This window comes from Pseudomonas sp. EggHat1, assembly GCF_014892995.1.
Classification (GTDB): domain Bacteria; phylum Pseudomonadota; class Gammaproteobacteria; order Pseudomonadales; family Pseudomonadaceae; genus Aquipseudomonas; species Aquipseudomonas chaetocerotis.
In genome coordinates this window covers 1-57,167 of record NZ_JACKQK010000007.1, presented here as the reverse complement: position 1 = coordinate 57,167, position 57,167 = coordinate 1, and the positions used below count along the sequence as shown (strand labels likewise).

At 63.4% G+C, this 57,167-nt stretch carries 50 protein-coding genes and 3 pseudogenes (1 of these 53 running past the window's edge); 26 read left to right on the top strand and 27 right to left on the bottom strand.

Translation table 11 applies throughout. The features are described from left to right. From INS93_RS12915 to INS93_RS12895, 5 genes are all read right to left on the bottom strand, one after another. Positions 1-1,490, bottom strand: partial view of a Na/Pi cotransporter family protein gene (locus tag INS93_RS12915; protein WP_192982528.1) — the 5' portion only. It extends 346 nt beyond the left edge of the window; only the first 1,490 of its 1,836 coding nucleotides appear in the window; its start codon is at positions 1,488-1,490; its stop codon lies beyond the left edge, outside the window. A gap of 89 nt (positions 1,491-1,579) precedes the next feature. Further along, on the bottom strand, positions 1,580-1,912 hold the full coding sequence (locus INS93_RS12910; RefSeq protein WP_160020076.1) for a multidrug transporter: 333 nt from the start codon (positions 1,910-1,912) through the stop codon (positions 1,580-1,582). A 76-nt stretch (positions 1,913-1,988) separates the two neighbouring features. Next, the gene (locus tag INS93_RS12905) at positions 1,989-2,567 is read right to left on the bottom strand and encodes a lysophospholipid acyltransferase family protein (protein ID WP_192982525.1); all 579 of its coding nucleotides are present in this window, start codon (positions 2,565-2,567) and stop codon (positions 1,989-1,991) included. A gap of 112 nt (positions 2,568-2,679) precedes the next feature. Further along, positions 2,680-3,492, bottom strand: a complete 813-nt coding sequence (gene mutM / locus INS93_RS12900) for a bifunctional DNA-formamidopyrimidine glycosylase/DNA-(apurinic or apyrimidinic site) lyase (RefSeq protein ID WP_160020078.1) — start codon at positions 3,490-3,492, stop codon at positions 2,680-2,682. A gap of 111 nt (positions 3,493-3,603) precedes the next feature. Continuing rightward, positions 3,604-4,470: an HDOD domain-containing protein gene (locus INS93_RS12895; protein WP_192982523.1), complete on the bottom strand. Its 867-nt coding sequence runs from the start codon at positions 4,468-4,470 to the stop codon at positions 3,604-3,606. A gap of 138 nt (positions 4,471-4,608) precedes the next feature. Between INS93_RS12895 and INS93_RS12890 the strand changes: the two genes are divergently transcribed. From INS93_RS12890 to gloA, 13 genes and pseudogenes are all read left to right on the top strand, one after another. After that, entirely contained in the window at positions 4,609-5,808 is a 1,200-nt protein-coding gene (locus tag INS93_RS12890; RefSeq protein ID WP_192982520.1) for a class I SAM-dependent rRNA methyltransferase, read from the top strand. Positions 5,809-6,192: 384 nt separating this feature from the next. Beyond that, on the top strand, positions 6,193-7,311 hold the full coding sequence (locus INS93_RS12885) for an ABC transporter ATP-binding protein (RefSeq protein WP_192982516.1): 1,119 nt from the start codon (positions 6,193-6,195) through the stop codon (positions 7,309-7,311). 34 nt (positions 7,312-7,345) lie between these two features. Then, positions 7,346-8,419, top strand: coding sequence for an ABC transporter substrate-binding protein (locus tag INS93_RS12880; protein ID WP_192982514.1), 1,074 nt, complete (start codon positions 7,346-7,348; stop codon positions 8,417-8,419). Positions 8,420-8,539: 120 nt separating this feature from the next. Then, the gene (locus INS93_RS12875; RefSeq protein WP_192982511.1) at positions 8,540-9,775 is read left to right on the top strand and encodes an ABC transporter permease; all 1,236 of its coding nucleotides are present in this window, start codon (positions 8,540-8,542) and stop codon (positions 9,773-9,775) included. A gap of 133 nt (positions 9,776-9,908) precedes the next feature. Then, positions 9,909-10,763 carry an ABC transporter permease gene (locus INS93_RS12870; RefSeq protein ID WP_160020084.1) on the top strand — a complete coding sequence of 285 codons (855 nt, stop codon included), beginning with the start codon at positions 9,909-9,911 and terminating at the stop codon, positions 10,761-10,763. A gap of 121 nt (positions 10,764-10,884) precedes the next feature. Further along, positions 10,885-11,832: an AraC family transcriptional regulator gene (locus INS93_RS12865; protein ID WP_192982508.1), complete on the top strand. Its 948-nt coding sequence runs from the start codon at positions 10,885-10,887 to the stop codon at positions 11,830-11,832. Positions 11,833-11,955: 123 nt separating this feature from the next. After that, positions 11,956-13,620 carry a ShlB/FhaC/HecB family hemolysin secretion/activation protein gene (locus INS93_RS12860; protein ID WP_192982505.1) on the top strand — a complete coding sequence of 555 codons (1,665 nt, stop codon included), beginning with the start codon at positions 11,956-11,958 and terminating at the stop codon, positions 13,618-13,620. A 77-nt stretch (positions 13,621-13,697) separates the two neighbouring features. Beyond that, positions 13,698-17,093, top strand: a complete 3,396-nt coding sequence (locus INS93_RS12855) for a filamentous hemagglutinin N-terminal domain-containing protein (protein ID WP_192982502.1) — start codon at positions 13,698-13,700, stop codon at positions 17,091-17,093. Positions 17,094-17,134: 41 nt separating this feature from the next. Beyond that, positions 17,135-17,491: pseudogene (locus tag INS93_RS12850) on the top strand (MBG domain-containing protein); the annotation flags it as partial. A 50-nt stretch (positions 17,492-17,541) separates the two neighbouring features. Further along, positions 17,542-17,916, top strand: a pseudogene (locus INS93_RS12845) (MBG domain-containing protein); the annotation flags it as partial. Positions 17,917-18,163: 247 nt separating this feature from the next. Continuing rightward, a complete protein-coding gene (ilvD, locus tag INS93_RS12840) occupies positions 18,164-20,002 on the top strand; it encodes a dihydroxy-acid dehydratase (protein ID WP_192982499.1) in 1,839 nt (612 codons plus the stop codon). 123 nt (positions 20,003-20,125) lie between these two features. Continuing rightward, a complete protein-coding gene (locus INS93_RS12835) occupies positions 20,126-20,584 on the top strand; it encodes a metallophosphoesterase family protein (RefSeq protein ID WP_192982496.1) in 459 nt (152 codons plus the stop codon). Between the two features lie 259 nt (positions 20,585-20,843). Next, a complete protein-coding gene (gene gloA / locus INS93_RS12830) occupies positions 20,844-21,371 on the top strand; it encodes a lactoylglutathione lyase (RefSeq protein ID WP_192982493.1) in 528 nt (175 codons plus the stop codon). A 67-nt stretch (positions 21,372-21,438) separates the two neighbouring features. On the opposite strand, the gene INS93_RS12825 is transcribed toward gloA, so the two are convergent. Together INS93_RS12825 and INS93_RS12820 are read right to left on the bottom strand one after the other, a co-directional pair. Then, positions 21,439-22,086, bottom strand: coding sequence for a YitT family protein (locus tag INS93_RS12825; protein WP_192982489.1), 648 nt, complete (start codon positions 22,084-22,086; stop codon positions 21,439-21,441). A gap of 112 nt (positions 22,087-22,198) precedes the next feature. Then, positions 22,199-22,729, bottom strand: coding sequence for a dihydrofolate reductase (locus INS93_RS12820; protein ID WP_192982487.1), 531 nt, complete (start codon positions 22,727-22,729; stop codon positions 22,199-22,201). 115 nt (positions 22,730-22,844) lie between these two features. Here INS93_RS12820 and INS93_RS12815 point away from each other — a divergent pair, with 115 nt between their 5' ends. The 3 genes from INS93_RS12815 to INS93_RS12805 all read left to right on the top strand — a co-directional run bounded on the left by INS93_RS12815 (position 22,845) and on the right by INS93_RS12805 (position 26,960). After that, positions 22,845-23,987: a glycerophosphodiester phosphodiesterase gene (locus INS93_RS12815; protein WP_192982484.1), complete on the top strand. Its 1,143-nt coding sequence runs from the start codon at positions 22,845-22,847 to the stop codon at positions 23,985-23,987. Between the two features lie 60 nt (positions 23,988-24,047). Then, entirely contained in the window at positions 24,048-25,439 is a 1,392-nt protein-coding gene (locus INS93_RS12810; RefSeq protein WP_192982482.1) for a DUF2868 domain-containing protein, read from the top strand. A gap of 138 nt (positions 25,440-25,577) precedes the next feature. Then, a complete protein-coding gene (locus INS93_RS12805; RefSeq protein WP_192982479.1) occupies positions 25,578-26,960 on the top strand; it encodes a GTPase/DUF3482 domain-containing protein in 1,383 nt (460 codons plus the stop codon). 95 nt (positions 26,961-27,055) lie between these two features. On the opposite strand, the pseudogene INS93_RS12800 reads toward INS93_RS12805, so the two are convergent. From INS93_RS12800 to INS93_RS12785, 4 genes and pseudogenes are all read right to left on the bottom strand, one after another. Further along, positions 27,056-27,570: pseudogene (locus INS93_RS12800) on the bottom strand (REP-associated tyrosine transposase). A gap of 200 nt (positions 27,571-27,770) precedes the next feature. Beyond that, complete coding sequence (locus INS93_RS12795; protein ID WP_192982476.1) at positions 27,771-28,565, bottom strand: thymidylate synthase; 795 nt, start codon at positions 28,563-28,565, stop codon at positions 27,771-27,773. Then, positions 28,565-29,365, bottom strand: a complete 801-nt coding sequence (gene lgt, locus INS93_RS12790; RefSeq protein ID WP_192982473.1) for a prolipoprotein diacylglyceryl transferase — start codon at positions 29,363-29,365, stop codon at positions 28,565-28,567. Before lgt ends, INS93_RS12795 begins: the two co-directional genes overlap by 1 nt. A 10-nt stretch (positions 29,366-29,375) precedes the next feature. After that, a complete protein-coding gene (locus tag INS93_RS12785) occupies positions 29,376-30,158 on the bottom strand; it encodes a sulfite exporter TauE/SafE family protein (RefSeq protein ID WP_192982470.1) in 783 nt (260 codons plus the stop codon). Between the two features lie 128 nt (positions 30,159-30,286). Between INS93_RS12785 and INS93_RS12780 the strand changes: the two genes are divergently transcribed. After that, positions 30,287-31,030 carry an NRDE family protein gene (locus INS93_RS12780; protein ID WP_192982467.1) on the top strand — a complete coding sequence of 248 codons (744 nt, stop codon included), beginning with the start codon at positions 30,287-30,289 and terminating at the stop codon, positions 31,028-31,030. A gap of 66 nt (positions 31,031-31,096) precedes the next feature. On the opposite strand, the gene ptsP is transcribed toward INS93_RS12780, so the two are convergent. Together ptsP and INS93_RS12770 are read right to left on the bottom strand one after the other, a co-directional pair. Beyond that, positions 31,097-33,376, bottom strand: coding sequence for a phosphoenolpyruvate--protein phosphotransferase (gene ptsP / locus INS93_RS12775; RefSeq protein WP_046493394.1), 2,280 nt, complete (start codon positions 33,374-33,376; stop codon positions 31,097-31,099). Between the two features lie 18 nt (positions 33,377-33,394). Next, positions 33,395-33,874, bottom strand: a complete 480-nt coding sequence (locus INS93_RS12770; RefSeq protein ID WP_004373919.1) for an RNA pyrophosphohydrolase — start codon at positions 33,872-33,874, stop codon at positions 33,395-33,397. 144 nt (positions 33,875-34,018) lie between these two features. On the opposite strand from INS93_RS12770, the gene INS93_RS12765 reads away from it, so the two are divergent. Beyond that, on the top strand, positions 34,019-34,672 hold the full coding sequence (locus tag INS93_RS12765) for an HAD family hydrolase (RefSeq protein WP_160020102.1): 654 nt from the start codon (positions 34,019-34,021) through the stop codon (positions 34,670-34,672). Positions 34,673-34,860: 188 nt separating this feature from the next. On the opposite strand, the gene INS93_RS12760 is transcribed toward INS93_RS12765, so the two are convergent. Together INS93_RS12760 and ilvA are read right to left on the bottom strand one after the other, a co-directional pair. After that, positions 34,861-35,301, bottom strand: coding sequence for a DUF2269 family protein (locus INS93_RS12760; RefSeq protein WP_192982464.1), 441 nt, complete (start codon positions 35,299-35,301; stop codon positions 34,861-34,863). Positions 35,302-35,396: 95 nt separating this feature from the next. Continuing rightward, on the bottom strand, positions 35,397-36,911 hold the full coding sequence (gene ilvA, locus INS93_RS12755; protein ID WP_046493388.1) for a threonine ammonia-lyase, biosynthetic: 1,515 nt from the start codon (positions 36,909-36,911) through the stop codon (positions 35,397-35,399). Positions 36,912-37,070: 159 nt separating this feature from the next. Between ilvA and rpiA the strand changes: the two genes are divergently transcribed. Beyond that, entirely contained in the window at positions 37,071-37,742 is a 672-nt protein-coding gene (gene rpiA, locus INS93_RS12750; RefSeq protein ID WP_017675919.1) for a ribose-5-phosphate isomerase RpiA, read from the top strand. A 176-nt stretch (positions 37,743-37,918) separates the two neighbouring features. On the opposite strand, the gene INS93_RS12745 is transcribed toward rpiA, so the two are convergent. Together INS93_RS12745 and INS93_RS12740 are read right to left on the bottom strand one after the other, a co-directional pair. Next, complete coding sequence (locus INS93_RS12745) at positions 37,919-38,254, bottom strand: DUF3703 domain-containing protein (RefSeq protein ID WP_192982461.1); 336 nt, start codon at positions 38,252-38,254, stop codon at positions 37,919-37,921. An 11-nt stretch (positions 38,255-38,265) separates the two neighbouring features. Next, positions 38,266-40,485, bottom strand: a complete 2,220-nt coding sequence (locus INS93_RS12740) for a heavy metal translocating P-type ATPase (protein WP_192982457.1) — start codon at positions 40,483-40,485, stop codon at positions 38,266-38,268. 79 nt (positions 40,486-40,564) lie between these two features. Between INS93_RS12740 and cadR the strand changes: the two genes are divergently transcribed. Further along, positions 40,565-41,017, top strand: coding sequence for a Cd(II)/Pb(II)-responsive transcriptional regulator (gene cadR, locus INS93_RS12735; protein ID WP_192982454.1), 453 nt, complete (start codon positions 40,565-40,567; stop codon positions 41,015-41,017). Positions 41,018-41,077: 60 nt separating this feature from the next. After that, positions 41,078-41,413 (top strand): YegP family protein, encoded by a 336-nt coding sequence (locus INS93_RS12730; protein ID WP_046493376.1) that lies wholly within the window; start codon positions 41,078-41,080, stop codon positions 41,411-41,413. Here the strand turns inward: INS93_RS12730 and INS93_RS12725 are convergent. The 5 genes from INS93_RS12725 to INS93_RS12705 form a co-directional block, all read right to left on the bottom strand. Then, entirely contained in the window at positions 41,410-42,324 is a 915-nt protein-coding gene (locus INS93_RS12725; protein ID WP_092378393.1) for an SdiA-regulated domain-containing protein, read from the bottom strand. The genes INS93_RS12730 and INS93_RS12725 overlap by 4 nt on opposite strands. A gap of 71 nt (positions 42,325-42,395) precedes the next feature. Continuing rightward, the gene (locus INS93_RS12720) at positions 42,396-42,743 is read right to left on the bottom strand and encodes a NirD/YgiW/YdeI family stress tolerance protein (protein ID WP_046493371.1); all 348 of its coding nucleotides are present in this window, start codon (positions 42,741-42,743) and stop codon (positions 42,396-42,398) included. A 101-nt stretch (positions 42,744-42,844) separates the two neighbouring features. Continuing rightward, entirely contained in the window at positions 42,845-43,798 is a 954-nt protein-coding gene (locus INS93_RS12715) for an SdiA-regulated domain-containing protein (protein WP_192982451.1), read from the bottom strand. A 186-nt stretch (positions 43,799-43,984) separates the two neighbouring features. Then, positions 43,985-44,650 carry a fumarylacetoacetate hydrolase family protein gene (locus tag INS93_RS12710; protein WP_192982448.1) on the bottom strand — a complete coding sequence of 222 codons (666 nt, stop codon included), beginning with the start codon at positions 44,648-44,650 and terminating at the stop codon, positions 43,985-43,987. A gap of 80 nt (positions 44,651-44,730) precedes the next feature. Further along, a complete protein-coding gene (locus INS93_RS12705) occupies positions 44,731-46,125 on the bottom strand; it encodes an FAD-binding oxidoreductase (RefSeq protein WP_092378399.1) in 1,395 nt (464 codons plus the stop codon). 181 nt (positions 46,126-46,306) lie between these two features. Between INS93_RS12705 and serA the strand changes: the two genes are divergently transcribed. Beyond that, a complete protein-coding gene (gene serA / locus INS93_RS12700) occupies positions 46,307-47,536 on the top strand; it encodes a phosphoglycerate dehydrogenase (RefSeq protein ID WP_160020113.1) in 1,230 nt (409 codons plus the stop codon). Between the two features lie 135 nt (positions 47,537-47,671). Here the strand turns inward: serA and INS93_RS12695 are convergent, their stop codons facing one another. Together INS93_RS12695 and INS93_RS12690 are read right to left on the bottom strand one after the other, a co-directional pair. After that, positions 47,672-48,163 carry a DUF523 domain-containing protein gene (locus tag INS93_RS12695; protein WP_192982445.1) on the bottom strand — a complete coding sequence of 164 codons (492 nt, stop codon included), beginning with the start codon at positions 48,161-48,163 and terminating at the stop codon, positions 47,672-47,674. 33 nt (positions 48,164-48,196) lie between these two features. Next, complete coding sequence (locus INS93_RS12690) at positions 48,197-48,820, bottom strand: 2OG-Fe(II) oxygenase (RefSeq protein ID WP_192982443.1); 624 nt, start codon at positions 48,818-48,820, stop codon at positions 48,197-48,199. Positions 48,821-48,933: 113 nt separating this feature from the next. Here INS93_RS12690 and INS93_RS12685 point away from each other — a divergent pair, with 113 nt between their 5' ends. Beyond that, positions 48,934-49,701, top strand: coding sequence for a hypothetical protein (locus INS93_RS12685; RefSeq protein WP_192982441.1), 768 nt, complete (start codon positions 48,934-48,936; stop codon positions 49,699-49,701). A 2-nt stretch (positions 49,702-49,703) separates the two neighbouring features. On the opposite strand, the gene INS93_RS12680 is transcribed toward INS93_RS12685, so the two are convergent. Further along, positions 49,704-50,645 carry an alpha/beta hydrolase gene (locus INS93_RS12680; RefSeq protein WP_192982439.1) on the bottom strand — a complete coding sequence of 314 codons (942 nt, stop codon included), beginning with the start codon at positions 50,643-50,645 and terminating at the stop codon, positions 49,704-49,706. Between the two features lie 124 nt (positions 50,646-50,769). Here INS93_RS12680 and INS93_RS12675 point away from each other — a divergent pair, with 124 nt between their 5' ends. Continuing rightward, the gene (locus INS93_RS12675) at positions 50,770-51,351 is read left to right on the top strand and encodes a DUF6436 domain-containing protein (RefSeq protein ID WP_092380445.1); all 582 of its coding nucleotides are present in this window, start codon (positions 50,770-50,772) and stop codon (positions 51,349-51,351) included. Between the two features lie 182 nt (positions 51,352-51,533). Here INS93_RS12675 and INS93_RS12670 read toward each other — a convergent pair whose 3' ends face one another. Next, a complete protein-coding gene (locus tag INS93_RS12670; RefSeq protein WP_192982437.1) occupies positions 51,534-52,565 on the bottom strand; it encodes an AraC family transcriptional regulator in 1,032 nt (343 codons plus the stop codon). A 120-nt stretch (positions 52,566-52,685) separates the two neighbouring features. Between INS93_RS12670 and INS93_RS12665 the strand changes: the two genes are divergently transcribed. Further along, positions 52,686-55,064, top strand: a complete 2,379-nt coding sequence (locus INS93_RS12665; protein WP_192982435.1) for a penicillin acylase family protein — start codon at positions 52,686-52,688, stop codon at positions 55,062-55,064. Between the two features lie 336 nt (positions 55,065-55,400). On the opposite strand, the gene INS93_RS12660 is transcribed toward INS93_RS12665, so the two are convergent. After that, a complete protein-coding gene (locus INS93_RS12660) occupies positions 55,401-55,844 on the bottom strand; it encodes a hypothetical protein (protein WP_192982433.1) in 444 nt (147 codons plus the stop codon). Between INS93_RS12660 and trmL the strand changes: the two genes are divergently transcribed. Then, positions 55,843-56,310 (top strand): tRNA (uridine(34)/cytosine(34)/5-carboxymethylaminomethyluridine(34)-2'-O)-methyltransferase TrmL, encoded by a 468-nt coding sequence (trmL, locus tag INS93_RS12655; RefSeq protein WP_160020122.1) that lies wholly within the window; start codon positions 55,843-55,845, stop codon positions 56,308-56,310. The two genes, INS93_RS12660 and trmL, sit on opposite strands and share 2 nt — an antisense overlap. The last annotated feature ends 857 nt before the right edge of the window (positions 56,311-57,167 follow it).

The window sequence follows — 57,167 nt, the reverse complement described above, 5'->3', positions numbered from 1 at the left end:
ACCGCCGAAGGTGGTGCGTCCAGATAATGGCCAAGGTTCTTCTGCAGGTGCTTGGCGTCCTTGACCGCATCCACCAGCTGCAGCGCCGCCAACTGGCAACTGACCCAGAACTGCTGATGCGCTTCGTCCATGGGCAGTTCCATGCGCCCCATGAAGCTCAGCAGATCGCCATACACGCCCTTGATATGGAATTGGTACAAGTGCTCCGCTTCGAAGCCGCCCTGCGCGGGCTTCGCCTGCAGCAGTTGCTCATCCGCCCGCGCACGCGCCAATTGATCAACCGGCAGATAGAGTGCATGGCAGATCACCTCCAGGCTCAAGCGGCCAAGGTGCCCCAGCTCCTGCACCACCGCGCCGGAGGCGGCATCCACCGAATCCAGCGCGCGCTCATTGAGATAGCGCGCACGCGTGCGCTCGGGTTCGGCGACCTCTTCGGACGCCAACTCCGTAATCAATACCTGTGGCTCGGCACGCTCCGGCAGCCAGCGGATCAACAACCGCGCCAGACGCCCCTGCAGCGGCCAGAACAGCGCGACACCCATGGCATTGAACAGGGTATGGAACATCGCCAGTTGGATCAGGCTGTTCTCGCCAAGGCCCAGAGGTTCGGCCAGCGCATGCACCAGCCAGGTCAGCGGACCCAGCAGGCAGAAGGCGAGCGTACCGGTGGTGATGTTGAACAGCACGTGCGCCAGGGCCAGGCGCTGGCCATTGCGATTACCGCCGAGGGAGCCGACGAACGCGGTGGTCACGCTGCTGCCGACGTTGGAGCCAATGGCGATCGCCAGGCTCTGACCAAGCTCCAGCTGGCCGCCGGCCAAAGCCGCCAGCGTAAGCATCAAGGTAGCGTGGCTGGACTGCAGCACCACGGTGATGGCCAAACCGATGGCGGTGAACAGCAACGCACCACGCAGCCCGCCCTCCTGGTAGCCGGTCATGTCCAGGCCGTCACCGAAACTGGCGAAGCCGTCCTTGATCTGATCGATGCCGAGAAAGATGAAGGCGATACCCAGCACGATACAACCAGCCGCCTTGCTCCTGGGCCCGAAGAAACCGGCCAGCACGCCGAATACCAACAGCGGCAGGGCCAGCGGACTTAGGCTGAGGTTCTGCCCGGCCAGCGCCAGCAGCCAGATGCCGCTGGTGGCGCCAAGATTGGCACCGAACAGGATGGCAATGCCGCCGGCCAACTGGATCAGACCGGTGCTGATGAAGGCGATGGTCAACAGCGACACCAGCGTGCTGGATTGCAGCAGTAGTGTACCGCCCACTCCGAATAGCAGGCTCTTGAAAGGGGTAGACGTGCTGCGCCCGAGTATCTGCTCCAGTTTGCTGCCCGCCAGCTGGCGCAAGCCCTCTTCCAGGCACTGCATGCCGAACAGGAAAATCGCGAGCCCGGCGCAGAGTTGCAGCCAGCCCTGGCTGAACCAGAACGAGGCGATCAGCCCCATTACCACCAGCAGCAACATCACCCAGCGCAGGTACTTCATCACCACCGGCTCATCCCTTTTTAGTGGTACCAAACGTAAGCGGCCCCTGGCTCGTTACCAAACCAGGGGCCGCAAGAACCGCATTTCAATTACTGACGCTGATTGTAACCGTCGCCGGTGCAACCCAGGCAGCGTACGAACGCCGCTTTGCCCGGCTCGACGACCAGAGCTTTACCCGCTGCTCCAATCCCGCCACCCATCGCGGAAAATGGCAGGGAGACCACGAACAGACCAGCGCCGATAACAGTAGCGCCAATCAGTAGAGGACGAGCGATCACCAGATCAGCTGCCATGGAAAAAGCGCCCGGCGCCTCAACTGTGTAAAACGGATCACCGCTGACGTTCTGCTGCGCCTGCGCCGGCAACGCCAGTAGGCCCATAAGCAGCGACATGACGGCTGCGGTCGTGCGGAACAGGTTCATAATGCAGTCCTTCAGATTATTCGGGAAAGTGCCAGTAACTATAACAGCGCATTGATAATTGTCAGCGTGACGGACGTCAATCGCCGTGAAAGGCATATTCCGGCTTTTTCGGCACATAAGGACGAAAGAACGCCAGCATGGCTGTCAGGTCGGCTTTCTCGTCACCGGTTGGCTGGAAGATCGGACCGATCACCACCCGACGATTCTGGTAATCCAGCGCGCCCAGCACGATGGGTACGCCCGCGCCCAGCGCGATATGGTAGAAGCCCATCTTCCAGCGTTCGACCTTCTTGCGCGTGCCCTCGGGCGACAGCACCAGAATGAAGTCGTCATGCTCACGAAAGGCCTGAATGGCCTGTTCGACGGTGTTCAACTGGCGATCCCGACGAATCGGAATACCGCCCCAGTTGCGCATCAGGCCACCGAAGGGCCAGCGGAAGATGCTGTGCTTGCCGAACCAGCGGGCGTTGAGGCGCAGCACGAATTTCAGCGCTATGAAGATCACGAAGTCCCAGTTGGACGTGTGATGAGCGCCGATGGCGACGAACTTGTCGAGCTTCGGCAACTGTCCCTCGATACGCCAGCCCATCAGTTTCAGCACACTGCGCCCCAGCCACTCAGCGGCCCGATTGCGCGGCAGGTAGTTACCGGACATCGATCAACCTCGGTATTTCTTGTTTTTATGACGTAGGGCGGGTGCAACCCGCCATTGGCCCTTTGGCGGGTTACACCCGCCCTACGGCTCGCCCATCCGGCGGATCATCAGCTCAGCGTTGGCACTTGGGACAGTACACACTCGCGCGCTGCCCCAACTTGACCTCACGTAGCGTACTGCCGCAGACCTTGCAGAACTCGCCGCCGCGCCCGTAGGCGAACAGCTCCTGCTGGAAGTAGCCCGGCTGGCCGTCGCCGCCGACGAAGTCACGCAAGGTGGTACCGCCACGCTCGATGGCATGAGCCAGGATGCGCTTGATCTCCTCGGCCAGGCGCAGGTAACGCGCCCGCGAGATGGAGCCGGCTTCGCGGCGCGGATCGATACCGGCAGCGAACAGCGCTTCGGTGGCGTAGATGTTGCCCACGCCGACGACCACGGCGTTATCCATGATGAAGGGTTTCACCGCCATGCTACGACCGCGCGACATCTGGAACAGACGCTCACCCTCGAACAATCCGCCCAACGGCTCTGGGCCGAGTTTACTGAGCAGCTCGTGGCGCAGCGGATCTTCGCTCCATAGCAGCGCACCAAAACGGCGCGGGTCGGTGTAACGCAAGGCGAGCCCCGACTCCAGCTCGATATCCACGTGCTCGTGCTTGGCCGCGGGCAGGCCGCACTCGACCAGACGCAGACTGCCGGACATGCCCAGATGGCTGATCAGGCTGCCGACTTCGGCCTTGATCAACAGGTACTTGGCACGGCGCTCGACGCACTCGATTCGCTGGCCGGACAGACGCACGTCCAGGTCTTCGGGGATAGGCCAACGGAGACGGCGCTCACGCACGATCACGCGGCTGACGCGCTGACCTTCCAGGTAAGGCGCGATACCGCGACGGGTAGTTTCGACTTCGGGTAATTCAGGCATGGCAATACGGCAGGAAAACGGCGGTGCGCCACCTTAGCAGGAGCTGCGCAGCAAGCGGTAGGGTACGCCGCTTACCTGATCACCTGCACGGCGGCGCAAGCGCATGAAGGCTCAGAGCACAGCCAGGTCACGGATGCTTTCGCGCAGGTTCTCGAAGTCATACTCCGACAACCCCAGATACTCGAGAATCGGCTGCGCGATGGACTGCCACTCCAGGTCGATGGCCTGCCCGCCCTGCACACGGTGCGTCTCGCAGATATGCTCGGCCATCTTGAGAATGCCCAGCAGCGTCTTCAACTGAGCGTCGCGCCCCGAGTCATCGCTGAAGATCGACAAGGCGTTGTGGTGGTTGGCGATGACCTCGCAGAGATGCTCCGGCAGGCGCCAGGAACGTGCGGTGAAATAACCGACCACGGCATGATTGGTAGTCAGCAGGCGGTTCTCGGTATCGACCACACGGCGCTCTTCACTGGCACTGGCGTAGGCTTCCTCCAGCACCTGCATGTAGTTGGGGAAGCGCTTGAGCATCAGCGGAATGCCGCAGTCGTGGAACAGCCCCAGGCTGTAGGCTTCGTCGGGCGAGTGATAACCGAGGCGCTTGGCCAGGGTCAGGCAGGTCATCGCCACGTCCTGGGCACTGTCCCAGAAGCGGTTGAGTACCAGGATCGCTTCGTCGGTCAGCTCGCCTTTGATCGACTGCGCATTGATCAGGTTGATCACGGTGTTGCAGCCCATCAGATTGACCGCCTGCTGAATCGAGGCGATGCGATTGGCCAGGCCGAAATGCGGCGAGTTGACGATTTTCAGCAGCGCGCCGGACAGCCCTGGGTCCTGACTGATCAGCTTGGCGATGCTGCGCAAATCGGGGCTGGGCATGATCTGCTCCATCTGCAGATCGACCATGATCTGCGGTTGCGGCGGTACGCTGATCCCCTGCAGGACTTGCTGGATCTGTTCGGCGGTAAGTTCGTAGGTCATGAAAGAGGGATCGTGCAGGGTGAGAAGTAGCGCACAGTCTAGCCAAAGCACTGGCCAGCCCGCAGTCGACTTTTGTAACCGCCGTCCCCGTGTGCAAACCGCTATAATCCCGCTCTTTTACCCGCGGAGCCCGAACTCATGTCTTCCCTGCCCAGTCTGCGCCTGAAAGCCAACGCCGACCGACGCCTGCGCGCCGGCCACCTGTGGGTCTACAGCAACGAGATCGATGTCGCCGCCACCCCGCTGCATGGTTTTGCCGCCGGTGACCAGGCTGTTCTCGAAGCCGCCGGCGGCAAGCCGCTGGGCATCGTCGCCATGAGTCCGAACAACCTGATCTGCGCGCGTCTGCTGTCACGCGACGTCAAGCACGTGCTGGACAAATCCCTGCTGGTGCACCGCCTCAACGTCTGCCTGTCGTTGCGCGAACGCCTGTTCGACAAGCCCTGCTACCGCCTGGTATATGGCGACTCCGATCTGCTGCCGGGGCTGGTGGTCGACCGCTTCTTCGACATTCTGGTGGTGCAACTGGCCTCTGCCACCATGGAGGCGCACAAGGACGACGTGCTCGCCGCGCTGATCCAGGTGTGCAAACCCAGCGGCATCCTGTTCAAGAACGACTCCAGCGCGCGCGACGCCGAAGGCCTCGAGCGCTACGTGGCGACCGCCTACGGCGAGGTGCCGGAGTGGGTAGCGCTGGAAGAGAACGGCGTGAAATTCGAAGCCCCAGTGATCGAAGGGCAGAAGACCGGCTGGTTCTATGACCACCGCATGAACCGCGCACGCCTGGCGCCCTACGTCAAAGGCAAGCGCGTGCTCGACCTGTTCAGCTACATCGGCGGTTGGGGTGTGCAGGCCGCAGCCTTCGGCGCCAGCGAAGTGTTCTGCGTGGACGCTTCCGGCTTCGCCCTCGATGGCGTGGAGCGCAACGCCACGCTCAACGGTTTCGCCGAGAAGGTCACCTGTGTGGAAGGTGACGTGTTCGCCGCACTGCGTGAGCTGAAATCCGCCGAAGAACGCTTCGACGTGGTGATCGCCGACCCGCCCGCCTTCATCAAACGCAAGAAGGACATCAAGAACGGCGAAGCGGCCTACCGGCGCCTCAATGAAACCGCCATGCGCCTGCTGAACAAGGACGGCATCCTGGTCAGCGCCAGCTGCTCCATGCACCTGGAAGAGGACAACCTGCAGAACATCCTGCTGACCAGCGCCCGCCATCTGGATCGCAACATTCAACTGCTCGAGCGCGGCGCCCAGGGCCCGGATCACCCGGTGCACCCGGCGATCAACGAGACCCGCTATATCAAGAGTCTGACCGTGCGTCTGCTGCCCAACAGCTAAACGTAGGGTGCGCCATGCGCACCGAGAATGCCGGTGTCATCAAGCATCATTGGTGCGCACAGCACACCCTACGCGACACGCGCCGAAACAGGGACGCTCTCCAGACCGTGCACCTACCATGTGCGTGTCGACAGGAGCCCCATCCCTCATCTCGCTGTTACCTCCCCCCACACCCGCCTCGCATCTCGCCCAGCATGGACTAGGCTTTAACCTGCATAGCAGAGCGCTATCAGCCAATCACTGGCTAACTGGCGTGCTTATTGCTTTTGGCTATCAACATAACGAACGCCTTCCACGCAGGAGGCGAATCGACTCAGAAGTTGGAGCCTTGGCCACGAGCTGACTCCATATTGCGGCCTTTCACGGACAACAGCGGGGAGGACTATGACTGCGCAGGCTGGGAACGATGCGTTCCTGCGATTCACCAACGTCAAGAAGACCTACGATCACAAGACCCTGGTGGTCAAGGACTTCAACCTCAACGTGGCCAAGGGCGAATTCATCACCCTGCTCGGCCCCTCCGGTTCGGGCAAGACCACCTGCCTGATGATGCTCGCCGGCTTCGAGGACGTGACCAGCGGCGAGATCCTGATCAACGGCCGTAACGTCACCAGCATTGCCCCCTATGCTCGCAACATCGGCATGGTCTTTCAGCAGTACGCGCTGTTCCCGCACATGACCATCCGCGAGAACCTGGCCTACCCGCTGAAGATTCGCAAACTGCCCAAGGACGAGATTCGCGCCAAGGTCGAGGAGTACCTCGCACTGGTCGAACTGCAGGCCTTCGGCGGCCGCTACCCCGCCCAGCTCTCCGGCGGCCAGCGCCAGCGAGTGGCCCTGGCCCGCGCGCTGATCTTCGCTCCGGACATCGTACTGATGGATGAGCCGCTCGGCGCGCTGGACAAGAAGCTGCGTGAGCAGATGCAGTTCGAGATCAAGCGCCTGCACGAGCAGCTCGGTTTCACCGTGATCTACGTGACCCACGACCAGACCGAAGCGCTGACCATGAGCGACCGCATCGCCGTGTTCAACAACGGCGTGGTGCAGCAATGCGCTGCGCCGCACGTGCTCTACGAACGTCCGGCCAACATGTTCGTCGCCGACTTCATCGGCGAGAGCAACAAGCTGCATGGAGTGATCGAGGCGGTCGAGGCTGATCGCGTCCGGGTACGTCTCGACGATGGTGGCCTGGTGAGCACCCTGAAAGCCAACTGCACCGAAGTCGGCCAAGCCACCACGGTGTCGGTACGCCCGGAGAAGCTCAACTTCACCGATCGACTCGGCGCCAGCGGCAATCAGGTCAAGGCCCGCTTCGTCACGCGCCATTACGTCGGCGAATACATCCGCTACCACTTCGAGACCGCCAGCGGCGCCGAACTGGTGGTGAAGAATCTGAACGACAGTTCAGCCCCGCAACTCAGCGCTCAGGAAGAGATCGCCCTCGCCTGGCTGCCGGAAGACAGCCAGGCCCTGGACCGATCGGAAGTGCCGAAGACGCTCTGACCCCACAACTAGTAGAAGCAAATGGAGCACAGCAATGGCTAGATCACTGACTACCAGCTTTTCCACCTTCGCCCTGGTGGCGGCATTGGGACTCACAGCGGGCAACGCCACGGCCCAGGACAGCCTCACCGTGGTTTCCTGGGGCGGTGCCTATGGCGCCGCGCAGAAAAAACACGTCATCGACCCCTACCAGGCGGAATCCGGCGTCAAGGTATTGTTCGAGGATTACTCGGGCGGCGTCGCCGAGATCAAGGCCCAGGTCGAGTCCGGCAACATTCAGTGGGACGTGGTCGACTTCGAAGTGATCGACCTTGAGCGCGCCTGCTCCGAAGGCCTGCTGGAAACCCTCGACCACAGCGTGCTGCCGGCCGGCATCGACGGCACCTCGGCAGCTCAGGACTTCATCCCCGAAGCACTGGCCAGCGAATGCGCGGTGGGCAATATCGTCTGGTCGGTGGTGTTCGCCTACAACCAGAACACCATCGGCGGCACCAAGGCTGCCAGCATTGAGGACTTCTTCGACACCGCCAAGATCCCTGGCAAGCGCGCCATGCGCAAACGCCCACAGGTGAACATGGAATGGGCGCTGATGGCCGACGGCGTCGCGCCTGAGGAAGTCTACGAAGTACTGGCCACACCGGAAGGACAGCAACGCGCCTTCGACAAGCTGGCCAGCATCAAGAAGGACATCGTCTGGTTCGACTCCTGGTCGCAGGCGCCACAGCTGCTCAACGACGGTGGCGCAGTGCTGGTGCAATCGGCCAACGGCCGCTTCTACGACGCCATCGTGCAGGAGAAGAAACCCTTCGAAATCGTCTGGGACGGCCACGTCTACGACCTCGACGCCTGGGCCATCGTCAAGGGCAGCAAGAAGAAGGACCTGGCCATGGAGTTCATCAAGTACGCCACCGGCTCCAAGCCCCTGGCTGGCATGCCGGACGTGGCCTACGGCCCGACCCGCAAGTCCTCCATGCCGCTGGCCGACCAGAGTGCGGCGCCGCACCTGCCGACCGCTCATCTGGACAAAGGCATCCAGGCTGGCTCCGAGTTCTGGGCTGACTATGGCGAGTCGTTGGGCGAGAAATTCAACGAGTGGCTGTTGAAGTAAGCACCACACCCTCCCCACGGACGACCTGTGGGAGGCGCTTCAGCGGCGACGGTCGCGGCTGAAGCCCCTCCCACGGGTACCGAGGTCCAACGGAGAAGGGGCTTATCCCGGAGTAATGTCTTGACCTCTCTCACCACCAGCGAAGCCGGCCAAGCCGCCAGCGCCCGACGCAAGAAGCGCCTCGCCGCCTTCCTGTTCGTGGTGCCGCTGCTGCTGTTCATCATCGTCACTTTCGTCGCACCGATCGGTACCATGCTGTGGCGCAGCGTGCATCACCCGACCGTGGCCGAACTTATTCCACTGACCCTGGCCGAACTCGAGCGCTGGGACGATCACAAGCAACTACCGGACGACAAGACCCTGCAGGTATTCGTCACAGAGCTGCATGGTCTTAACGAGCAACGCCTGTCTGGCAAGCTCTCCGAAGAGTTCAACCGTGCGTACACCGGCATGTCCAGCGTGGTCAAATCCACCGCCCGCCGTGTTGGCCGGCTGGATGCGCAAGAGCTACAGAGCCAAGGCATAAAGACCCTGCTCGACGCCCATCGCAACTGGAGCAAACCCGAGCTGTGGTACGCCATCGAGCGCGCCGGCAAGGTCTACACCTACGACTACTACCTGACTGCCCTGGACCTGGAGCTGCACCCCGATGAGGGTATCCAGGTACGCCAGGACACGCAGATCTACCTGCAGCTGTATACCAAGACCCTGAACATGGCGCTGGTCATCACCCTGCTTTGCGCCCTGCTCGGCTACCCGCTGGCCTACTACCTAGCCGGGTTGCCATCGAATCGCGCCAACCTGCTGCTGGTGTTGGTACTGCTGCCGTTCTGGACCTCGCTGCTGGTGCGCACCACCTCGTGGATAGCCCTGCTGCAGACCAACGGCGTGATCAATTCCTTCCTCATGGGCATCGGCCTGATCAGTCAGCCCTTCGAGATGCTCTACACCTCGTTCGCCACCGTGGTGGCGATGACCCATATCCTGCTGCCGTTCATGATCCTGCCGCTGTACAGCGTGATGCGCGGCATCGACCCCAGCTACATGCGCGCGGCGCTGAGCCTCGGCGACAAACCCATTCCGGCGTTCGCCCGCATCTACTTCCCGATGACCTTGCCTGGCCTCAGCGCCGGAGCGCTGCTGGTGTTCATCATCTCGGTGGGCTACTACATCACCCCGGCGCTGGTCGGCGGTACCGACGGGCAGATGATCAGCAACATCATCGCCTTCCACATGCAGCGCTCGAACAACTGGGAGCTGGCCGCCGCGCTGGGCTCGCTGCTGCTCGGGCTGATCCTGTTGCTGTACTGGGTGTACGACCGTTTCGTCGGCGCCAGCAATATCAAGTTGGGATGAACATGTCCGTACCGTCATTTCCTCATAACGGCGTAGCCCGGATGCAATCCGGGAAAACCGGCCCCCATCCCTCCCCGGATTTCATCCAGGCTACGGGCGGCACTCGCCGTCCCTATAACCCGGGCTCAGCGCTATGAAAATCCCCGCCTATTACGGCTTCTGGCACCACCTCGGCAGTTGGCTGCTCAAGGTCAGCTCCTGGCTGGTGCTGCTGTTCCTGATCCTGCCGATTCTGGTGATCGTGCCGCTGTCGTTCAATGCCGAGCCGTTCTTCAGCTTCACCGAAGGCATGCTCAGGCTGGACCCCGAGGCCTACTCGCTGCGCTGGTACCAGGAGATCTTCAACGATCCGAAGTGGATACTGGCGATCAAGAACAGTTTCTTCATCGGCATCCTCTCCACCATTCTCGCCACGATTCTGGGTACCTGCGCCGCCGTGGGCCTGGCGCGCGACGAGATGCCCTTTCGCCGCTTCATCACCGCCCTGCTGCTGTCGCCGATGATCGTACCGCTGATCATCACCGCCGCTGGCATGTTCTTTTTTTACTCAGACCTCGGCCTGGCCGGCGGCTATCTAGGAGTGATCCTGGCCCACGCGGCGCTCGGCACGCCCTTCGTCATCATCACTGTCACCGCCACGCTCACCGGCTTCGACTACAGCCTGGCGCGCGCAGCGCTGAATCTCGGCGCCACGCCAATACGCGTGTTCTTCGACGTGATCATGCCGCTGATCCGCCCCGGCGTGATTTCAGGCGCACTGTTCGCCTTCATCACTTCCTTCGATGAGGTGGTGGTGATCCTGTTCATGGCCGGACCACAACAGCGCACCATTCCGCGGCAGATGTTCTCGGGCCTGCGCGAGCAGATCAACCCGAGCATCCTGGCCATCGCCACTCTGCTGATCCTGGTATCCATCGCGTTGCTGGTAACCATCGAACTGCTGCGCCGCCGCGCCGAGCGGATGCGAGGGATCGAGATTCCGAACTGATACCGCCCCGAAGGACGAGCATCACGCAGAACGCCGCCACTGTTCGTCCGAAGCTCATCGCCTTTATTATCAGCGGCCCGCCCTGCCTATCCACCTGCTTCGAGCACGACACGCCCTGACCATGGATGCAACCCGAGACGTACATGAGCAGCGCCTGGCAGAGCAGGAGCGCGCTTTGCTGTTCGAACGCCCGCATGCGGGGCCGCGCAAACCCTACGAACGGGACAAGCCACCGCCCCAGGTGTTGGAAGACCGGCGCATCCTGCGCGCCATTCGCTACATTGAAGCTCACCTGGATCGGCCGCTCTCCCTTGATCGCCTGGCTGCCCGCGCCAGCCTGAGCACCTTCCACTTTCAGCGCCTTTTCCGAGAGGTGATGGGTGAAAGCCCAAGCGAATACATTCGTCGCACCCGCCTCGACCGCGCGGCGATTCACCTGTTGATCTACCCGGAATCGGTGCTTTCCATCGCCCTGTCCGTTGGCTACTCCAGTCATGAGGCTTTCATCCGTGCCTTCCATCGTCAATTCGACCTGACGCCCACCCAGTACCGTCAGTTCGCGCGCCAGGCCAGCATCCCCGCCACCACCGAGGAATATAGGAGAGCTGCCGAGGTGCAGGTCATCCACCTGCCCGATCTGGCCTTGCTGAGCATGCGCTTCTATGGCAGCTATGCGCGAGTCGTGGAGCATTGGCAGCGCTTTGCCGAAGAACTGCAACGTATCGGCTACCCACTGGATAACGCCAGGGCCATCGGAGCCATCACCGACAACCCGGAGATTACCCCTAACGACCTGGTGCGCTATGACTGCGCAGTGGTCGACCTCGGACTTCCCATCGGTGACGCCCCACTGAGCCGAGTGAGACTGCCAGCCGGACGTTACGCCTGCCTGCAACATCAAGCCCCATACAATCAGGTATTCGCGGCCTATCGCACCCTCGCTGTCGCCTGGCCGGAAAGTTCCGGCGAGCGTTTCGTTCCTCAAGGCGGGTATGAACTCTATCGCCAGCCCCCCTGGTCAGGTAACGCCACGCAATGCCTGGATATCGCCCTCGGCCTGGAGGGCTGAGGTAAACACCGCAAGTTCTATCAAGCTGCACCCACGTCACACTCCCTATTCTTCACCTTTGCCTTTGGCCTACACAGATCACTCAGGCCTGGGCAGCCGTCTCCCAGAAGGAAGCTGATCGCCATGCGTGTTGCTACGAGCCTGTTGTCCGTCGCCTTGCTGGCTGCCGGGATTACCCTTGCCAACCCGGCCCTGGCAGCTGTAGCACCGGACGCCGGTCAGACTCAGCAAGGTCTCGACCAGAAGCCTCTGCAGTTACCCGAGCGGCAATCCATAGACCTCAATCTGCCCGACGCACCCAGTGACCAGGTGCAAGGCGCTGGGCCGAGCCTGCGGGTCACAGGCTTCATCCTCGAGGGCAACAGAGCCATCCCCGACGAGCAGCTGCTGCCGCTGCTCGATGATCTGAAGGATCGCACCCTTACACTTGGCGAACTGCAGGGTGCCGCCAATCGCATCACCCGCTTCTACCGCGAACGCGGTTACCCGCTGGCACGTGCATACCTGCCTGCCCAGGAAATCGACGGCGGCAGAGTCACGATCGCCGTGCTCGAAGGCCGCTACGGCCAGGTGCAGATCAATGATCAGGCCGGCTTGAGTGGCAGCGCCCTCGCGCCCCTGGCGGCACTACAAGCAGGCGACGCGGTGCAGGGCAGGCCGCTCGAACGCAGCCTGTTGCTGCTGCAGGACACCCCCGGTGTCGAGGTGAAATCCACCCTGCGCCCCGGCACCAGTACCGGCAGCACCGACCTGCTGGTGAATATCGAGCGCGCACCGCTACTGTCCGGCTCCCTCGACGCCGACAACTACGGCAACCGCTTCACCGGTCAGTACCGCCTCGGCGGCACACTCAATCTCAATAGCCCACTGGGGCTGGGTGACCGTTTGACCCTGCGCGCCATGGGTTCGGACGAGGAGCAGAACTACGGCCGCATCGCCTATCAGCTACCCGTCGGCCCCTGGTCGACTCAGCTCGGCGTGGCCTATTCGGACATGGACTATGAGCTGGCGAAGGACTTCGAAGACCTCGATGCACATGGCAATGCACGCATAGCCAGCGTCTTCGCCCTGCAACCGCTCGTGCGCTCGCGGGACTTCAGCCTCTATGCCCAGGCTCAATTCGACGACAAGCGCCTGCAGGACGACATCGCCCTGTTCGACCAGAAGAGCGAGAAACGCTCGCGCGTGGTCATCCTGACGGTCAACGGCAACAGCCGCGACACCCTGCTCGGCGGTGGCGTCAACAGCTTCGCCCTGGCCTGGAGCCAGGGCAGCCTGAACATCGATGATGCCACTGCGCAACGTATCGACGACCTCACCGCCGGCGCGGCCGGGCGCTTCCAAAAACTCAACCCCAGCCTGGTACGCCTGCAGCGCCTGACCGAGCGCTTCAGCCTGTACACCCAGCTGCAAGGCCAATGGGCTGACGGCAACCTCGACAGTTCGGAAAAGCTCTACCTGGGCGGCGCCTACGGCGTGCGCGCCTACCCGCAAGGCGAAGCCTCCGGCGACCAGGGCTGGCTGGCCAATCTCGAACTGCGCTATGCGCTGACCGACGCCTGGCAGCTCAGCACCTTCGTCGACCATGGCCAGGTGCGCCTGAACAAGGACACCTGGGCCTCCGGCGAGAATCATCGCAGCCTTTCCGGTGCTGGCCTGGGCGCACGCTGGGCGGCCCACGGCTGGCAGGTCAGCGCGGTGACCGCCTGGAAACTGGGCAACAGCGACCCGCAGAGCGATGTCGACCGCAGCCCGCGCGTATGGGCGCAGGTGGTGCGCTTCTTCTAACGCTGCAAACCCTTGATGGTTACACCGCAGGCCGAAACGCAACACTCCGCAGCCAGACGATTGATAAGGGGACACCCATGAACCGCAGCTACGCTCTAATCTGGAACCACGCCCTGGGCAGCTGGGCCGTCGCCCATGAACACGCCCGCAAACGTGGTAAGGGCGCCGGTGCGGTATTGGCGGCGAGCCTTGTGCTGGCCGGCTCGGCCTTCGCCGCCGACCTGCCCACTGGCGGCCAGGTGGTCTCCGGCAGCGGCAGCATCAGCCAGCCCAACGGTCAGCAGATGGTCATCGATCAGGCCAGCAACAAGCTGGCCATCGACTGGCAGAGCTTCGATATCGGCGGCGGCAACAAGGTGACCTTCAATCAACCCGGCACCGACTCGATCGCCCTGAACCGGGTGCTCGGCGCCGACGGCTCGAAAATCATGGGCCAGCTCGATGCCAACGGTCGGGTGTTCATCATCAATCCCAACGGGGTGCTATTCGGCGCCGGGGCGCAGGTCAACGTTGGCGGCCTGGTGGCCTCCACGCTGGATCTGTCAGTGAGCGATTTCGAAGCGGGCAACTATGCCTTCAAGGGCGACGGCAGCAACGCTTCGATCATCAACGATGGGCGCATCACCGCCGCCGACGGCGGCAGCGTCGCCTTGCTCGGTGGCGCGGTAAGCAACAACGGCGTGATCATCGCCAACCAGGGTACGGTGGCCCTGGCCGCCGGTAATGGGGTCACCCTCGACTTCGCAGGTGACGGTCTGCTCAACGTGCAGGTCGACAAGGCCGTGAAGGACGCACTGGTGGAAAATCGTCAGTTGATCCAGGCCGATGGCGGCAACGTCATCCTTACCGCCAGCGCGGCCGATGCCCTGCTGCAGACCGTGGTCAACAACGACGGGGTAATCCAGGCCCGCACCCTGGGCGAGAAGGAAGGCAGGATCGTCCTGCTCGGCGACTTCGACGGCGGTACGGTACAGGTCGCTGGCACCCTGGATGCCAGCGCGCCGGATGGCGGCAATGGCGGCTTTATCGACACCAGCGGCGCCCATGTGCAGATCGCCGAAGGCACGACCGTCACCACCAAGGCCACGACCGGACAAACCGGCACCTGGCTGATCGACCCGACCGACTTCACCGTCAGCGCTGGCGGTGCCAGCCAGACCACCAGCGGCATCGGCGCCACCACCCTCAGCACCAACCTGCAGAACACCAGCGTCACGCTACAGACCGTGGCGGGAGGCAGCGAAAACGGCGACATCAACGTCAATGCTGCCGTGAGCTGGAGCGCGGATACCACGCTGACGCTCGATGCCCACGGCCGCATAAACGTCAACAAGGACATCACCGCCAGCGGCGACAATGCAGCGCTGGTGTTGGCCTATGGCAATGGTTACAGCCTGAACCAGGGCGCCCGCATTACCCTCTCCGGAGGCAATGCCGGACTGAATCTCGGTGGCATCGACTACACCCTGATTCGCGACCTCGGCGCCCTGCAAGGAATATCGGGAAGCGGCCACTACGCCCTCGCCATCGACCTCGATGCCGCTGCGACCAGTACCTGGAACGCTGGAGCCGGCTTCGCTCCTATCGATGGCTTCAACGGCACGTTTGCCGGCCTAGGGCACACCATCGACAGCCTGGTCATCAATCGCCCGAACGAGTCGACTGTCGGTCTATTCGGCCTGACTGGAGCCACCATCCGCGATATGACCCTGTCCAATGTCTCCATCACGGGCATCGCCACAGTAGGTGGTCTGGTGGCAAGGCTGAGCGCCGGCACGCTGACCAATACCCATGTCACCGGGCAGGTCTCCTCTCAGGGCGATAGGGTCGGCGGGCTGGTGGGCTGGAGCGATCTGGGCGTCGTCAGCCAGTCTTCCTCTACGGCCACGGTCAGCGGGGGGAGCGAGGTCGGTGGCTTGATCGGTCGCAATCGTGCCGCCTCGGTCACGGACGCCTATGCAACGGGAGCGGTGACCGGTACGGGCAGTGCCATCGGTGGGCTGATCGGCAGTACCGTGCAAGGCACCACATTGACCAATGCTTACGCCAGCGGCCGAGTGACCGGCACTGGAGGGCTGGTGGGAAATGTTGATGGTTCTGGCGCTACGGTAGCCAACAGCTACTGGGATATGGATTCGACCGGCCAAGCAAGCAGCGCTGCCGGCACTGGCATCGACTCCACCAACGCCCGCACCCAAGCCACCTACGCCGGCTTCGACTTCACCGACACCTGGGTAATGTTCGAGGGCGATACACGGCCCATGCTGCGCGGCGAGTATTCGACGACGCTCTTCACGCCCCACGCCCTGCAACTGATGGCACTGGATCTGTCGGCCAACTACCGCCTGGGCACCGACCTGAATCTCGGTGCGGCACTTGCAGCAGGCGGCAATGGCTACTACGGCGATGTCTGGGGAGCGGCAGGGTTCAAACCGGTGGGCAATTCCAGCACTCCCTTTACCGGCTCGCTGGATGGCCAAGGCCACCTGATTCGCGACCTCAGGATAAATCGTGCAAACGAAAGCGAAGTGGCATTGATCGGGCAGACAGCAGCCGGGGCGCAGATTCACGACCTGGGAATGGTGGGTGGCAGCGTTCATGGCGGGTCCAATGCTGCCAGCCTGGTAGGCATCAACTACGGCGGCATACTGAGCGACCTCCATACCAACGTCACCATTAGCGCCACTGAGCGAGGAGCGGGTGGCTTGGTGGCACGCAACCGGGACAACGGCATCATTCGCAACAGTTATGCCACCGGCAATGTCAGCGGCGCGGAGAACGTCGTGGGTGGACTGACCGGTGAAAACTGGGGCCTGGTGGAAAACGCCTATGCCACGGGCAGCGTCAACGGAGTCGTGTTTGCCGGCGGCCTCATCGGTACCAACATCGGCACCATCCGCAACGCCTACGCCACCGGCCAGGTGCAGGGCACACAGTATGTAGGCGGTCTGGCCGGGTATGCCGGCGGCTTGATCGAATATACCTACGCCACCGGCGGCGTGAGCGGAGTGACCTCCGTAGGGGGGCTGGTAGGCGATGTAGGAACCGGACGCGTAGTGGACTCGTTCTGGAATACCGATACCTTCAGCGGCCCCGGCGCGGGAACCATTGGTGGCTCTGCGACCGTGGAGAATCTACGCGGCCTGGACAGCACGGCGTTACGCGACGCCTCCAACTATGCCACCTGGAACCTGGCCACCAGCGGCGGCAGCAATGCAGTGTGGAGGATCTATGAAGGGCAAACTGCACCGCTGCTGCGCAGTTTCATGCAAAGCGTGACCATCACGGCGACGGACATCGGCAATAAAACCTACGATGGCCAGAGCAGCGGCACCAGTGGCTATACAACGGATCTTGGCACTACCCTGGATGATGATCTGCTGCTTGGTAGCCTGACCTACTCCAGCGCCTCGCAGAATGCCGGCAGCTACAGCACCACCAATGGGGGGCTGACAAGGCCGCGCTCACCGTAACCGCCAACGACGCCAGCAAGACTTACGATGGCCTCGCCTTCACTGGCGGCAACGGCGTCAGCTACAGCGGCTTCGTCAATGGCGAGGATGTCGGCGTGCTTGGCGGCACGCTGGTCTACGGTGGTAGCGCACAGGGCGCGGTCAACGCCGGCAACTATGACCTCAGCGTCAGCGGCCTGAGCGCCGACAACTACGCCATCAGCTACACCACAGGTGGCCTGAATGTCGGTAAGGCCCAAGCTACCATCACCGCCAATAGCGGTCAGGTGACCTACAACGGCCAACAGCAGAGCATTACCGGCTTCACCGCCAGCGGTTTGGTCAACGGTGAAACAGCAACCGTGCTCAGCGGTATCAGCACCACCGGCGGCGCTGGGACAAGGCCGCGCTCACCGTAACCGCCAACGACGCCAGCAAGACTTACGATGGCCTCGCCTTCACTGGCGGCAACGGCGTCAGCTACAGCGGCTTCGTCAATGGCGAGGATGTCGGCGTGCTTGGCGGCACGCTGGTCTACGGTGGTAGTGCGCAGGGTGCGGTCAACAACGGCAGTTACGCTATCAGCACCAATGGCCTGACCTCCGGCAACTACGCCATTACCTTCATAGACGGCACCCTGACCATCAGCGGCCAATCCCAGGGCCAGCCGAGCAACCCGGCGGCAGAAATACCTCAGGCCTACACCGATATTCTCGCTGCCATTCAACGCGACGCTGATAGCGAGGCGAGTACTCCCTCACTCAACCCGGACGAACTGTATCGAATCGCCGATAGCGGCATCCGACTACCGGAGGGCCTTGACGGCGCGTCGCGAGGCAATTGATCGCAGCATCATCCCACCACCCCGAATCTGACGGATCACCACCGATGGTGACCGTCAGCAGCCTTTCCCCTGGCGCCTGCTGCGGCGTAGAATCGAGGTATTTCCCGCCAGGCATCCTCCGGCGGGCCTGTGAGCCCTGGCCGCGCGAACGGTGATCCCGTCTCGTCATGCAGCCCACGACACGCGGTGACCTGCCGCCCACGACGCTCACCGCCTACATAACCGAATTAGCCGCAGGATCATCGTCATGCCTGACTACCGCTCGAAGACCTCCACCCACGGCCGCAACATGGCCGGCGCCCGTGCCCTGTGGCGCGCCACTGGGATGAAGGACGAAGACTTCAAGAAACCGATCATCGCCATCGCCAACTCCTTCACCCAGTTCGTGCCGGGCCATGTGCATCTGAAGGACCTGGGCCAACTGGTCGCCCGCGAGATCGAGAAGCACGGCGGCGTGGCCAAGGAATTCAACACCATCGCCGTCGACGACGGCATCGCCATGGGCCACGACGGCATGCTCTATTCGCTGCCGAGCCGCGAGATCATCGCCGACTCCGTGGAGTACATGGTCAACGCCCACTGCGCCGATGCCATCGTCTGCATCAGCAACTGCGACAAGATCACCCCCGGCATGCTGATGGCCGCCCTGCGCCTGAACATCCCGGTGGTGTTCGTTTCCGGCGGCCCGATGGAAGCCGGCAAGACCAAGCTGGCCAACCATGGCCTGGATCTGGTCGACGCGATGGTGATTGCCGCCGACTCCAGCGCCTCCGACGAGAAGGTCGCCGAGTACGAGCGCAGCGCCTGCCCGACCTGCGGCAGCTGCTCCGGCATGTTCACCGCCAACTCGATGAACTGCCTGGTCGAAGCCCTGGGTCTGGCGCTGCCAGGCAACGGTTCGACCCTGGCCACCCACAGCGATCGTGAACAGCTGTTCCTGCGCGCCGGTCGCCTGGCCGTCGAACTCTGCCAACGCTACTACGGCGAAGGCGACGAGTCGGTGCTGCCGCGCAACGTCGCCAACTTCAAGGCGTTCGAAAACGCCATGACCCTGGACATCGCCATGGGCGGCTCGACCAACACCATCCTGCACTTGCTGGCTGCTGCCCAGGAAGCGGAGATCGCCTTCGACCTGCGCGACATCGATCGCCTGTCGCGCAAGGTGCCGCAGCTGTGCAAAGTCGCGCCGAACATCCAGAAGTACCACATGGAAGACGTGCACCGCGCCGGCGGCATCTTCTCCATTCTCGGCGAGCTGGCACGTGGCGGCCTGCTGCACACCGACGCCCACACCGTGCACAGCCCGAACATGGCCGAAGCCATCGCCCAATGGGATATCACCCAGACCCAGGACGAGGCGGTTCATCACTTCTTCAAGGCAGGCCCGGCCGGAATCCCCAGCCAGACCGCGTTCAGCCAGAGCACCCGCTGGGACAGCCTGGATGACGACCGCGAGAATGGTTGCATTCGTAGCGTCGAGCACGCTTATTCCCAAGAGGGTGGACTTGCGGTGCTGTACGGCAACATCGCCCTCGATGGCTGCGTGGTCAAAACTGCGGGCGTGGACGAATCCATCCACGTCTTCGAAGGCACCGCCAAGGTCTTCGAAAGCCAGGACAGCGCGGTCAAGGGCATCCTCGCCGACGAAGTGAAGGAAGGTGACATCGTCATCATCCGCTACGAAGGTCCGAAAGGCGGCCCGGGCATGCAGGAGATGCTCTATCCGACCAGCTACCTGAAGTCCAAGGGACTGGGCAAGGCCTGCGCCCTGCTCACCGACGGTCGTTTCTCCGGCGGTACCAGCGGCCTGTCCATCGGCCACGCTTCGCCGGAAGCTGCCGCAGGCGGCGCCATCGGCCTGGTACAGGACGGTGACAAAGTACTGATCGACATCCCCAACCGCAGCATCAACCTGCTGGTGAGCGATGACGAACTGGCCACCCGCCGCGCCGAGCAGGACAAGAAAGGCTGGAAGCCGGCCGCACCGCGCACCCGCAAGGTGACCACCGCGCTCAAGGCCTACGCCCTACTCGCCACCAGCGCCGACAAGGGCGCGGTGCGCAACAAGGCCATGCTGGACGGCTGATTCGTCAACCTTGCTACAGCAAAAGCCCGGCCTGGTTTGCCGGGCTTTTTGTTGACGGAAGGTTTTGCATCTGGCGCTGATCATCAGCAAGCTGGCTCCTGCACCCATGCTCAGGAGCTCATCATGCGTATCGGCCTGATCGCAGACACTCACAATCTGCTGCGCCCCGAAGCGCTAGCTCTGTTGCGAGGCGTCGACCATCTGATCCATGCCGGCGATATCGGCGGGCCGCACATCCTGGCCGAGCTGGAGCGCATCGCACCACTGTCGGTGGTACGCGGCAACAATGATCAGGACAGTTGGGCCGACGCCATCCCCGAGCGTCTGACGCTACGCTTGGGCGCCATCACCCTGCATGTGCTGCACGACCTCAAGCAACTGAATATCGACCCGACTGAGCAAAGCATCGACGTGGTAATCGCCGGTCACTCGCACAAGCCGCTGCACGAAGAGCGCAACGGCGTGCTCTACCTCAACCCCGGCAGCGCCGGGCCACGGCGCTTCAAGCTGCCCGTCGGCGTTGGCATCCTGCATATCGACGGCCAGAAGGTCCGGGCCGAGCTGATCACGCTACAGGTCTGATACCTGCCCTTGGGTGGACGACGCTTCATCCGTCCACCGCCATACCAACCCAATGTGGACAAAACAGCATTGTCCACCCTACGCGCTACACGCTGATGCCAACCGTAGGGTGGACGACGCTTCATCCGTCCACCGCCCTACCAACCGATCGGCGACTGCGAATGGCCCAGGTGCGCACGGCGCACCCTACCCTTGAAAAACGCCCCCATCGAGTCCATCTAGGCTGGTACAGCCTTTTCCCCGCCTGATGGAGAACCCCATGACCCTCGACGAGCTCAACGCCATTGCCGGCGTGACCGCCAAACCCGACGTCGCCACCGCCGACTTCGTCTACAACCACACCATGATCCGCGTGAAGGACCTGCAGAAATCCCTGGATTTCTACACCCGCGTGCTGGGCTTCACCTTGCTGGAGAAGAAGGACTTCCCCGACGCCGAGTTCAGTCTGTACTTCCTCGCCTTGATCAACGACAAGTCACAAATCCCGGCTGACTCGGCGGCCCGCCATCAGTGGCGCAAGTCGATTCCCGGCGTACTGGAGCTGACCTACAACTACGGCACCGAGAAAGACCCGGAATTTTCCTACCACAGCGGCAACAGCGACCCGCGCGGCTTCGGTCACCTGTGCGTATCGGTGCCGGATATCAAGGCGGCCTGCCAGCGCTTCGAAGACCTCGGCGTGGATTTCCAGAAACGCCTCACCGACGGCCGCATGCGTGACATCGCCTTCATCAAGGACCCGGACGGTTACTGGGTCGAGATCATCCAGTTCACCGAAGTGATCTGATTCTCGCGCCCGCAAAAACCGACGAGGGGCTGCCTCCTGAGAGACAGCCCCTCGTTCGTTGACGGGCTCAACTGACGCCGACGTAACGGTCTGCGCGGTGATTGATCGCCAGCACCAGATTGAGCATCACCGCCCCCAGCACCGAGAGCAGCACCTTGTCTGGCGACACCACGAAGATCGCCGCCAGAACGATGCTCGCGTCGATGGCCATCTGCACGGCCCCCGCACGGAAACCGAAGCGCTCCTGCATGTACAGCGCGAGAATGTTCACCCCACCCAGGCTGGCGCGGTGGCGGAACAGCATGAGCAAACCCAGCCCCATGGCGGCACCACCGAACAGCGCGGCATAGAGGGCGCTGAGGTGGGCGAAGGCGACCCACTGCGGCGTCAGCTCCGCCAGCAGCGAAACCAGCAATACCGCGCAGCCCGTGCGCAAGGTGAAACCCCAGCCCATGCGCCAGATGCCGAGTAGATAGAACGGCAGATTGACCAGACAAAACACCAGGCCGAACGACCAGCCGGCCTGATAGTTGGCCAGAAAGGCGATGCCGACAGTGCCACCCGTCAACAACCCCGCATGGGCGTAGAAGGCGATGCCCAGCGCCACCAGAGCGGTGCCGAACAGCAGGGCCAGAGCATCTTCCCAGAGTGGATGGCGCACGAAGAGTGCAGCGACGGCGTTCAGTTGCTCGTCGTCGGGCGATTGCTCAGACATGTAAAAACCTGCATCAGGATGCACGAAAGAAAATTACGGCAGAGGCAAGGCAGTGGCCATCACCGCGCGCTGGGAAATCTGGCGGCAGAGATGGCCGAAAAGCTCGGTAGGGTTATGCGCCGCGGCGCTCCCACACTTCGAAGGCGTAGAACGGTGTCTCGGGCGAAGCCGGGTGCTCGACGCTGGAGGTCATGCGCCATGTAGCCTCGTCGACCTCGGGAAAGAAGGCATCGCCTTCGGGGTCGAGGCCGACACGCGTCAGGTACAAGCGATCAGCCTGGGCCAGGCCCAGCTCATAGAGCTGCGCGCCGCCAATCAGCATCAGTTCCTCGGCATTCTCTTCACGCGCCCAGGCGTCGGCTCGTTCGATGGCCTCTTCCAGCGTCGCGAATACCTCGGCCCCTTCCAGGGCCAGGCCCGCCTGGCGGCTGACCACGATATTGAGCCGGCCGGGCAACGGCCGACCGAGCGAATCCCAGGTCTTGCGCCCCATGATGATCGGCTTGCCGAGCGTCAGTGCCTTGAAATGCTTGAGGTCCGCCGGCAGATGCCAGGGCAGCTGATTGTCACGACCAATCACGCGGTTGTGCGCGAGCGCGGCGATCAGGGAAAGAGGTAGAGTCGTTTTCATGGCCGTGAGCATAACAGAGCACCCAGCGGCCTCGCAGCCCACCCGTGGCCGAAGCAACGCTGTCGTCGTATCGTCACATTCGCCGTAGCAGGCTAGCGGCTGAACTTACGAGCAAGGAGCTAGCGTCATGTCGAAATCACTCTCCGCCTGGATATTGGGCGTCACACTGCTGCCACTGTCGGTCTTCGCCAGCCCGGCTCTGGACAACGTCCAGGCCGCCATTGATTGGGCCCAGCAGCAACCCAGCGCCAAGCAACACCAGACCCGGGACACCAAGGCTCCACTGGTGATCGCCCACCGGGGCGCCAGTGGTTACGCGCCTGAGCACACCCTGGCCGCCTACGCGCTGGCCGCCTTGCAAGGCGCCGACTACATCGAGCCCGACCTGGTGATGACCCGCGACGGCCAACTGGTCGCCCGTCACGACAATGAACTGGGGTTGACCACCGATGTGGCGCAGCGCCCCGAGTTCGCTGACCGCAAACGCACCCAGAGCGTCGACGGACGCAGCCTGGAAGGCTGGTTCAGCGAAGACTTTACCCTGGCCGAGCTGAAAACCCTGCGCGCCATCGAGCGCATCCCGCAGCAACGGCCGGGCAATACCCGCTTCGATGGCCAGTTCGAGATTCCTACCTTGCAAGAGGTCATCGATCTGGTGAAACGGCTGGAAGCACTCCAGCAACGAACCATCGGGTTGTACCCGGAAACCAAGCACCCCACCCACTTCCAGCAACTCGACCTGGCCATGGAAAAACCGCTGCTGGCGGTGCTCGAACGCAACGGCTATGACAGCGCCGACGCGCCCGTTTTCATTCAGTCCTTCGAAGTGGACAACCTCAAGATTCTGAGCAAGCTGACCCCAATCCGCCTGGTGCAGCTGCTGTGGATAGAGGGCCAACCCTACGATCAGCAAGTGCTTGGCAGTGACCTTGGCTATCACCAGATGATCACGCCAGAAGGCCTGCAAAGCATCGCCAGTTACGCCGCCGGCATCGGTCCGGAGAAAGGCATGATCATCCCGCGTGATGCCGCCGGCAACCTGACCGTGCCGACCAGCCTGGTACGTGACGCCCATGCTGCCGGGCTCAAGGTGCATCCCTACACCTTCCGCGCCGAGAATGCTTTCCTGCCCACCAGCCTGCGCAGTGGCGACGTACCAAGCAATCGCGGCGACATCGACGCCGAGCTGCGTACCTTCCTCGCCACCGGCATCGACGGCCTGTTCATCGACCAACCGGACATCGCCGTGCGCTTGCGCCAGCAGCGCTGATTCGCACCGAGGCGGATCAGGGGTTATCCTCAACCCCTGATCCGAACGACGAGACGCCGCGTGACAGACGCCTCCTCCCCAACGCCCTTGCAACGCCTCTGGCTCAGCGAGACCATTCGCCTGCGCGAGGAACACGCCGGCCCGCTCGAAGACGCCGAAGCCAATCGCCTGGCCCGTGCCGAGCAGGTTGACCTGGCCGAGCGCATCCAGCATCGCGCCGTGCATCTGGCCCGTCGAGATGGTCAGTGGCAGGCGCTGCTGCACTGGCTGCAGGGCGCACGCCTGGCCGGCCTGCTGCTGGCGCTGTTGGCCCTGCTCAGCGGCTTCGGTCTGGCTCTGGCCGCGTTGGGTGACGGGCGCCAACCCGTCAACGTGTTCTGGGCGCTGGGCAGCCTCCTCGGGCTAAACCTGCTGATGCTGTTTGGCTGGCTGTTGGGCCTGCTGCTGACCCGCGACCATCCTGGCGCGCTCGGTCGCCTGTGGCTGTGGCTCAGTGAAAAACTGGCGCGCGATGCCAGCGCCGCGCAACTGGCCCCGGCCCTGCTGCTGATGCTGCAACGCCAGCGCCTGACCCGCTGGGGCCTGGGTCTGATGGTCAACGGCCTGTGGACGCTGGCCATGCTCGCGGCACTGGTCACCCTGCTGTTGCTGCTCGCCACGCGTCGCTACGGCTTCGTCTGGGAAACCACCATTCTCGCTGGCGACACCTTCATCGCCCTGACCCAAGCCATCGGCGCCCTGCCCGCCCTGCTCGGCTTCAGCCTGCCGGACATCGACGTCATTCGCGCCAGCGGCGACGCCGCCATCGCCAGCGAAGCGGCGCGGCAGAGCTGGGCCGGCTGGCTGATCGGTGTGCTGCTGGTCTACGGCCTGCTGCCACGCTTGCTGCTGGCGCTGCTGTGCCTGTGGCGCTGGCAATCCGTAAAAGGCGCGCTGCGCCTGGATCTCGACCTGCCGGGCTACAGCCTGCTGCGCCAGCGCCTGCAACCGGACAGCGAGCGTCTCGGCATCTGCGACCTGCCCCCCGCCGCCCTGCATCAGCCGCAAGGCGGCGTCAGCGCCCAAGCCGGCAGTGGCGCGCTGCTGCTCGGCATCGAACTGGATGAGCGTCGCCCCTGGCCGCCGATGCCGCTGCCAAAGGGTGTGGCGGATGCCGGTGTGGTCGACAGCCGCGAACAACGCCGCCAGTTGCTCGAACAACTGACCCGCTTCCCACCCGAGCGCCTGGGCATCGCCTGCGACCCGCGCCGCTCGCCGGATCGCGGCACCCTGGCGCTGCTCGGCGAACTGGCGCGTTGCGCGAGTGCCACACGCATCTGGCTGCTACCGCCCGCCCCAGGTGAAAGCCTGGACAGCGCACGCCTGGCGGACTGGCACCAGGCAATCGCCAGCCTGGGGCTGCAGCATGACGATACGGCGCCATTGAGCTGGTTGGAGACAGGACATGACTGAACGCGTTCGCCGTAGGGTGGATGACGCTTTTCTCATCCACCATCCTCCCCGGTGGATGGGTGAAGCGTCATCCACCCTACGCTTCCCAACTGCCGTAGCCCGGATGCAATCCGGGAACAAGATGTCGGGGGCTGCCTCATGAGCCAACCACTGAAGCTCGCCCTGGTCGGCCACACCAACGTCGGCAAGACCTCGCTGCTGCGCACTCTGACCCGTGACGTGGAGTTCGGCGAAGTCTCACCGCGCGCCAGCACCACGCGCCATGTCGAGGGTGCGCGCCTGTCGGTAGATGGCCAGGCGTTGCTGGAGCTGTACGACACCCCCGGCCTGGAGGATGCCATCGCCCTGCTCGACTACCTGGAGCGCCTCGACCGCCCCGGCGAGCGGCTGGACGGCCCGGCACGTCTGGCGCGTTTTCTCGAAGGCAGCGAAGCCCGCCAGCGCTACGAACAGGAAGCCAAGGTACTGCGCCAGCTCATGGCCTCCGACGCCGGGCTGTACGTGATCGACGTGCGCGAGCCGGTGCTGGCCAAGTATCGAGACGAACTGGCGGTGCTCAACATGTGCGGCAGACCCTTGCTGCCGGTGCTCAACTTCGTCGCCAGCACCAGCCATCGTGAAAGCGAGTGGCGCGAAGCCCTGGCCCGCCTTGGCCTGCATGCGCTGGTGGCGTTCGACAGCGTGGCGCCAGCCGAAGATGGAGAACGCCGTCTGTACGAAAGCCTGGCCCTGTTGCTGGAGCGTTCACGCCCGCAGCTGCAACGACTGATCGAGGATCATGAAGCGCAGCGCCTAGCCCGTCGCCAGGCCGGCAACCGCCTGATCGCCGAACTGCTGATCGACTGCGCCGCCTGCCGCCGCAGCGTCGCCGCCCAGCCGGTGCTGGAACAGGGCGCCATTACCGAGCTACGCGATGCGATTCGCCAACGCGAGCAACGTTGCGTCGAGGCCCTATTGCGCCTGTACGCCTTCCGCAGCGGCGATGCCAAGGCGGCCGACCTGCCGCTGCTCGATGGCCGTTGGGGCGACGACCTGTTCAACCCGGAAACGCTGAAGCAACTGGGCATCAAGGTCGGCGGCGGCATGGCGGCCGGCGCCGCCACTGGCGTCGGTGTCGACCTGCTGGTCGGCGGCCTCACCCTGGGCGCCGCCGCTGCACTGGGCGCCGTGATCGGCGGCAGCGCGCAGACCCTGCGCAATTATGGAGAAAGGCTGAAAGGAAAATTGAAAGGCCAGCGCGAGCTGACCATCGACGATGCCGTGCTGCGCCTTCTCGCCCTGCGTCAGCAGCAGCTGCTGGCCGCCTTGGACGTACGCGGACACGCCGCGATGGACGCCATCACCCTCAGCGCCCCGCAGGAAACCCTGTGGCGCCAGGACAAGCTACCCGCCCCGCTGAACGTGGCACGCGCCCATCCCGAATGGTCGTCACTGAATCCAGGCGCGCGCCTGCAAGACGCCGAGCGCGCGCAGCAGGTGGAGCGCCTAAGCGGCGACCTCTCCATAAAATCGGTGGGCTAAAGCCCACCCTACAACCAGCACCGATACCCTGTAGGGTGGGCTTCAGCCCACCAATTGCACCTATCCACCACCCCACCGCCAACCCACAATCCCCGCTACTCCCCAAACTTTCCCTCGCCATCATCCCGGCCACCCCAATCTGCCGGCAGTAGCCCACGCGCGACATATCGATGGAAACTCGAATAAGGCAAGTCACCGACCTGGGTCACCAGGCCGTGCTTTACCGGGTTGAAATGGATGTAATCGACATGCCGTGCGAGATCATCCTCATCACGTATGCGGTGCTCCCAAAAGCGCCGCTGCCAGATGCCTTTCTCACGCCTTCTGGATTTGCTGGCGCTGGCGGTAGCGCGCGCGAGAACTGGCTTTTGATCAATGCCCAGCGCTAGGAGTAGTCGCGGTCATCCTCAGGCAGTTCCCATATGGCATGTAGATGGTCGGACAAGACGCAGATGGCGACGGTCTTGAAAGGCATACGCTTGCTGGCCTTGACGTAGACCTGGCGCAACAGCGCAATTTCGTCCACCAACAAGCTGGACCGACGATCAGCGAGGGTGACCGTGAAGAAGTAGGTTGCACCGGCAATCCGTTCGCGGCGGTAGTTGGGCATGGGCAATCCTTTGCCTGTTGGGTGTCGGTGAAGGGGCCGGCGGCAACGGATTGGCGAATCGGTGGGCTGAAGCCCACCCTACAAGAAACGCCGCTCGGCCCACCCTACATCCTAGTAGCGCTTCGTGACGCTGCCAGACCGTAGGGTGGTTTCATACCGTAGGGTGGGCTTTAGCCCACCAGAGCCCACCCACTTCCATCTCAGACGGCCACCGGCGCCTTGATATGCGGGTGTGCTTCGTAACCGACCAGTTCGAAGTCCTCGAACTTGAAGGCCAGCAGGTCCTTCACCTCGGGGTTTAGCTTCATGGTCGGCAACGGCAGCGGCTGGCGCGTCAGCTGCAGGTCGGTCTGCTCGATATGGTTGGCGTACAGGTGGCAGTCGCCGCCGGTCCAGATGAACTCGCCAGGCTGCAGGTCGCAGACCTGCGCCACCATCAGCGTCAGCAGCGCGTAGCTGGCGATATTGAAGGGCACGCCGAGGAAGATGTCAGCCGAGCGCTGATAGAGCTGGCAGCTCAGCTTGCCGTCCGCCACGTAGAACTGGAACAGCGCGTGGCACGGCGGCAGCGCCATCTGCTCGACCAGCGCCGGGTTCCAGGCCGAGACGATCAGGCGACGGGAGTCCGGGTTCTTCCTGATCATCTCGATCAACTTGGCGATCTGGTCGATGGACTCGCCATTGGGCGCCGGCCAGCTGCGCCACTGGTAGCCGTAGACCGGGCCGAGGTCGCCGTTCTCGTCGGCCCACTCGTCCCAGATGCTGACGCCGTTGTCCTTGAGGTACTTGATGTTGGTGTCGCCCTGCAGGAACCAGAGCAGCTCGTGAATGATCGAGCGCAGGTGGCACTTCTTGGTGGTGACGATGGGGAAGCCATCGGCCAGGTCGAAGCGCATCTGGTAGCCGAACACGCTGTAGGTGCCGGTGCCGGTGCGGTCTTCCTTGAAGGTGCCGTGCTCACGCACATGGCGCATCAGCTCGAGGTACTGTTTCATCAGACGGCTCCTTTTACGGGCTGGCGCTTGTAGGCGTAGGCGATCAGGCCCAGGCCGGCGAGAATCATCGGTATGCAGAGGACCTGCCCCATGGTCAGCCAGCCCCAGGCCAGATAGCCGAGTTGGGCGTCCGGCACGCGAACGAATTCGACGATGAAGCGGAATACACCGTAGCAAGCGGCGAACATGCCGGAAACGGCCATGGTCGGACGCGGTTTGCGCGAATAGAACCAGAGGATGGTGAACAGTGCGACGCCTTCCAGGGCGAACTGGTACAGCTGCGACGGGTGGCGCGCCAGTTGCTGGGGGTCGGTGGGGAAGATCATTGCCCAGGGCACGTCGGTGGCCTTGCCCCACAGCTCGGCATTGATGAAGTTGCCAATGCGCCCGGCACCCAGGCCAATCGGCACCAGTGGCGCGATGAAGTCCATCAGTTCGAAGAAGCTCTTGCCGTTGCGCTTGCCGAACCACCAGGTCGCCAGCATTACCCCGATCAGGCCGCCATGGAAGGACATGCCGCCCTCCCAAACCCGCAGGATCTTCGCCGGCTCGGCGATGTAGGCAGCAAAGTCATAGAAGAAGACGTAGCCCAGGCGCCCGCCGAGAATCACCCCCATGGCCACCCAGAACACCAGATCGGAAAGCTTCTCCTTGTTCCAGGTCGCGTCGAAACGCTCAAGCCGGCGCGAGGCCAGCCACCAGGCACCGCCGATACCGACCAGATACATCAGGCCGTACCAATGGATTTTCAGGGGACCGAGGGCGATGGCCACCGGGTCGATCTGCGGATAAGGCAGCATCCAGGACTCCTTAGATGAAAAAACTCAGGCCCACGCTGAACAGCAGCAGGGCAAACAGACGCTTGAGCAACAGTGGCGACAGGCGATGAGCCAGGCGCGCACCAAAACGGGCAAAGAACATGCTGGTCAGGGCTATCCCCAGCAATGCCGGGAGATACACGAAACCGACGCTCCATTGCGGCAGACTCGGATTCCCCCAGCCGGTAAACATGAAACTCAGCGCACCGGCGATGGCGATCGGCAAACCACAGGCCGCCGAGGTTGCCACCGCCTGCTGGATCGGCACGCTGCGCCAGACCAGAAAGGGCACGGTCAGCGAACCACCGCCAATCCCGAAGATCGCCGACGCCCAACCGATCACCCCGCCGGCTACTGTCAGCGTCGGCTTGCCTGGGACACCGAGACTGGCCTTGGGTTTCAGGTCCAGCGCCATCTGCGCGGCAACGATGATGGCGAACGTACCGATGATCTTCTGCAGCAGCGGCCCCTGTATCAGCGACGCGGTCATAGCCCCCAGCGCGGCACCGAGCACAATACCCAGGGTCAACCAGCGAAACAGTGGCCAGCGCACCGCGCCCTTGCGATGGTGCTCGAGCAGCGAATTGATCGAGGTAAAGACGATGGTCGCCAGGGACGTTCCCACCGCCAGGTGAGTGAGGATTTCCGTTGCCATACCCTGGGAGGTGAAGCTCAGCACCAGCACCGGCACGATGATCAGACCGCCGCCCACGCCGAACAGACCCGCCAGCACACCGGCAGCCGAACCCAGCACCAGGTAGAGCAGCAGTTCCATCGACACCCCCAAAAACAAAGCGGCATGGTAGCGGAAATGCCCCCCCAACGGCACACGGATCGACGGAACGGTTGCCGCACCGGGCGCAGCTCGCTAGCCTGCCAGACTCCGTCAGTGGAGGAATGCGCATGTGCCTGATCGTCTTCGCCTGGCAGCCCGAAAGCCCAACGGTGCTGCGCCTGGCGGCCAATCGCGACGAGTTTTACGCCCGCCCCAGCGCAGCACTTTGCCAATGGCCGGATGCACCCGGCGTATTCGCCGGTCGCGATCTGCAGGCTGGGGGCACCTGGCTCGGTGTTACCGCACAAGGGCGCTTCGCGGCACTGACCAATATCCGCGACCCGCAGCAAAAAGCCGGCCCGCGCTCACGCGGCGCGCTGACGGCCGACTACCTGCTGGGCCAGGACTCGGCACCGGCCTATCTCGACCGAATCATGCGCGACGCCAAAGAGCATGCCGGCTTCAACCTGCTTTTGGGCGACCGCCATCAGCTCTGGCATTTCAACTCGCAGGAAGGCCTGCCTCGGCAATTGCGCAGCGGCATTTATGGCATGTCCAACGCCAGCCTCGACACGCCCTGGCCGAAGCTGCTGCGTGCCAGAAATGCCCTGAGCGACAGGGTCGAGCTCGAAGATGAAGCGCTACTGGAGCTGCTGAGCGACAGCCACCTGCCGGCCGATCACCAACTGCCGGACACCGGCGTCGGGCTGGCGACGGAGCGCCTACTGTCGAGTATTTTCATTACCACGGCCACCTATGGCACCCGCGCCAGCACGGTACTGAACCTTGGCCGGGATGGGCACTGGAACATCACTGAGCGCAGCTTCGGCCCGCAGGGTGCCCTGTTGGGCGAGGTCACCTTGCGCGGGTAGCCCGGATGCAATCCGGGGCAACGCCGATGATGGGATAAACCCCCTGAGCTCGACCCTACAGGCGAATCAGGCCTGGATATTGGACGCAGGGTTGATCACCCGCCCGAGCCCCAGATTGCGCAGTGCCAGGTGCAGGGTGCTGTAGATCAGGTGCGGGTTATCCATGGTCATCACCTGGCCGAGCAGTTCCTTGGCCTTGCTCTGGGTGACCTGGCGCAGCAGCCATTTCACCTTGGGCAGGTTGGTGGCGTTCATCGACAGCGAATCGAAGCCCATCGCCAGCAGCAACACGGCAGCCGCCGGGTCACCGGCCATCTCGCCGCAGATGCTCACTGGCTTGCCTTCGAGATGCGCGTCGTTGACCACCTTCTGCAAGGCCTGCAGCACCGCCGGGTGGAGGAAGTCGTAGAGATCCGCCACGCGCGGGTTGTTGCGGTCGACCGCCAACAGGTATTGGGTCAGGTCATTGGAGCCGACCGAGAGGAAGTCCACCTGACGCGCCAGTTCACGGGTCTGATAAACAGCTGCCGGGATCTCGATCATCACGCCGATAGGCGGCAGCGGCACGTCAGTGCCTTCGTCACGCACCTCGCCCCAGGCACGGTGAATCAGGTGCAGCGCCTCTTCCAGCTCCTGCGTGCCGGAAATCATCGGCAGCAGGATGCGCAGGTTGTCCAGCCCCTCGCTGGCCTTGAGCATGGCGCGGGTCTGCACCAGGAAGATTTCCGGGTGATCGAGGGTCACGCGAATGCCGCGCCAACCCAGGAAGGGATTCTCTTCCTTGATCGGGAAGTAGGACAGCGACTTGTCGCCGCCGATATCCAGGGTGCGCATGGTCACCGGCAGAGGGTGGAAGGCCTGCAACTGCTCGCGATAGGTGGCGAGTTGTTCCTTCTCGCTGGGGAAGCGCTCATTGATCATGAACGGCACTTCGGTGCGGTACAGGCCGACGCCTTCGGCGCCACGCTGCTGAGCGCGCGCAACATCGGCGAGCAGGCCGGTGTTGACCCACAGCGGCATGCGGTGACCATCGAGGGTCTCGCAGGGCAACGCGCGCAGGGCATCGAGCCCTTCGGTGAGCTGGCGCTCCTCCTCGACCACTTCGGCGTACTGCTTGCTCAGCAGCTCGCTGGGGTTGGTGAAGACTTCGCCGTGGTAGCCGTCGACGATCAGCTTGATGCCGTCGATCTTCGAGTACGGCAGGTCGACCACGCCCATGACGGTGGGGATACCCATGGCGCGGGCGAAAATCGCCACGTGGGAGTTGCCCGAGCCGGTCACCGAGATCAGGCCGACCAGCTTGCCTTCCGGCACTTCACCGAGCATCGCCGGTGACAACTCCTCGCTGACCAGGATGGTGTTATCCGGGTAGACCAGCGTGGTCTTGCGCTCTTCCTGCAGGTAGGCAAGCAGGCGCCGGCCAAGGTCGCGCACGTCGGAGGCGCGCTCGCGCAGGTAAGCGTCATCCATCAGCTCGAAACGATTGACGTGGTCGAGCACCACCTGGCGCAAGGCGCCCTGTGCCCACTGGCCGGTACGGATGACCTTGCGCACCTCGTTACCCAGTGCGGCGTCCTCGAGCATCATCAGGTAGACGTCAAACAGCGCGCGCTCTTCCTTGCGTAGCTGAGTGGCGAGCTTCTCGGACAGCTCCTGCATGTCCTCGCGCACCCAGCCGAGCGCCTTGTCGAACAGCTCCAGCTCGGCAGCGATGTCATCGACACTGCGGTCTGGAACTACATTCAAATCGGCCGGGGGCAGCACCACGACAGCGGTACCGACCGCTGCCCCCGGCGCACCCGGCACGCCGACGAATTTGGCCTCCTGCACGCCCTTGCCCTGGCGACCGAGCCCCCGAATCGAGCCAGTCGCCTCGGCATGGGCGATCACGCCAGCGAGCTGCGCGCTCATGGTGACCAGGAAGGCTTCCTCGCCTTCATCGAACTGGCGGCGCTCCTTCTGCTGCACCACCAGAACGCCCATCACCCGCCGGTGGTGGATGATCGGCGCACCGAGGAAGGAGGCATAGCGCTCCTCGCCGGTCTCGGCGAAGTAGCGATAACGGGGATGGCTGGCGGCATCTTCGAGGTTCAGCGGTTCTTCACGGCTACCGACCAGGCCGACCAGACCCTCGCTGGGCGCCATGCTGACTTTGCCGATGGAGCGCTTGTTGAGACCGTCGGTGGCCATCAGCACGAAGCGATTGGTTTCCGGGTCGAGCAGGTAGACCGAGCAGACCTGGCTGCCCATCGCTTCCTTGACCCGCTGCACGATGATCGACAGCGCCGCCTTGAGATCCTTGGCGGCGTTTACTTCCTGGACGATCTTGCGCAGCGTATTGAGCATGCTCGATTGGGGTCCGTATCAGTCGCGCACTATCAGGCGCGGGGCAAGTTCCTTGAGCGCGCGGCGGTAGACCTCGCGCTTGAATGTGACCACCTGGCCCAGCGGGTACCAGTAGCTGACCCAGCGCCAGCCGTCGAATTCGGGCTTGCCGGTCAGGTCCATGCGTACACGGTCTTCAGCCCCCGTCAGGCGCAGCAGAAACCACTTCTGCTTCTGCCCGATGCACAGCGGCTGGCTGTGCGTGCGCACCAGACGCTGCGGCAAACGATAACGCAACCAGCCGCGGGTGCAGGCGAGGATCTTCACATCCTGCTCTTCGAGCCCGACCTCTTCATTCAGTTCACGGTAAAGCGCCTCTTCCGGCGATTCGCGATCATTGATGCCACCCTGGGGAAACTGCCACGCATCCTGGTTGATACGCCTGGCCCAGAGCACCTGGCCGACATCATTGGTCAGGATGATGCCGACATTCGGGCGGAAACCATCAGAATCGATCACGGCAAGCAACCTCGTACACGCAAGTTCCGGCATTGTTCCACAAAGCCGGCGGCAGCAGCAACGCGGGTTTAGGCGCTGTTTGAAAGCCCCGGCAAAGCGGCTATTCTGGCGCGCCTTCCCTTTCTACAGAACAGGTAACGAACCGTGCGCTTGGCCCTTTTCGATCTCGACAACACCCTGCTGGCTGGCGACAGCGATCACAGCTGGGGCGAATTCGTCTGCCAGCGCGGCCTGGTCGACGCGGCCGAGTACCTGGCGCGCAACGATGCCTTCTATGCCGACTACTGCGCCGGCAAACTGGACGTGGTGGCCTACCAGAATTTCAGCCAGGCCATTCTGGGTCGCAGTGAAATGGCGCAACTGGCGCAGTGGCACCGCGAGTTCATGGCCGAGGTGATCGAGCCGATCATCCTGGCCAAGGGCGAGGCACTGCTGGCCGAGCACCGCGCCGCTGGCGACAAGCTGGTGATCATCACCGCCACCAACCGCTTCGTCACCGCGCCCATCGCCGAGCGCCTGGGCGTGGAAACGCTGATCGCCACCGAATGCGGCATGCAGGACGGCCGCTATACCGGGCAGATCGCCGGCACGCCATGCTACCAGGGCGGCAAGGTGACGCGCCTGAACGAGTGGTTGGCAGAGACGGGGTACAACCTCGATGGCGCCTACTTCTACAGCGACTCGCGCAATGACCTGCCGCTGCTGGAGGCCGTGGCCAATCCGGTGGCGGTCGACCCGGACGAGGTGCTGCGCGCCACCGCCACCGAACGCGGCTGGCCGGTGATTTCACTGCGCTGAGATGACGTAGGGTGCGCCGTGCGCACCAAGGTCCACCTCGTCAATGGTCGGTGCGCACGGCCTGGGCGGCCCCGCGACACCCTACGAAGGCTTGGCAGTCGAGATGCATCGAACCACAGGCCCTCTCCCGCCCTTCGGGCACCCTCTCCCAGAGGGAGAGGGTCAGCAGAAGCCGCTCTGCGGCAGCTTCAGGCAGGCTTGGCGCCCATCAGCGCCATGATGGCGATCAGCAGCGCCAGAATCAGCCCTGCATGGATCAGGCACAGACGCTTCAGCGCCGTCGACGCCGGCGTATCGCCCAGCGCACGCCAGACCGCCAGACGACCGGCCAGCAGCAAACCCAGCAGCATCATCAGCGCATAGAGAATGCTGCCCAGCAACAGCCAGGTCTGCCCCAGCGGCCAGCCGACGGTGTCCACCAGCCAGTAGCCGGTAACCGGCAGGCTAAGCGCCAGCACGGCGAATGCCGGGAAGCTGAACAGCAGGGTCACGCGCAGCTTGCGCGCCAGCACGGCGGCATCGCCACCGCGCTGCGCCTTGAACAGCATGACGCCATGGGCGATCAGGCCGAGCAGCAGCAACACGCCCGGGGCGCTGTGGAGGATGCGAACCAGCAGATAATGTTCCATCGAGGCTTCCTTTGTTGTCAGGCGGTTTCATAGGGCGGGAGCAACCCGCCAGCGCGCACTGGCGGGCTACACGCCCTGCGGTTCGAAGGCAGTGCTCAGCCCAGAAACAGGCTATAGGCGGGATTTTCGCTCTCATCCCAGTAGGGGTAACCGATGGCGTCCAACGCCGCCGGCACCAGATGACGTTCGTCCGCCGGCACCTGCAACGCTGCCAGTACGCGACCATCGGCAGCGCCGTGATTGCGGTAATGGAACATCGAGATGTTCCAGCGCCCGCCCAGTTTCTGCAGGAAGTTGAACAGCGCCCCCGGCCGCTCGGGAAATTCGAAACGCAGCACCATCTCGTCACCGACACCCGCGGCATGGCCACCGACCATATGACGGATATGCAACTTGGCCAGTTCGTTATCGGTCAGGTCCAGCACCGGAAAGCCCTGCGCGCGCAGCCCTTCGACCAGCGCCTGGCGCGGGTCGTTTTCCGGGTGGGTCTGCACGCCGACGAAGATGTGCGCTTCGCGATCGGTGTGATAGCGATAGTTGAATTCGGTGATCTGGCGCTTGCCCACCGCCTCGCAGAAGGCCTTGAAGCTGCCTGGCTGCTCGGGAATGGTCACGGCGATGATCGCCTCGCGCTTCTCGCCCAGCTCGGCGCGCTCGGCCACATGGCGCAGGCGGTCGAAGTTGACGTTGGCGCCGGAATCGATGCCCACCAGCACTTCACCGTTGGCGCCCTGACGCTCGACGTACTTCTTGATCCCAGCCACGGCCAGCGCGCCGGCCGGCTCGGTGATCGAACGGGTATCGTCGTAGATATCCTTGATCGCTGCGCAGATTTCGTCGGTGCTGACGGTGATCACCTCGTCGACGTGATCCTTGCAGATGTCGAAGGTGTGCTGGCCGATCTGCGCCACCGCCACGCCGTCGGCGAACAACCCGACTGTCGGCAGCACCACGCGTTCGCCAGCCGCCATGGCGGCCTGCAGGCAGTTGGAATCGTCCGGCTCGACGCCAATCACCTTGATTTCCGGGCGCAGGTATTTGACGTACGCCGCGATGCCGGCGATCAGACCGCCGCCACCGACCGGCACGAAGATGGCATCGATATGGCCCTGATGCTGACGCAGCACCTCCATGGCCACAGTGCCCTGGCCGGCGATCACCAACGGATCATCGTACGGGTGAATGTAGGTGTAGCCCTTCTCTTCAACCAGCTTCAGCGAATGCGCCAGCGCCTCGGGGAAGGCGTCGCCGTGCAGCACCACCTTGCCGCCTCGCGAGCGAACGCCCTGCACTTTCAGCTCAGGCGTGGTGCGTGGCATGACGATGGTCGCCTTCACCCCCAGATGCTTGGCCGCCAGGGCCAGGCCCTGCGCGTGGTTGCCGGCCGAGGCGGTGACCACGCCACGCGCCAGTTCTTCGGCGGGCAGTTGCGCCAGCTTGTTGTAGGCGCCGCGAATCTTGAACGAGTACACCGGCTGCAGATCTTCGCGCTTGAGCAGAATCTGGCTACCCAGCCGCTCACTGAGCTGACGGGCAGGTTGCAGCGGGGTTTCCACCGCGACGTCATAGACGCGCGAGGTGAGGATCTTCTTCACGTACTGTTCGAGCATGGCGATTTCGCAGGCAGTCGGGCTTTGAGAGGACTGCCGAGTCTACCCCAGCGCCGCGTTGGACGACCATACGAAACACGTGGGTTCTGCCCCGTCAGCACGTCACTTGCGGCTATAATTCGCGCCTACTTCCTACACCTTCCCAGGCATTCTCCCGCGATGAACCAGGATCAGCTGAAACAGGCCGTGGCCCAGGCCGCCGTCGACCACATTCTCCCGCGCCTCGACAGCAAGAGCATCGTCGGCGTCGGCACCGGCTCCACCGCCAACTTCTTCATCGACGCGCTGGCCAAGCACAAGATGGACTTCGATGGCGCCGTCGCCAGCTCCGAAGCCACAGCCGCACGCCTGAAGGGCCATGGCATCCCGGTCTACGACCTCAACAGCACCGCCGAGCTGGAGTTCTATGTCGACGGCGCCGACGAGAGCGACGAGCGTCTGCACCTGATCAAAGGCGGCGGCGCGGCGCTGACTCGCGAGAAGATCGTTGCCGCCGTGGCCAAGACCTTCATCTGCATCGCCGACGCCAGCAAGCTGGTGCCGGTACTGGGCGCCTTCCCGCTGCCGGTGGAAGTCATCCCCATGGCGCGCAGCCATGTCGCCCGCGAGCTGGTGAAGCTGGGCGGCGACCCGGTGTATCGCGAAGGCGTGCTGACCGACAACGGCAACGTCATCCTCGACGTGCACAACCTGTCGATCACCGACCCGGTGAAGCTGGAAGCGGACATCAACGCCATCGTCGGCGTGGTCACCAATGGCCTGTTCGCCGCTCGCCCGGCAGACCTGCTGTTGCTCGGAACTGCCGAAGGCGTGAAAACGCTCAAGCGCTGAATCTGACCGGCATATCTTGTGGGAGGCGCTTCAGCGGCGATTGTCGCGGCTTAAGCCCCTCCCACAGAGTCCGTTGTTCCACCCACTCTGGTTTGCGCAGTCGGTAGCCCGAATGCAATCCGAGCCTCCTGCGATTCGCCATGCGCACCGGAAACGGCAGGTGCGCTTGTCCAACCCTACTCCAACAGGCGGCGCAGCTCCTCGCTTATCGGCATGGGTTGAAAGGCACTGACCCGCGCCCGCCCAGTGTTGCCTATGGGCACCCAGATGCGCGAGAACAGCAGCGCCGCCAGGATGCGCGGCATTTGCCCAAGCACCTCGCGCACATCCCCTTGTTGCCAGCCGGCCCACAGCATCAAGCAATGTGAACGTGCATGCAGCGATGGGCGACGCTGAGTAAGGATGTGCGCCCGCTCCAGCCAGACCATCGCTTCGGCGCTACGGCGGGCACGCAGTTCCTGTTGCGCCTGAGCGAAAGCCTCGTCGATGGCGACTTGCAGTTCCATGTTCATATCGCCTTCCTTCATTTGCGCAACAAGCGCAGGCCGCTGAACACCACCATCAGGCTCACGCCCATGTCGGCGAACACGGCCATCCACATGGTCGCCTCGCCCACCAGGGTCATGCCCAGGAAAACGGCCTTGATCCCCAGTGCCAGGACGATGTTCTGCAGGAGAATGGCGTGGGTCTGCCGCGACAGGCGAACGAAGGCCGGAATCTTGCGCAGATCGTCGTCCATCAATGCCACGTCGGCCGTCTCGATGGCGGTGTCGGTGCCGGCGGCGCCCATGGCAAAGCCGATCTCGGCCTTGGCCAGAGCCGGCGCATCGTTGATGCCATCACCGACCATCCCGACCACCTTGCCGCGTGCCTGACGCGCCTCGACCCAGGCCAGCTTGTCGGCTGGCAACAGGTCGCCACGTGCTTCGTCGACACCAACCTGTTCGGCGATGGCCGCGGCGGTATGGGCGTTGTCACCGCTGAGCATGAAGGTACGCACACCCAGTTCGTGAAGTTCGGCGACCGCCTCGCGGCTGGTCTGGCGCACCGTGTCGGCCACGGCGAAGAGCATCAGCGCGCGCTGTTCGTCGCACAGCACCACCACGCTCTTGCCCTGGCGTTCCAGTGCCTCGAGGCGCTGCTCCAGTTGCGCCGAGCACAGCCCGAGTTCTTCGACCAGGCGGTGGTTACCTATATGGAGAAGCGTGCCCTCGATCCGACCTTTGCTACCCCGCCCGGGCAGCGCCTCGAAATCCTCGACAGCGTGCAACGCCTGCCCCTGCTCTTCGGCACGCTGGGCCAACGCCCTGGAAACCGGGTGATCCGAGCGCGCGGCCAGGCTCGCCGCCCAAGCGGCGTGCAGCGGTTCATCCACGTCCAGCAAGTGGAGGCTGTCGGTCTGCACCGGTTTGCCATGGGTCAGCGTGCCGGTCTTGTCCAGCGCCAGCAGGGCCAGATGTCGCCCGTTCTCCAGATAGACGCCGCCCTTGATCAGGATGCCCTTGCGGGCGGCGGCCGCCAGGCCGCTGACGATGGTAACCGGCGTAGAAATCACCAACGCACAGGGGCAAGCCACCACCAGCAGCACCAGGGCGCGGTAGACCCAGTCGAGCCAGGTGCCACCGATGACCAGCGGCGGCAGCACGGCCACCGCCAGAGCGAAGGCGAAGACCGCCGGGGTATAGATGCGCGAGAACTGATCGACGAAACGCTGGGTCGGTGCACGCGAGCCCTGCGCCTCCTCCACCGCATGAATGATGCGCGCCAGCGTGGTGTCACGTGCTGCCGCGCTTACGCGAAACTCCAGCGAGCCCGCCTCGTTGATGGTGCCAGCGAACACCGAGTCGCCCACACGTTTTTCCACCGGCAGGCTTTCTCCGGTGATCGGCGCCTGATTCACCGTCGACAAGCCGCCGACCACCTCACCATCGAGGCTGATGCGCTCACCAGGACGCACCCGCACCACCGCGCCCAGACCGATGGCCTGCACGTCGACCTCCTGCCAACTGCCATCAACCTGCTGCACGGTGGCGCGCGGCGGCGCCAGATCCATCAGCCCGCGTATGGCGTTACGCGCCCGATCCAGCGAGCGCGCCTCGATCAACTCGGCCAGGGTGAACAGCACCATCACCATCGCCGCTTCCGGCCACTGGCCGATCAGCACTGCGCCGGTCACGGCGATGCTCATCAGAGCATTGATATTGAGGTTGCGGTTCTTCAGGGCGATCCAGCCCTTTTTGTAGGTGTTCAACCCGCACATCAGGATGGCAGCAATGGCCAGTAGCGCCACCAGCCAGTCCGGGCCGAGCCCGGTGAAATGCACGACTTCCGAAGCGGTTGCCACCCCACCCGCCAGCGCCAGCGGCCACCAGGGCTTTTTCTCAGGCACGACGACCGGCTGCTGAGCAGCACCCTCGTCCTCCACCTGGGGGGTGAAGCCCAATGCGCGGATGGCCGGCAGCACCTGCGCCAGCATGCCCTCGTCATGACTCACGGTCAGCACGCGCTGCAGCAGATTGAAATGCAGACCGGCCACGCCAGGCAGGCGACCCAGCGCGTCGCGAATCAGGCGCTCTTCCGTGGGGCAATCCATCTGCTCGATGCGAATGCGGGTATTGCGCGCGCCCGTCAGCGCGGCGTCCGCTGGTTGCGCCACGGCCTCGTGATTGTGTCCAGTGTGATCGTGGACATGCTCAGGGTGAGCAGGTGACTGTTGGCGCGAGTGATCGCAGCAGTGGCTCATGGCCAATCTCCGTCAGGTGTCTATTGCCGAGTACACACCCTGTAGTCACTATAGGGTCAAGCATCCACGGAGCGATCCCATGAAAATCGGAGAACTGGCGAAAAAGGCCGGCTGCCAGGTAGAGACCGTACGCTACTACGAACGCGAAGGCCTGCTGCCGGCGCCCGCACGCAGCGAAGGCAACTACCGCCTTTACGGCGCACAGCACCTGGAACGTCTGGTGTTCATCCGCAATTGCCGGACGCTGGACATGACCCTGGAAGAGATTCAACGACTGCTGGCCCTGCGCGACCTGCCCCAAGAGAGCTGCGCCGGCATCAACAGCCTGGTGGACGAACATATCGAGCATGTTCAGGCGCGCATCGACAGCCTGCAGGCGCTACGCGCGCAACTCACCGAGTTGCGTGACCGTTGCAACGGCCCCAAGCAGGCGGAAGACTGCGGCATCCTGCGCCAGCTCAACGTCAGCGGCGGCGTGCAGCCACTACCGGACGATGGCCATACCCATGTCGGCAAGAGCCATTCGCATTGATGGTCTACGCTTGCTGAACATCGCTGCGGCATACCGCCGGGCGCTCAGGGAGAAATGAACATGTCTGGAAAGTTCGAGCTGAAGAAAGCCAAAGACGGCCAATTCCACTTCAACCTGCTGGCCAGCAATGGCCAGGTCATCCTCACCAGCGAGATGTACAAGGCCAAGGACTCGGCACTGAACGGCATCGAGTCGGTGAAGAAGAACTCACAGCGCGACGGCGCCTTCGAGACCAAGACCTCGAGCAACGACAAACACTACTTCCTGCTCATGGCCACCAACGGCCAGGTAGTCGGGCAAAGTCAGATGTATGCCAGCGCCGCCAGCTGCAAGAGCGGCATCGAGTCGGTGCAGAAGAACGCGCCCGATGCGCAAACGGACGACCAGACGGGCTAGTCGGCCTGTTTCCTGAACACATAGAACAGGTTCGGCTCACTGATCAGGTACAGGTTGCCGTCGTCATCCGTCGCCACGCCCTCCGCCTGCGGCACACTGCGCTGCAGGCCATGCTGACCACGTAGCAGCGACAGGGTACTGATCGGCTTGCCCTCGGTGTTCAACTCGATCACCAGGCGCGACTCATCCGACAGCGCCAGCAGATGGCCGGTCGCCGTATCGAAGTCGAGGCTGGAAAGGTCGCGCACGAACAGCCGCGCATCGCGCTTGGGGTCGGTATTGACTTGCAGCGCCAGCGGCTTGCTCTCGTCGACATGGGGGAAGCCGAGCACCTCGAAGATACGCACCGGATCGCGCTCCTTGGCCACCAGCAGACGCTGATCCTTCGCATCGTAGGCCAACCCTTCGAAACCCTTGTTGCCGTTGCGCCCGATACCCAGGGAAAGTTGCTGGAAATCGGCTGCGTCGATCACGCGCGTGGCGTCGTCGATGCGCACCTTGACCAGGCGCTGCTCGCGCTCGTCGGCAATGACATAGGTACCGGGCGCCACATATTCGATGGCCTCGGGATCACCAAACCCCTCGAGATCGATGGTGCGCTTGAGCTCGCCCTGCAGGCTGATCTCGATCACCTTGGCTGGCTTGTTGGTGACGCTGAACAGGCTGCGGCGATCCGGATCGTAGGTCAGCGCCGATACGTCGCTGATATCGGCAATCGGCTTGGCCTCGATCACCACGCGGTAGTCACCCAGCCACAGCGACTGACCGCGCCACTGCGCGCCATGCTGCCATTCCTGCACAGAGAACCAGGCTCGCTCGAACAGCCGATACTGCTGACCCAGCACGGCGCCAAGCAAGAACACAAAGAACAGCAGATAGAACCAGGGGTTTATGGAGAGCAAACGACGCATGATGGACTTCTCTGACGACCACGGAAAAGCCCGCCACGGGCTTGACGTGGCGGGCGGGCGGGATATCGCGATCAGTTGATCAGTTCGACGCGATCGACATCGATCTCGCGGCTGTTGAAGTCCTTGTCGACTTCACCGGTCAGACGCACCTTGGCGGTTTCCGAAACTGTCTGGCCCGGCCAGTCTTCGTCGTCGATTTCGACCTGGATGGTGCCGGTGGCGTCCTTGAACTCGTAGAGCTCGTCCTGCAGGCGCTTGACGATCTGACCTTCCAGTACGACATGGGTGTCATCGGCAGCCTGCAGTGCAGCAGATACCGTGGTGACCTGCGGGGTAGCGCCAGGGCCGGTGTAGCCAGTGGCGAAAGCGGCAGTGCTGAGCAGCGGCAGAACCATCAGAGCGAGAGCGGTACGTTTCATGGTGTGAACCTCGTTGTTCGTAAGTGACGGGGTCAGATTAGTGCCGCTAGCTGAAGCCAGACTGAATCGCGGCTTAAGCCAAACTGAATCCGCCACCCCACTCAACTGGCACCCGGTTGCGCCTTGCTGAAAACGTAAAAAAGATTGGGCTCGGCGACGATATAGATGTTGCCCTCTTCGTCCATGGTCACGCCCTCAGCCTGCTTGATGCCCTGTTCCAGACCGTTGAGACCGCCGGTAAGGCTGAGAAAGCTGACCGGGTGACCGCTACGATCCAGCTCCAGCAGCATGCGCGACTCATCGGACAGCACCAGCGCATGGCCGGTACGCGCATCGATACTCAGCGAAGAAATATCGCGCACTCCCAGACTGCCGTAGTTGAAAGGCTGCATCATGCCAGCTGCACCGTCCTCGCCAGGAAAAGGCAGGCTGAACAAGCCCATCGGGCTACGCTCCTTGCCCAGCATCAGGCTGCTGCTGCGCGCATCCCAGCCAACGGCTTCGAAGCCCTTGTTACCCGCGTCGACAAAGCCCAGGTCGAAACCGGGTAAATCGGCCGCATCCAGTTCCAGGTCATCGTCACGCAGGGTAAAGGTGATGAGCTGACGACGACGCTCATCGACGATGGCCATGCGCCCGTTATCCATCATCTCTACCGCTTCCGGATCAGAGAAGCCCTTCAGCTGGATACGCCGCAACACCTCCCCCTCACGCGAGAGCTCCACCAACAGTGGATTCTTGCCCGTGACGGTGAAGAGGGTGCCGGTTACCGGGTTGTAGGTAAGCCCCGAAGTTTCATCTCGCTCCAGGCCAGACAAGGGCTTGGCCTGAATAACCGCACGGTAGCCAGGCAGCCAGACGCTGGCCAAGCGCTCGACCAACGGCGTATGCCCCTCCTGCCACCAGAGCAGGGCGCGATCATCCAGATGCTGGGTTTTTACTGCTGTGACCACAGCCAGCACGGCCATGCCGGACAACCAATAACGGGGGCGAGAAAGGCGGGAACGAAGGGAGGGCATCGGAGACGGCTCGGCTGCTTGACGGCGATCCGACATCCGATGTCTGGAAGAGTTCCGCCGCCTGAAGAGGCGGCGATTGGTATAGAACCTGTGCACGATCTTGCGAGCTAGAGCCATGCAAGGCAAAAACAGGCGAGGAAGCGGAGTGTACTTTTGTACATGAGCATTCCGAGCCTGTTTTTAACGCCGCAGGGCCGACGCGCAGCGGGATCGTGGGCAGTTCTATAGCACGCGGCTGGTGAAACTACTGTGACCGACCAACTCCAGCACCAGCTCATCGCCCTTGTTCAGCGCGCCAACGCCGACCGGCGTGCCGGTGAGAATCACGTCACCCGGCTGCAGGGCGAAGTGCCCGGCCATGTGCTGGATCATGCTGAGGATGGGGTTGAGCATGTCGCGGCTGTTGCCGTCTTGGCGGGTTTCGCCGTTGATCACCAGGCGAATGCCGATATCGGCCAGGTCCTCGATGGCATCGCCGGGTACGAAAGGCGCCAGCACGCAGGCACCGTCGAAGCTCTTGGCGATTTCCCAGGGATAGCCCTTCTCCTTGAGCTTGGCTTGCACGTCACGCAGGGTCAGGTCCAGGGCCGGGGCGAAGCCGCTGATGGCGTCACGCACTTCCTCGGCATCCGGCGCCTTCGACAGCGGCTTGCCAATCAGCACAGCGATTTCCGCCTCGTAATGCACCGAACCGCGATCCTCGGGAATGGCGAAGCCACTATCGAGCGGCACAACACAGGAGCCCGGTTTGATGAATAGCAAGGGCTCGCTGGGCACCGGGTTGTTCAGTTCCCTGGCGTGCTCGGCGTAGTTGCGGCCAATGCAAACGACCTTGCCGAGGGGGAAGTGGACGGTGGTTCCGTCGACGTACTGGTGCTGATAACTCATCGGGGACTCCTGATCAGTAGGGTGCGCCGTGCGCACCAAGACGCGTTCGATCATGGGTGCGCGTAGCGCACCCTACGAGATCAAACCGCGAAAATCTTGCCGGGGTTCATGATGCCGTTGGGATCGAACACCGCCTTGACCGCCTTCATGCAGGCAATTTCCGCCGGCGAACGACTGTAGTGCAGGTAATCACGCTTGGTCATGCCCACACCGTGCTCGGCGCTGATCGAGCCGTTGTACTTCTGTACGGTCTCGAACACCCACTTGTTGACCACTGCGCACTTGGCGAAGAACTCGTCCTTGGACAAGTTCTCGGGCTTGAGGATATTCAGGTGCAGGTTGCCGTCACCGATATGACCGAACCACACCACCTCGAAATCCGGGTAGTTGGCTTCGACGATGGCGTCGATATCCTTGAGGAAGGCCGGCACCTGGCTGACCGTGACCGAGATGTCGTTCTTGTACGGTGTCCAGTGGCTGATGGTCTCGGAGATGTATTCGCGCAGCTTCCACAGGTTCTGCAGCTGCTGCTCGCTTTGGCTCATCACGCCGTCGACCACCCAACCCTGCTCGACGCAGTACTCGAAGGTTTCCAGCGCCTGGTTGGCCACTTCCTCGGTACTGGCTTCGAACTCCAGCAAGGCATAAAAGGGGCATTCGCTTTCGAACGGCGCCGGCACGTCGCCACGGCCGAGCACCTTGGCCAGGGCCTTGTCGGAGAAGAACTCGAACGCGGTCAGGTCGAGCTTGCTCTGGAAGGCGTGCAGCACCGGCATGATCGAGTCGAAATCAGCGGTGCCGAGCACCATCGCGGTGAGGTTCTTCGGCGCGCGATCCAGGCGCATGGTCGCCTCGACCACGAAGCCCAGCGTACCTTCGGCACCGATGAACAGCTGGCGCAGGTCGTAACCGGTGGCGTTCTTGATAAGGTCCTTGTTCAGTTCAAGCAGTTCGCCGGTACCGGTCACGACCTTCAGGCCCGCCACCCAGTTGCGGGTCATGCCGTAGCGAATCACCTTGATCCCGCCGGCATTGGTGCCGATGTTGCCGCCAATCTGGCTGGAGCCCGAAGAGGCGAAGTCCACCGGGTAATAGAGGCCTTTCTCTTCGGCAAACAGCTGCAGCTGCTTGGTCACCACGCCCGGCTGGCATACCGCTGCACGGTCGTACTCGTTGAACGAGAGAATCTGGTTCATGTAGTCGAACGCCACCACCACTTCGCCGTTGGCCGCCACGGCAGCGGCCGACAGGCCGGTACGGCCGCCAGACGGCACGAGGGCGATCTTGTGCGCGTTGGCCCAGCGCACGATGGCCTGCACCTGCTCGGTAGTCTTGGGGAAGACGATGGCCGAAGGCGCCGGGGCGAAATGCTTGGTCCAGTCCTTGCCATAGGCCTCGAGGGAATCGGCGTCGGTCAGTACCTTGCCGGGTTCAACCAGGGTCTTCAGCTCTTCGATCTGGGCAGGGGTGGTCATCTACGGAACTCTCAAAGGATTCATGGTCGCCCTGAGAACCATTCAGGTCGCAACCGAGCATTGAAAAAGGCGAACATGCTAGCATACGCACCCCGTGAATCGAGCCATGCAGCGATCTACGGGCGCTGGCTGAGTTTCTCGGCCCTTCCCTGCCAACATCCCTGGGACAACAGGTACTCCGATGAGCAAGACCTCTCTCGACAAGAGCAAGATCAAGTTCCTTCTTCTCGAAGGCGTCCACCAGAATGCCGTGGACACCCTGAAGGCCGCCGGCTATAGCAACATCGAGTACCTCAAGGGCGCGCTGTCAGGCGAAGAGCTGAAAGAAAAGATCGCCGATGCCCACTTCATCGGTATTCGCTCGCGCACCCAGCTGACGGCAGAAGTCTTCGACTGCGCGAAGAAGCTGGTCGCCGTCGGTTGCTTCTGCATCGGTACCAACCAGGTCGACCTGAACGCCGCCCGTGAGCGTGGTATCGCGGTATTCAACGCGCCTTACTCCAACACCCGCTCGGTCGCCGAACTGGTACTGGCCCAGGCCATCCTGTTGCTGCGCGGCATTCCCGAGAAGAACGCCTCCTGCCACCGTGGCGGCTGGATCAAGTCGGCGGCCAACTCCTTCGAGATCCGCGGCAAGAAGCTGGGTATCGTCGGCTACGGCTCCATCGGCACCCAGCTCTCGGTCCTGGCCGAGGCCCTGGGCATGCAGGTGTTCTTCTACGACACCGTGACCAAGCTGCCACTGGGTAACGCCACGCAGATCGGCGATCTGTACGAGCTGCTGGGCCTGTGCGACATCGTGTCTCTGCATGTTCCTGAGCTGCCGTCCACCCAGTGGATGATCGGCGAGAAGGAAATCCGCGCCATGAAGAAGGGCGGCATCCTGATCAACGCCGCGCGCGGCACCGTGGTCGAGCTGGATCACCTGGCCAATGCGATCAAGGACGAGCACCTGATCGGCGCGGCCATCGACGTGTTCCCGGTCGAGCCCAAGTCCAACGACGAAGAGTTCGAGAGCCCGCTGCGTGGCCTGGATCGCGTGATCCTGACCCCGCACATCGGTGGTTCCACCGCCGAAGCGCAGGCCAACATCGGCCTGGAAGTAGCCGAGAAGCTGGTCAAGTACAGTGACAACGGTACTTCGGTGTCCTCGGTCAACTTCCCTGAAGTGGCCCTGCCGGCACACCCGGGCAAGCACCGCCTGCTGCATATCCACGAGAACATTCCGGGCGTGATGAGCGAAATCAACAAGGTGTTCGCCGACAACGGCATCAACATCTCCGGCCAGTTCCTGCAGACCAACGACAAGGTCGGCTACGTGGTGATCGACGTCGACGCCGAGTACTCCGACCTGGCGCTGGAGAAACTGCAGCACGTCAATGGCACCATCCGCAGCCGCGTCCTGTTCTAAAACGGAGCTGCTGCGCCTCGGCGATACGGCGTTGGAGGTATGCAGAAATGAACAAAGGGAGGCTTCGGCCTCCCTTTCTCATTCCGTAGGGAGCGCCGCGCTCACCACCGTGCCCCGGATTGCACCCGGGCTACCTCAATCGCGCTCCAACCGCGCCAATTCGGCTGCTGCTTCGTCCAACTGCATTTCGTTGAACACCTTCACCCCGGCTCGTTTCAGCAGGGCAGCAGTAACCCCCTCACCCGGCACTCGCACACCGCTGAAGCTGCCGTCGTAGTTTTCCAGATTGCCACACGAAGGGCTTCGCGCCTTCAGCAGTGCCAGGCGGATGTTGTGCTCGTGCACCAGCGCCAACGCTTGTTCGGCGCCGTCGACGAATGCAGCCGTGACATCCGCGCCTTCGATCGTCAGTACGGGCAGCCGACCATCCAACACCGCACCACCCTGTCCATCGCGAATTTCCGCAGGCGGGCGCGGCGTCGACAACCCACCTGCCACCTCCGGGCACAGCGCCACCACTCGTCCTTCGTCCATCCACCGCTGCAGCTGATCGAAGGGACCGTGAGCACCGCCGTCATAACGCACCCGATGCCCGAGCAGGCAGCGGCTGACCAGTATCTTCTGCATCGACTCGCTCTCCATGACTGCCGCTCGCAAAACTCAGAGCACCGCGCCACCCCGACGTCTGAACCAGCCGGTCAACGACAGCCGTTCGCGGGTGGCAGGCAGCACCTCGTGAGGCATCTCGGAAGACAGAAACAGCGCCAGCGTTCCCGCCTGAGGCAGTACGTCGTGCTCACGGCCATCGGCCAGATACAGGCGCAACGCTCCGCCCTGCTCGGCCTGCCAGTCCTCGTTCAGATAGAACACCGCCGACACGGTGCGGCGGTCGTCATCGCGAAAACGATCGAGATGACGCTGATAGAAGGCCCCCGGTGCATAACAGGCGAAGTGGCATTCGTAGTCTTCGAGCCCCAGATAGAGCGCCTGATTGAGTGCCTGACGCAAACCGTCCATCAGTTGCAGGTACTGATCACAGGCTTGGCTCTGGCCAGGTTCCAGCCATTGAATGTGGTCGCCACGAATCCCTTCCTGCACCTGCTGCGTGCCCCCGCGACCAACGCTGGCGGCATTGAGTTCGCCATTCTGTGCACGCGTGCGGCACTCGACGGCCAGTTCGCGGGTCAGAACTTCTGGGGCGAACAACGCCCGTTGCGACCAGCCCTGGCTGGCAAGGTCGTCGATAGGGCCGGAAAAGAGGTCTTGCAGGCTGGATTCGGTCATGGCGGCGATTGTATCAGTGGCATGTCGTGACTCGACAAGCCTCCGCCAGCCGCCGAAAATAACCGGCCGCAGCACCCTGCGGCCGGCCAGGAAAGTTTGCCAAGGAGTTTTCGATGCGCGTTCTGTTTGCCCTGTTGCTGATTGGCCTGACCTTGCCGGCCCTGGCAGACGACCACCTGCGCCTGTATCAGGCTGCCGGCTGGCCGCAACAGCGTGAACATTTCAATCAGGCGCTCGACGCTGCTCAGCAGCGCTACCGCAGCACCCTGCCACCGGCGGTGTTTCAGGCACTGGTGGATAACAGCAATCGCCGCTTCGCCGCTGCCGCCATCGACCAGCGCGCGCAACACAGCCTGAGCAAGGAGCTGGCTGACCCGCAGCCGGCGCTGGCCTTCTTCGAATCCGCACTGGGCCGCAAGATCGTCGCCGCCGAGACGCTGGCCACCCGTAGCGACCAATTGGCCAAGTACGCCAATGGTCTGCCACGCACCGACGCCGATGCCACCCGTCGCCTGCTGATTCGTCACCTGGCCCAGGCCATTCCCGCCAAGGAAGCCGGCGCCGAAGTCAGTCTGGCGCTGGCCGGCGTGGCGGCCGACAGCCTCAGCCAGATGATTCCCGGCCTACTCGGCGGCGGCCAGGCTCAGGGGCTGCTCAATGGCCAACGTGAGCGTCTGATGACGCAGATCGAACAGGATCTCGACAACACCCTGCTGCACGTCTATCGCGAGCTGAGCGACCCCGAGTTGGAGCAGTTCGTCGAATTCGCCCAGTCGGAGGCGGGTAAAGCCTATTACCAGGCTGCCCTGCAGGCGCTGCGCGCAGGCCTTGCAGTAGGCATGAGCACCAACGAGCTTGCACCAGCGCCGCAGGGCATCTGACCCTACGCCAATCGCTCGCGCAGAAAATCGAAGTAACGCAGGCGCAGCGCCTCGTTCTCATTGGCCAGGTGGTGACGCGCCTCCGTCAGCCGCAGGATCTGTGGCTGATGGAACTTGTCCTGCAGCACCTCGAGGTTGTGGCGCCAGTCCACGGTCATGTCCGCCTCGCCCTGAATGATCAGCGGGCTGTGTGCGCTGCGCCCGGCAGCCTCGATGCGCGGCACCCACTTGGCCAACGCCCCCACCCAGGCAGTCGGCAAGCTGCGCGGCTGCAGGGGATCGAGGTTGTGCACGAAGTCGATGAAGGCGGCGTCGCTGGAGTTTTCGCTGAAGCGCCGTGGAATTTCGCGGACGAAGGGGCTGAGCATTCGATAGCTGAGCTTCGACCAGGCCCAGGCGCGCGGCCGCACCAATGGCGCCAGGAGAATGCTCTGCCCCAGTTCCGGGCGCTTGCCGTCCGTGAGCAGATAATCCAGCGCAATCGCGCCGCCCGTGCTCTGACCACAAAGATGCCAGGGCTGCGGCAACCCCAGCTCGCTGGCCTGCTCGAACAACCCGCCCAGCACCTGCTGATACTCGGCAAAATCACCAATGCTGGCGCGCGCGCCGCTGGACAGACCGTGCCCCGGCAGATCGCAGGCGAGCACGGCGAAATTCATGCTCAACGCCCAGTCGACCACATGCCGGTACAGGCCCATATGGTCGTAATAGCCGTGCAGCAATAGCAGGGTGCCGCGCGGTTCGGCCGGCGCCCACATCTGCACGGCAATCTGATAGCCGGCAGCATTGAAGCTGCCGAGGCGGTTGTCCAGCCCGGCAAAGCGCGCAGACCGGTCGAAGCCGTAGAAGCTGCGATACGCCTGCAGCGCCGGCAGATCCAGGTGTGCTGCGGCCAAGGGTCGCAGCAGAGGGCGCAATTGATCGGGCTGAAACGGCTCTGACATAGGGCTTTCCATAGGTTGCAGGATGCGCGCGGACGATCCCGACGACATCTCCTCGAATGCTGCGATATTCAGCTGCCCGGCGCATCGTGGCAAGCTACACGCCCTTTTACGCCCGGCCTGCCCCATGCCCCGCCTGACACGCAAGAACCTGCTCATCGCCCTGCTCGCCCTGGCCTGGCTGGCCGGCATGGTGCTGGCCTACCGCTGGTTCGAAACGCGTTACCTGCGCACCTTCGACGAGCGCGCAGCGGTGTTCTCCGGCGCCGAACTGCAGCTGCCCGCTGAACTGAGTGGCCCCGGTGCGATCCGCCTGGTGCATTTCTGGGACCCGGCCTGCCCATGCAATGTCGGCAACCAGCAGCACCTGGCCGAACTGATCGAACACTACACGCCAAAGGGCGTGCAATTTCATGTCGTACAGAAGCCCGGTAGCCAGGGCCGCCTGCCCGCCGAACTGGCCGCGCTGCAACCCATCGATGAGCTACCCGGCAGCGCCAACCTGCCGGCCAGCCCTGCCGTAGCGATCTGGGACAAACAGGGCCAGCTGGCCTACTTCGGCCCCTACAGCGAAGGGTTGGTGTGCAACTCGAGCAACAGCTTCATCGAGCCGATTCTCGAAGCGCTGGCGGCCGGGCGCAAGGTGAATGCCAGCAATACCCTGGCGGTGGGCTGCTTCTGTGACTGGGCCAAGCCGAGCAACGATTGACCCCGTAGATACAAGGGTGGGTTAGCGACACTGAACACCAAACGCCCTGTCACCGAGCAAAGCAGGGCGTCGCGTAACCCACCAGGCGGTAGATCGCCTTACGCCGGCGGTGGGTTACGCCGCAGCTGATATGGCGAATCGACTGACAAGTGCGACAGGCGGCTAACCCACCCGAGAGCACCTCAAACGCCAGTCGATCCGTGGCGCGCTACCAGACCGCGCGGCGTCCCGCCCTGCCAGCGACGAAAGGCGCGGTAGAACGGCGACAACTCGGCGAAACCGCAGGCCCGCGCCACCTCGCGCACGCCCAGGCCCTGATCCAGCAGGCGCAACGCACGCAGGCGCCGCACCTCATCGTGCAGTGCGCGAAAACTGCTGCCCTGCTCACTCAGCGAACGCTGCAAGGCACCGCGATTGCTGCCCAGCGCCCGTGCACAGGCCCCCAGGCTGCAGGTCGTACCGCCCAGATTGACCTCCAGCCAGTAGCGCACCCGCACCAGCAGCTGGTTCTCCAGTAAACCCGCCAACTGCTTCTCGGCTTCCTCGCTGAGCACCTCGAACAGCCGCGGGCTGGCGCTGCGCGAAGGCCGTGAGAGCAGCGCACGCGGCAGGATCAGCACGTCGTGCGGCCGCGAGAAACGGGGTTCGACACTCAGCAAACGGCGATGCTCGGCAAGCTTGCGCGGAGCACGATGACGAAATTCCACACCCAGCAGCGGCAACTCGCCGCCAGCGGCCGACGCCAGCATCTTGCTCAGCAGCACGGCCAGGCACTCCATCTGCTGACGCAGCGAGCCAACCTCGCGATAGTTGAGATCGATCACCAGGTGCGCCTCGTCCCCCTGCTCCTCCAGCCGCGCAACGAAACCGCCGGACAGAATGTGCTGAAAACGCACGAAGGCCTGCAGGCCCTGGCGCAGATCGCGAGCCGCCAGCAGCAGGTAGCTGACCACATCCATCGGCCGTGGCTGCATGACCTCGCCCAGGTGCAGGCCGATATCGGCGTCACCGCTGATGCCCTCCAGCGCCTGCCAGAAGCGCGGCGCATTGTCGTGCTCCTCGCGCGCTTCCAGCAGCGGCGCAGCAAGCGGCACACCGGCGTAGGCACGGCGGTAGGTGTCGGTCGGGTCGAGCCCCAGCGCCGCCAGGGCCTCGTAGAGCAGCCGACGCAGGGTCGAGGAGTGGGTAAGGGCGACGAAGGCGTTATCGACCATGGCGGTTCCGGGCAAGTATTGACCATAGACTTTCAGCATTGAGGCATATGGTCAATGCCACTGCCCACGCGCCTGAGCAAAATGCCCGCACGCTTGCCTCACAACAATAAGGATCGCTCGATGAAACGCTCCCTGACCGCCCTTGCTTTGGTGGTTGCTGCCGCCGCTGGCGGCCTGACCTGGTACCTGCACGACAAGCAACCGCAACGCGACGGCGAATGGGTACTCGCCGCACTGCAGGCGCCGGTCAAGGTCGACTACGACGAACGCGGCGTGCCACACATCCGCGCCGAGAATGAAGCGGATATGTACCGCGCCCTGGGTTTCGTCCACGCTCAGGATCGTCTGTTCCAGATGGAGCTGCTGCGTCGCCTGGCGCGCGGTGAACTGGCCGAAGTGCTCGGCGAAAAGCTGGTGCCCACCGACCGCCTCTTTCGCACCCTGGAAATCGGCCGCCACGCCGATACCTACGCCGCCCGGCTGGACGCCAAGAGCTCGTCCACCCAGGCGCTGCAGCACTATCTCGAAGGGGTCAACCAATACCAGGCCAGCCGCCCACGTCCACTGGAGTTCGATCTGCTGGGCATCGAGCCACGTCCCTTCACCATAGCCGATACGCTCAGTGTCGCTGGCTACATGGCCTACAGCTTCGCCGCGGCCCTGCGCACCGAACCGGTGATGACCCACATCCGTGACGCGCTGGGCGCGGACTATCTCGAGCTGTTCGATCTCGACTGGCATCCGCAGGGCGTGCTCGTCACCTCCCTGGCCGCCGGCGACTGGCAGGATCTTTCCACCCTCGCCCAACTCAGCAACAGCGCCCTGGAGGGCACCGGCTTGCCGCAGTTCGAAGGCAGCAACGCCTGGGCTGTTTCCGGCAGCCGCACCGCCAGCGGCAAACCGCTGCTGGCGGGGGACCCGCACATTCGCTTCTCGCTGCCGGCGGTCTGGTACGAGGCGCACCTGCAGGCGCCCGGCTACGAGCTATATGGCTATCACCACGCACTGATTCCCAGCGCCATGCTTGGCCACAATCGCGACTTCGCCTGGAGCCTGACCATGTTCCAGAACGACGACCTCGACCTGATCGCCGAGCGCGTCAACCCGGACAACGCCAACCAGGTCTGGTACCAGGGCAACTGGGTCGACCTCGAGCAGCGTACGGAAACCATCCAGGTCAAAGGTGCCGAGCCGGTGCAGGTCACCCTGCGCCGCTCGCCGCACGGGCCGATCATCAACGATGCCCTGGGCCAGACCAGCGGCAGCACGCCGATCGCCATGTGGTGGGCCTTCCTCGAAACCGACAACCCGATGCTCGACGCCTTCTACCAGTTGGGCCGCGCCGACAACCTGGACAAGGCCCGCGCCGCCGTCGAGAAGATCGAAGCGCCCGGCCTCAACGTGATCTGGGCCGGTGCCAGCGGTGATATCGGCTGGTGGGCCGCAGCCAAGCTGCCGCTGCGCCCGGCCGGGGTCAACCCGACCTTCATTCTCGATGGTGCCAGCGGTGACGCGGACAAACTCGGCTATCACCCCTTCAGCGCCAACCCGCAGGAAGAGAACCCGCAGCGCGGCTACATTCTCTCGGCCAACTACCAGCCCGTGCCAGCCAGCGGCATCGAGATTCCCGGTTATTACAACCTGCCCGATCGCGGCCAGCGCCTGAATCAGCACCTGAGCGACGCCTCGGTGAAATGGGACACGCAGAACAGCCAGGCGCTGCAGCTCGATCCCGGTACCGGCTATGGCCCGCGCGTGCTGGCGCCGATCCTCGACGAACTGCGCAGCGCAGCGGCGAACGATGAGGAGCGTGCGCAGGTAGAACGACTGGCCAAGTGGAATGGCGACCACGAACTCGATTCCGTAGCCGCCACCCTATTCAACCAACTGACCTATCAGCTTGCCCGCGAAGCCATGGCCGACGAGCTGGGCGAGGTGTTCTTCGACAGCCTGCTGCAAACCCGCGTGCTCGACACTGCCCTGCCCCGCCTGACCGCCAATGCCGACTCGCCCTGGTGGAATCGCCAGGGCAGCGAGCAACGCGAAAGCCGCGCACAGATCGTCGCCGACGCCTGGCGCGCCAGCCTGACGCATCTACGCAGCGTGCTCGGCAATGATGTCGATGCCTGGAGCTGGGGCCGCGGTCATACCCTCACCCATCAGCACCCACTTGGCCAGCAGCAGCCGCTGGCCTGGCTGCTGAACGTGGGCCCGTTTGCCGCACCAGGCGGCCATGAAACGCCGAACAACCTCTCGCACAAGGTTAGCCCGGCGCCCTGGCCCGTGGTCTATGGCCCCTCGACCCGGCGCCTGGTCGACCTGGCCGATGCCGACAAGGCGCTGGGCGGCATTCCCGTCGGCCAGAGCGGCGTGCCGTTCGACGCGCATTACGGCGATCAGGCAGCGTCTCATGTGGCCGGCAAATATCAGCCACAGCACCTGAGCGAGGCCGACGTCAAAGCCAACAGCCTGGGCACGCTGACGCTGCTGCCACGCTGAACAGCTGTCCAGCACCCCAGAACAGCATGGTGCGCCATCGGTGCATCACGCTGCACGCTGGTGCACCGTGGCGCCGCAGAAGGCGCCGCAACCCTCGCCAGAGGGCCTCAAACCCAGCGAAATAGCGCCTTTGCGCTGCGGTAATAAAATTGGCACACGCCCTGCATATGCTAAGGCAATCCCAGTTTCGGGGACCTTGGTACAGGCAGGCCGGGGAATCCCCTTCTTTATTCGACGCCACCGCGCGTCATGTGTAACGCGCCGCTGCTCTGCCAATGAGCACGGCGCCACCCGTTTCGGGGACCTTGGTACAGGCAGGCCGGGGAATCCCCTTCTTTATTTGGGACGCAGTGCCAGTCGTGCACGCCAACGCCCATCCTCTTGCGCACCGCGCCACTCCCCGTCCAGCGGGCGGGGTGATACCAACACCAGCAACAGATCCCGTCCGTCGCGCTCCACGCGCCAGTTGACCAGCCCCAGCGGCAGCTTCAGTTGCCCCTCGCGTACCCGCCCGTAGGCATCCTCGTAGCGATACACCAGGGCGCCGTCGACATGCTCGGCCTGTGCCTGTGGCTCACGATTGAACCAGAGCTGTAGTCCCTGCTCCCAGGCCTCGGCATCCTCGATACGCAGACGTGGTGGATCGAACACCCGGCCGATCATCAAGCCGACGAGAAAGGCGATCAGCATCACCGATGCCACGAAACGCCAGCGCAAACGCGGCCGTGGATCTTCTGGCGGCGTAGAATGGCGCTCGTCCCAGCGCTCGGAGTGTTGCATGTTCCACGTCATCCTCTTTCAACCGGAAATTCCGCCCAATACCGGCAACATTATCAGGCTGTGCGCCAATAGCGGCTGCCAGCTGCACCTGATCGAGCCGCTGGGCTTCGAACTGGACGACAAGCGCCTGCGCCGCGCCGGCCTGGATTATCACGAATACGCCACCCTCAAGCGCCACCCGGACCTGCAGAGCTGCCTCGACAGCCTTGGCCAGCCGCGCCTGTTCGCCTTCACCACCAAGGGCTCGCAGCCGTTCCACGAGATCGCCTACCAGCCCGGCGATGCCTTCCTGTTCGGTCCGGAAAGCCGTGGCCTGCCCGAAGAAGTGCGCAACGCCCTGCCGCCGGAGCAGCGCGTACGCCTGCCGATGCGCGCCGGTTGCCGCAGCCTGAACCTGTCCAACACCGTGGCGGTGACCGTTTACGAGGCCTGGCGACAGAACGGTTTCGCCGACGGTGATCTGTAGGGTGCGCCGTGTGCACCGACTGACCAACCGGCCTGATCATGATCACGTACAACAAGAAAGGTTCTTCGCATTTTAGCGGGGCGGGTACGCTTGACACCGGACTGGCAAGTTTGTGTGCGTCTTGCTCACGGGCTTAGCACTATCCATTACCGCGTGCGTTGAGCGTTTGGGTTGCGCCCCTTACGGGCGCCACACCTTTCTTGCTTGCCCAAGAAAGGTGTGCCAAAGAAGGGCACCCCGACATCCGGGTTTCGCTGCGCGAAACTTGATTCGCTTTGCTCACCCTTCGGGCCAGCCTGCGGCTGTTACTTCGCTTCGCTGCGTTTCCTCATTCCGGCGCTGCTCCGGGGGCCGGCTTACAAGGGCCATCCCTGGCCCTTTAAGTGGGGCCGCCATCGGTATCTCGCCGCATCCATGCGGCTCGCTCCCCTACGCAACACCTCCGCTCGGCCTCCTGAAGGGGACAGGGTCGCGAGCTTGCAATATCTTCGGAAGATCAAAGTCGGTAGCGTTTAGCTTTTGCTCTTGAAACGCGATCTCACAGACGACGCCCAAGTCCCCTTCAGGAGGCCGAGTGGAATCACCGCGTAAGGGGTTGAGCGACATGGATGTCGCGAGAGCTGCGATGGGCCAGGGATGGCCCTTCGCAGCGTGCCCCTGAAGTGGTGATGGAATGAGGGAACCCCGGCGCAGCCGGGGCCGGATGTCGGGGTGCCCTTCTCTTTGGTTACTTTCTCTTGGGCAAGCAAGAGAAAGTGACTTGTAAGTTGTTCCACACCTGCTCCAGACCGCCAGTGACTAGATCTCCAGATCGTGGGCGAGCGAGGGTCGGAGCAGGTTTTTCTTGATTAACCCGA

Excerpts from the sequence above, each read along its gene's own strand:
- rpiA (WP_017675919.1), top strand. The coding sequence starts at position 37,071 with ATGAACCAGGATCAGCTGAAACAGGCCGTGGCCCAGGCCGCCGTCGAC.
- INS93_RS12880 (WP_192982514.1), top strand. The coding sequence starts at position 7,346 with ATGGCTAGATCACTGACTACCAGCTTTTCCACCTTCGCCCTGGTGGCG.
- INS93_RS12675 (WP_092380445.1), top strand. The coding sequence starts at position 50,770 with ATGCCCCGCCTGACACGCAAGAACCTGCTCATCGCCCTGCTCGCCCTG.
- trmL (WP_160020122.1), top strand. The coding sequence starts at position 55,843 with ATGTTCCACGTCATCCTCTTTCAACCGGAAATTCCGCCCAATACCGGC.
- ptsP (WP_046493394.1), bottom strand. The coding sequence starts at position 33,376 with ATGCTCAATACGCTGCGCAAGATCGTCCAGGAAGTAAACGCCGCCAAG.
- INS93_RS12670 (WP_192982437.1), bottom strand. The coding sequence starts at position 52,565 with ATGGTCGATAACGCCTTCGTCGCCCTTACCCACTCCTCGACCCTGCGT.
- INS93_RS12665 (WP_192982435.1), top strand. The coding sequence starts at position 52,686 with ATGAAACGCTCCCTGACCGCCCTTGCTTTGGTGGTTGCTGCCGCCGCT.
- INS93_RS12905 (WP_192982525.1), bottom strand. The coding sequence starts at position 2,567 with ATGTCCGGTAACTACCTGCCGCGCAATCGGGCCGCTGAGTGGCTGGGG.
- INS93_RS12910 (WP_160020076.1), bottom strand. The coding sequence starts at position 1,912 with ATGAACCTGTTCCGCACGACCGCAGCCGTCATGTCGCTGCTTATGGGC.
- INS93_RS12680 (WP_192982439.1), bottom strand. The coding sequence starts at position 50,645 with ATGTCAGAGCCGTTTCAGCCCGATCAATTGCGCCCTCTGCTGCGACCC.
- INS93_RS12720 (WP_046493371.1), bottom strand. The coding sequence starts at position 42,743 with ATGAAACGTACCGCTCTCGCTCTGATGGTTCTGCCGCTGCTCAGCACT.
- INS93_RS12730 (WP_046493376.1), top strand. The coding sequence starts at position 41,078 with ATGTCTGGAAAGTTCGAGCTGAAGAAAGCCAAAGACGGCCAATTCCAC.
- INS93_RS12690 (WP_192982443.1), bottom strand. The coding sequence starts at position 48,820 with ATGACCGAATCCAGCCTGCAAGACCTCTTTTCCGGCCCTATCGACGAC.
- INS93_RS12685 (WP_192982441.1), top strand. The coding sequence starts at position 48,934 with ATGCGCGTTCTGTTTGCCCTGTTGCTGATTGGCCTGACCTTGCCGGCC.
- INS93_RS12710 (WP_192982448.1), bottom strand. The coding sequence starts at position 44,650 with ATGAGTTATCAGCACCAGTACGTCGACGGAACCACCGTCCACTTCCCC.
- INS93_RS12785 (WP_192982470.1), bottom strand. The coding sequence starts at position 30,158 with ATGGAACTGCTGCTCTACCTGGTGCTGGGTTCGGCTGCCGGTGTGCTG.
- INS93_RS12895 (WP_192982523.1), bottom strand. The coding sequence starts at position 4,470 with ATGACCTACGAACTTACCGCCGAACAGATCCAGCAAGTCCTGCAGGGG.
- cadR (WP_192982454.1), top strand. The coding sequence starts at position 40,565 with ATGAAAATCGGAGAACTGGCGAAAAAGGCCGGCTGCCAGGTAGAGACC.
- INS93_RS12865 (WP_192982508.1), top strand. The coding sequence starts at position 10,885 with ATGGATGCAACCCGAGACGTACATGAGCAGCGCCTGGCAGAGCAGGAG.
- serA (WP_160020113.1), top strand. The coding sequence starts at position 46,307 with ATGAGCAAGACCTCTCTCGACAAGAGCAAGATCAAGTTCCTTCTTCTC.
- INS93_RS12825 (WP_192982489.1), bottom strand. The coding sequence starts at position 22,086 with ATGTCTGAGCAATCGCCCGACGACGAGCAACTGAACGCCGTCGCTGCA.
- INS93_RS12805 (WP_192982479.1), top strand. The coding sequence starts at position 25,578 with ATGAGCCAACCACTGAAGCTCGCCCTGGTCGGCCACACCAACGTCGGC.
- INS93_RS12855 (WP_192982502.1), top strand. The coding sequence starts at position 13,698 with ATGAACCGCAGCTACGCTCTAATCTGGAACCACGCCCTGGGCAGCTGG.
- ilvA (WP_046493388.1), bottom strand. The coding sequence starts at position 36,911 with ATGCTCGAACAGTACGTGAAGAAGATCCTCACCTCGCGCGTCTATGAC.
- INS93_RS12820 (WP_192982487.1), bottom strand. The coding sequence starts at position 22,729 with ATGCTCACGGCCATGAAAACGACTCTACCTCTTTCCCTGATCGCCGCG.
- INS93_RS12715 (WP_192982451.1), bottom strand. The coding sequence starts at position 43,798 with ATGTCGGATCGCCGTCAAGCAGCCGAGCCGTCTCCGATGCCCTCCCTT.
- INS93_RS12815 (WP_192982484.1), top strand. The coding sequence starts at position 22,845 with ATGTCGAAATCACTCTCCGCCTGGATATTGGGCGTCACACTGCTGCCA.
- ilvD (WP_192982499.1), top strand. The coding sequence starts at position 18,164 with ATGCCTGACTACCGCTCGAAGACCTCCACCCACGGCCGCAACATGGCC.
- INS93_RS12795 (WP_192982476.1), bottom strand. The coding sequence starts at position 28,565 with ATGAAACAGTACCTCGAGCTGATGCGCCATGTGCGTGAGCACGGCACC.
- mutM (WP_160020078.1), bottom strand. The coding sequence starts at position 3,492 with ATGCCTGAATTACCCGAAGTCGAAACTACCCGTCGCGGTATCGCGCCT.
- INS93_RS12890 (WP_192982520.1), top strand. The coding sequence starts at position 4,609 with ATGTCTTCCCTGCCCAGTCTGCGCCTGAAAGCCAACGCCGACCGACGC.
- INS93_RS12740 (WP_192982457.1), bottom strand. The coding sequence starts at position 40,485 with ATGAGCCACTGCTGCGATCACTCGCGCCAACAGTCACCTGCTCACCCT.
- INS93_RS12725 (WP_092378393.1), bottom strand. The coding sequence starts at position 42,324 with ATGCGTCGTTTGCTCTCCATAAACCCCTGGTTCTATCTGCTGTTCTTT.
- INS93_RS12745 (WP_192982461.1), bottom strand. The coding sequence starts at position 38,254 with ATGAACATGGAACTGCAAGTCGCCATCGACGAGGCTTTCGCTCAGGCG.
- INS93_RS12780 (WP_192982467.1), top strand. The coding sequence starts at position 30,287 with ATGTGCCTGATCGTCTTCGCCTGGCAGCCCGAAAGCCCAACGGTGCTG.
- INS93_RS12885 (WP_192982516.1), top strand. The coding sequence starts at position 6,193 with ATGACTGCGCAGGCTGGGAACGATGCGTTCCTGCGATTCACCAACGTC.
- INS93_RS12835 (WP_192982496.1), top strand. The coding sequence starts at position 20,126 with ATGCGTATCGGCCTGATCGCAGACACTCACAATCTGCTGCGCCCCGAA.
- lgt (WP_192982473.1), bottom strand. The coding sequence starts at position 29,365 with ATGCTGCCTTATCCGCAGATCGACCCGGTGGCCATCGCCCTCGGTCCC.
- INS93_RS12705 (WP_092378399.1), bottom strand. The coding sequence starts at position 46,125 with ATGACCACCCCTGCCCAGATCGAAGAGCTGAAGACCCTGGTTGAACCC.
- INS93_RS12660 (WP_192982433.1), bottom strand. The coding sequence starts at position 55,844 with ATGCAACACTCCGAGCGCTGGGACGAGCGCCATTCTACGCCGCCAGAA.
- INS93_RS12760 (WP_192982464.1), bottom strand. The coding sequence starts at position 35,301 with ATGGAACATTATCTGCTGGTTCGCATCCTCCACAGCGCCCCGGGCGTG.
- gloA (WP_192982493.1), top strand. The coding sequence starts at position 20,844 with ATGACCCTCGACGAGCTCAACGCCATTGCCGGCGTGACCGCCAAACCC.
- INS93_RS12870 (WP_160020084.1), top strand. The coding sequence starts at position 9,909 with ATGAAAATCCCCGCCTATTACGGCTTCTGGCACCACCTCGGCAGTTGG.
- INS93_RS12860 (WP_192982505.1), top strand. The coding sequence starts at position 11,956 with ATGCGTGTTGCTACGAGCCTGTTGTCCGTCGCCTTGCTGGCTGCCGGG.
- INS93_RS12695 (WP_192982445.1), bottom strand. The coding sequence starts at position 48,163 with ATGCAGAAGATACTGGTCAGCCGCTGCCTGCTCGGGCATCGGGTGCGT.